Origin of the sequence: Mucilaginibacter rigui (assembly GCF_014773275.1) — a bacterium.
Lineage (GTDB): Bacteria > Bacteroidota > Bacteroidia > Sphingobacteriales > Sphingobacteriaceae > Mucilaginibacter > Mucilaginibacter rigui_A.
Genome location: NZ_JACWMW010000001.1, coordinates 1,324,636 through 1,382,123, shown reverse-complemented (window position 1 = coordinate 1,382,123; position 57,488 = coordinate 1,324,636). Strand labels below are relative to the sequence as shown.

55 protein-coding genes, 1 other RNA gene and 1 riboswitch (2 of these 57 only partly in view) are annotated in these 57,488 nt (G+C 42.6%); of the genes, 31 read left to right on the top strand and 25 right to left on the bottom strand.

The features are described from left to right. On the bottom strand, positions 1–588 hold the 5' portion of the coding sequence (locus IDJ75_RS06140; RefSeq protein ID WP_191174698.1) for a histidine phosphatase family protein. 39 nt of this gene lie to the left of the window's left edge; the window shows 588 of its 627 coding nt (coding positions 1–588); it begins with the start codon at positions 586–588; the stop codon falls past the left edge of the window. Positions 589–689: 101 nt separating this feature from the next. Then, positions 690–1,883, bottom strand: a complete 1,194-nt coding sequence (gene mqnE, locus IDJ75_RS06135; protein WP_191174697.1) for an aminofutalosine synthase MqnE — start codon at positions 1,881–1,883, stop codon at positions 690–692. Positions 1,884–2,069: 186 nt separating this feature from the next. Between mqnE and IDJ75_RS06130 the strand changes: the two genes are divergently transcribed. Next, positions 2,070–3,185: a trans-sulfuration enzyme family protein gene (locus IDJ75_RS06130; protein WP_191174696.1), complete on the top strand. Its 1,116-nt coding sequence runs from the start codon at positions 2,070–2,072 to the stop codon at positions 3,183–3,185. A 145-nt stretch (positions 3,186–3,330) separates the two neighbouring features. Next, positions 3,331–3,442: riboswitch (SAM riboswitch) on the top strand. A gap of 21 nt (positions 3,443–3,463) precedes the next feature. Here IDJ75_RS06130 and IDJ75_RS06125 read toward each other — a convergent pair. Next, positions 3,464–3,649 carry a hypothetical protein gene (locus tag IDJ75_RS06125; protein WP_191174695.1) on the bottom strand — a complete coding sequence of 62 codons (186 nt, stop codon included), beginning with the start codon at positions 3,647–3,649 and terminating at the stop codon, positions 3,464–3,466. 29 nt (positions 3,650–3,678) lie between these two features. Between IDJ75_RS06125 and IDJ75_RS06120 the strand changes: the two genes are divergently transcribed. The 4 genes from IDJ75_RS06120 to IDJ75_RS06105 all read left to right on the top strand — a co-directional run bounded on the left by IDJ75_RS06120 (position 3,679) and on the right by IDJ75_RS06105 (position 8,711). Then, entirely contained in the window at positions 3,679–4,989 is a 1,311-nt protein-coding gene (locus IDJ75_RS06120) for an O-acetylhomoserine aminocarboxypropyltransferase/cysteine synthase family protein (protein WP_191174694.1), read from the top strand. An 84-nt stretch (positions 4,990–5,073) separates the two neighbouring features. Beyond that, positions 5,074–6,129, top strand: coding sequence for a homoserine O-acetyltransferase family protein (locus tag IDJ75_RS06115; RefSeq protein WP_191174693.1), 1,056 nt, complete (start codon positions 5,074–5,076; stop codon positions 6,127–6,129). Further along, entirely contained in the window at positions 6,129–7,361 is a 1,233-nt protein-coding gene (locus IDJ75_RS06110) for a homoserine dehydrogenase (protein ID WP_191174692.1), read from the top strand. Before IDJ75_RS06115 ends, IDJ75_RS06110 begins: the two co-directional genes overlap by 1 nt. 132 nt (positions 7,362–7,493) lie before the next feature. Further along, a complete protein-coding gene (locus IDJ75_RS06105; RefSeq protein WP_191174691.1) occupies positions 7,494–8,711 on the top strand; it encodes a glycosyltransferase family 87 protein in 1,218 nt (405 codons plus the stop codon). 76 nt (positions 8,712–8,787) lie between these two features. Here the strand turns inward: IDJ75_RS06105 and IDJ75_RS06100 are convergent, their stop codons facing one another. From IDJ75_RS06100 to IDJ75_RS06090, 3 genes are read right to left on the bottom strand one after another with little or no spacing between them, the layout of a single operon-like run. After that, complete coding sequence (locus IDJ75_RS06100) at positions 8,788–10,287, bottom strand: dihydrolipoamide acetyltransferase family protein (protein WP_191174690.1); 1,500 nt, start codon at positions 10,285–10,287, stop codon at positions 8,788–8,790. Between the two features lie 50 nt (positions 10,288–10,337). After that, positions 10,338–11,579 (bottom strand): competence/damage-inducible protein A, encoded by a 1,242-nt coding sequence (locus IDJ75_RS06095; protein ID WP_191174689.1) that lies wholly within the window; start codon positions 11,577–11,579, stop codon positions 10,338–10,340. A 1-nt stretch (position 11,580) separates the two neighbouring features. Then, complete coding sequence (locus IDJ75_RS06090; protein WP_224746497.1) at positions 11,581–14,286, bottom strand: putative LPS assembly protein LptD; 2,706 nt, start codon at positions 14,284–14,286, stop codon at positions 11,581–11,583. 94 nt (positions 14,287–14,380) lie between these two features. Between IDJ75_RS06090 and IDJ75_RS06085 the strand changes: the two genes are divergently transcribed. Both IDJ75_RS06085 and IDJ75_RS06080 read left to right on the top strand, forming a co-directional pair. Next, positions 14,381–15,301, top strand: coding sequence for an N-acetylmuramoyl-L-alanine amidase family protein (locus tag IDJ75_RS06085; protein ID WP_191174687.1), 921 nt, complete (start codon positions 14,381–14,383; stop codon positions 15,299–15,301). Positions 15,302–15,333: 32 nt separating this feature from the next. Continuing rightward, entirely contained in the window at positions 15,334–16,278 is a 945-nt protein-coding gene (locus tag IDJ75_RS06080) for an MlaD family protein (protein ID WP_191174686.1), read from the top strand. A 65-nt stretch (positions 16,279–16,343) separates the two neighbouring features. Here the strand turns inward: IDJ75_RS06080 and IDJ75_RS06075 are convergent, their stop codons facing one another. From IDJ75_RS06075 to IDJ75_RS06060, 4 genes are all read right to left on the bottom strand, one after another. Further along, positions 16,344–17,261: a ribonuclease Z gene (locus tag IDJ75_RS06075; protein WP_191174685.1), complete on the bottom strand. Its 918-nt coding sequence runs from the start codon at positions 17,259–17,261 to the stop codon at positions 16,344–16,346. A gap of 18 nt (positions 17,262–17,279) precedes the next feature. After that, positions 17,280–17,657, bottom strand: a complete 378-nt coding sequence (locus tag IDJ75_RS06070; protein WP_067063300.1) for an STAS domain-containing protein — start codon at positions 17,655–17,657, stop codon at positions 17,280–17,282. Positions 17,658–17,709: 52 nt separating this feature from the next. Continuing rightward, positions 17,710–18,654, bottom strand: a complete 945-nt coding sequence (locus IDJ75_RS06065; RefSeq protein WP_191174684.1) for a phosphoribosylaminoimidazolesuccinocarboxamide synthase — start codon at positions 18,652–18,654, stop codon at positions 17,710–17,712. An 83-nt stretch (positions 18,655–18,737) separates the two neighbouring features. Continuing rightward, positions 18,738–19,697, bottom strand: coding sequence for a PhoH family protein (locus tag IDJ75_RS06060; RefSeq protein ID WP_191174683.1), 960 nt, complete (start codon positions 19,695–19,697; stop codon positions 18,738–18,740). A gap of 102 nt (positions 19,698–19,799) precedes the next feature. On the opposite strand from IDJ75_RS06060, the gene IDJ75_RS06055 reads away from it, so the two are divergent. Genes IDJ75_RS06055 through IDJ75_RS06045 form a run of 3 tightly spaced genes read left to right on the top strand, consistent with a single transcriptional unit; the run spans position 19,800 to position 22,995 of the window. Beyond that, positions 19,800–20,576 carry an SAM hydrolase/SAM-dependent halogenase family protein gene (locus tag IDJ75_RS06055; protein WP_191174682.1) on the top strand — a complete coding sequence of 259 codons (777 nt, stop codon included), beginning with the start codon at positions 19,800–19,802 and terminating at the stop codon, positions 20,574–20,576. A gap of 12 nt (positions 20,577–20,588) precedes the next feature. Further along, a complete protein-coding gene (locus IDJ75_RS06050) occupies positions 20,589–21,128 on the top strand; it encodes a hypothetical protein (RefSeq protein ID WP_191174681.1) in 540 nt (179 codons plus the stop codon). 31 nt (positions 21,129–21,159) lie between these two features. Continuing rightward, on the top strand, positions 21,160–22,995 hold the full coding sequence (locus IDJ75_RS06045) for an ABC transporter ATP-binding protein (protein ID WP_191174680.1): 1,836 nt from the start codon (positions 21,160–21,162) through the stop codon (positions 22,993–22,995). A gap of 20 nt (positions 22,996–23,015) precedes the next feature. Here the strand turns inward: IDJ75_RS06045 and IDJ75_RS06040 are convergent, their stop codons facing one another. After that, a complete protein-coding gene (locus IDJ75_RS06040) occupies positions 23,016–24,110 on the bottom strand; it encodes an MBL fold metallo-hydrolase (RefSeq protein WP_191174679.1) in 1,095 nt (364 codons plus the stop codon). A 567-nt stretch (positions 24,111–24,677) separates the two neighbouring features. On the opposite strand from IDJ75_RS06040, the gene IDJ75_RS06035 reads away from it, so the two are divergent. Beyond that, the gene (locus IDJ75_RS06035) at positions 24,678–26,075 is read left to right on the top strand and encodes an MBL fold metallo-hydrolase (protein ID WP_191174678.1); all 1,398 of its coding nucleotides are present in this window, start codon (positions 24,678–24,680) and stop codon (positions 26,073–26,075) included. 183 nt (positions 26,076–26,258) lie between these two features. Here IDJ75_RS06035 and IDJ75_RS06030 read toward each other — a convergent pair whose 3' ends face one another. The 4 genes from IDJ75_RS06030 to IDJ75_RS06015 all read right to left on the bottom strand — a co-directional run bounded on the left by IDJ75_RS06030 (position 26,259) and on the right by IDJ75_RS06015 (position 29,599). Then, positions 26,259–26,570 (bottom strand): hypothetical protein, encoded by a 312-nt coding sequence (locus tag IDJ75_RS06030; protein ID WP_191174677.1) that lies wholly within the window; start codon positions 26,568–26,570, stop codon positions 26,259–26,261. A 211-nt stretch (positions 26,571–26,781) separates the two neighbouring features. Further along, positions 26,782–27,510: a (Fe-S)-binding protein gene (locus IDJ75_RS06025; protein WP_067059528.1), complete on the bottom strand. Its 729-nt coding sequence runs from the start codon at positions 27,508–27,510 to the stop codon at positions 26,782–26,784. 14 nt (positions 27,511–27,524) lie between these two features. Beyond that, positions 27,525–28,847 carry an MFS transporter gene (locus tag IDJ75_RS06020; protein WP_191174676.1) on the bottom strand — a complete coding sequence of 441 codons (1,323 nt, stop codon included), beginning with the start codon at positions 28,845–28,847 and terminating at the stop codon, positions 27,525–27,527. Between the two features lie 50 nt (positions 28,848–28,897). Continuing rightward, on the bottom strand, positions 28,898–29,599 hold the full coding sequence (locus IDJ75_RS06015; RefSeq protein WP_191174675.1) for an aspartate/glutamate racemase family protein: 702 nt from the start codon (positions 29,597–29,599) through the stop codon (positions 28,898–28,900). 161 nt (positions 29,600–29,760) lie between these two features. On the opposite strand from IDJ75_RS06015, the gene rnr reads away from it, so the two are divergent. From rnr to IDJ75_RS05995, 4 genes are all read left to right on the top strand, one after another. Further along, positions 29,761–31,899, top strand: coding sequence for a ribonuclease R (gene rnr, locus IDJ75_RS06010; protein ID WP_191174674.1), 2,139 nt, complete (start codon positions 29,761–29,763; stop codon positions 31,897–31,899). Positions 31,900–31,985: 86 nt separating this feature from the next. Continuing rightward, positions 31,986–32,960: a polyprenyl synthetase family protein gene (locus tag IDJ75_RS06005; RefSeq protein WP_191174673.1), complete on the top strand. Its 975-nt coding sequence runs from the start codon at positions 31,986–31,988 to the stop codon at positions 32,958–32,960. Between the two features lie 6 nt (positions 32,961–32,966). Then, positions 32,967–33,368 (top strand): energy transducer TonB, encoded by a 402-nt coding sequence (locus IDJ75_RS06000; RefSeq protein WP_191174672.1) that lies wholly within the window; start codon positions 32,967–32,969, stop codon positions 33,366–33,368. A gap of 343 nt (positions 33,369–33,711) precedes the next feature. After that, positions 33,712–35,310 (top strand): M1 family metallopeptidase, encoded by a 1,599-nt coding sequence (locus tag IDJ75_RS05995; protein WP_191174671.1) that lies wholly within the window; start codon positions 33,712–33,714, stop codon positions 35,308–35,310. 121 nt (positions 35,311–35,431) lie between these two features. Here IDJ75_RS05995 and rpmA read toward each other — a convergent pair whose 3' ends face one another. From rpmA to IDJ75_RS05975, 4 genes are all read right to left on the bottom strand, one after another. Next, positions 35,432–35,869, bottom strand: coding sequence for a 50S ribosomal protein L27 (gene rpmA, locus IDJ75_RS05990; RefSeq protein ID WP_191174670.1), 438 nt, complete (start codon positions 35,867–35,869; stop codon positions 35,432–35,434). Between the two features lie 49 nt (positions 35,870–35,918). Next, positions 35,919–36,227: a 50S ribosomal protein L21 gene (gene rplU / locus IDJ75_RS05985; protein ID WP_067059538.1), complete on the bottom strand. Its 309-nt coding sequence runs from the start codon at positions 36,225–36,227 to the stop codon at positions 35,919–35,921. A gap of 68 nt (positions 36,228–36,295) precedes the next feature. Beyond that, positions 36,296–36,799 carry a hypothetical protein gene (locus IDJ75_RS05980; protein WP_191174669.1) on the bottom strand — a complete coding sequence of 168 codons (504 nt, stop codon included), beginning with the start codon at positions 36,797–36,799 and terminating at the stop codon, positions 36,296–36,298. A gap of 79 nt (positions 36,800–36,878) precedes the next feature. Further along, complete coding sequence (locus IDJ75_RS05975; RefSeq protein ID WP_191174668.1) at positions 36,879–38,273, bottom strand: dicarboxylate/amino acid:cation symporter; 1,395 nt, start codon at positions 38,271–38,273, stop codon at positions 36,879–36,881. A gap of 50 nt (positions 38,274–38,323) precedes the next feature. Here IDJ75_RS05975 and IDJ75_RS05970 point away from each other — a divergent pair, with 50 nt between their 5' ends. Genes IDJ75_RS05970 through IDJ75_RS05955 form a run of 4 tightly spaced genes read left to right on the top strand, consistent with a single transcriptional unit; the run spans position 38,324 to position 40,494 of the window. Next, a complete protein-coding gene (locus IDJ75_RS05970; protein WP_191174667.1) occupies positions 38,324–38,851 on the top strand; it encodes a hypothetical protein in 528 nt (175 codons plus the stop codon). Between the two features lie 43 nt (positions 38,852–38,894). Further along, complete coding sequence (locus IDJ75_RS05965) at positions 38,895–39,392, top strand: RNA polymerase sigma factor (protein WP_067059544.1); 498 nt, start codon at positions 38,895–38,897, stop codon at positions 39,390–39,392. Continuing rightward, entirely contained in the window at positions 39,379–39,969 is a 591-nt protein-coding gene (locus IDJ75_RS05960; protein WP_191174666.1) for a hypothetical protein, read from the top strand. The genes IDJ75_RS05965 and IDJ75_RS05960 overlap by 14 nt, the downstream gene beginning before the upstream one ends. Before the next feature lie 3 nt (positions 39,970–39,972). Then, positions 39,973–40,494: a GNAT family N-acetyltransferase gene (locus IDJ75_RS05955; protein ID WP_191174665.1), complete on the top strand. Its 522-nt coding sequence runs from the start codon at positions 39,973–39,975 to the stop codon at positions 40,492–40,494. A gap of 119 nt (positions 40,495–40,613) precedes the next feature. On the opposite strand, the gene dinB is transcribed toward IDJ75_RS05955, so the two are convergent. Continuing rightward, the gene (dinB, locus tag IDJ75_RS05950) at positions 40,614–41,798 is read right to left on the bottom strand and encodes a DNA polymerase IV (protein ID WP_191174664.1); all 1,185 of its coding nucleotides are present in this window, start codon (positions 41,796–41,798) and stop codon (positions 40,614–40,616) included. Between the two features lie 74 nt (positions 41,799–41,872). Between dinB and IDJ75_RS05945 the strand changes: the two genes are divergently transcribed. The 3 genes from IDJ75_RS05945 to IDJ75_RS05935 all read left to right on the top strand — a co-directional run bounded on the left by IDJ75_RS05945 (position 41,873) and on the right by IDJ75_RS05935 (position 43,860). Further along, positions 41,873–42,478: a 2'-5' RNA ligase family protein gene (locus IDJ75_RS05945; RefSeq protein ID WP_191174663.1), complete on the top strand. Its 606-nt coding sequence runs from the start codon at positions 41,873–41,875 to the stop codon at positions 42,476–42,478. A 207-nt stretch (positions 42,479–42,685) separates the two neighbouring features. Beyond that, positions 42,686–42,784: signal recognition particle sRNA small type (gene ffs, locus IDJ75_RS05940), an RNA gene on the top strand. Between the two features lie 116 nt (positions 42,785–42,900). Next, the gene (locus IDJ75_RS05935) at positions 42,901–43,860 is read left to right on the top strand and encodes a YpdA family putative bacillithiol disulfide reductase (RefSeq protein WP_191174662.1); all 960 of its coding nucleotides are present in this window, start codon (positions 42,901–42,903) and stop codon (positions 43,858–43,860) included. A 5-nt stretch (positions 43,861–43,865) separates the two neighbouring features. On the opposite strand, the gene IDJ75_RS05930 is transcribed toward IDJ75_RS05935, so the two are convergent. Together IDJ75_RS05930 and IDJ75_RS05925 are read right to left on the bottom strand one after the other, a co-directional pair. Beyond that, positions 43,866–45,032 (bottom strand): beta-N-acetylhexosaminidase, encoded by a 1,167-nt coding sequence (locus tag IDJ75_RS05930; RefSeq protein WP_191174661.1) that lies wholly within the window; start codon positions 45,030–45,032, stop codon positions 43,866–43,868. Next, a complete protein-coding gene (locus tag IDJ75_RS05925; RefSeq protein WP_191174660.1) occupies positions 44,990–45,478 on the bottom strand; it encodes a glycoside hydrolase family 20 zincin-like fold domain-containing protein in 489 nt (162 codons plus the stop codon). The genes IDJ75_RS05930 and IDJ75_RS05925 overlap by 43 nt, the downstream gene beginning before the upstream one ends. Positions 45,479–45,948: 470 nt before the next feature. Between IDJ75_RS05925 and IDJ75_RS05920 the strand changes: the two genes are divergently transcribed. From IDJ75_RS05920 to IDJ75_RS05890, 7 genes are all read left to right on the top strand, one after another. Next, complete coding sequence (locus IDJ75_RS05920) at positions 45,949–46,602, top strand: GNAT family N-acetyltransferase (protein WP_191174659.1); 654 nt, start codon at positions 45,949–45,951, stop codon at positions 46,600–46,602. A gap of 88 nt (positions 46,603–46,690) precedes the next feature. After that, a complete protein-coding gene (argG, locus tag IDJ75_RS05915; protein WP_191174658.1) occupies positions 46,691–47,887 on the top strand; it encodes an argininosuccinate synthase in 1,197 nt (398 codons plus the stop codon). A gap of 5 nt (positions 47,888–47,892) precedes the next feature. Then, positions 47,893–48,243 carry a cupin domain-containing protein gene (locus tag IDJ75_RS05910; RefSeq protein ID WP_191174657.1) on the top strand — a complete coding sequence of 117 codons (351 nt, stop codon included), beginning with the start codon at positions 47,893–47,895 and terminating at the stop codon, positions 48,241–48,243. Further along, a complete protein-coding gene (argC, locus tag IDJ75_RS05905) occupies positions 48,224–49,219 on the top strand; it encodes an N-acetyl-gamma-glutamyl-phosphate reductase (protein WP_191174656.1) in 996 nt (331 codons plus the stop codon). The genes IDJ75_RS05910 and argC overlap by 20 nt, the downstream gene beginning before the upstream one ends. A gap of 57 nt (positions 49,220–49,276) precedes the next feature. After that, positions 49,277–50,407: an aspartate aminotransferase family protein gene (locus IDJ75_RS05900; RefSeq protein WP_191174655.1), complete on the top strand. Its 1,131-nt coding sequence runs from the start codon at positions 49,277–49,279 to the stop codon at positions 50,405–50,407. Between the two features lie 55 nt (positions 50,408–50,462). After that, entirely contained in the window at positions 50,463–51,413 is a 951-nt protein-coding gene (locus IDJ75_RS05895; protein WP_191174654.1) for a Rossmann-fold NAD(P)-binding domain-containing protein, read from the top strand. A gap of 59 nt (positions 51,414–51,472) precedes the next feature. Then, positions 51,473–52,114 (top strand): FMN-binding negative transcriptional regulator, encoded by a 642-nt coding sequence (locus IDJ75_RS05890; RefSeq protein ID WP_191174653.1) that lies wholly within the window; start codon positions 51,473–51,475, stop codon positions 52,112–52,114. Here the strand turns inward: IDJ75_RS05890 and IDJ75_RS05885 are convergent. The 3 genes from IDJ75_RS05885 to IDJ75_RS05875 all read right to left on the bottom strand — a co-directional run bounded on the left by IDJ75_RS05885 (position 52,086) and on the right by IDJ75_RS05875 (position 56,163). Further along, positions 52,086–53,330 (bottom strand): cation:proton antiporter, encoded by a 1,245-nt coding sequence (locus IDJ75_RS05885; protein ID WP_191174652.1) that lies wholly within the window; start codon positions 53,328–53,330, stop codon positions 52,086–52,088. The genes IDJ75_RS05890 and IDJ75_RS05885 overlap by 29 nt on opposite strands. Positions 53,331–53,533: 203 nt before the next feature. Continuing rightward, a complete protein-coding gene (locus IDJ75_RS05880) occupies positions 53,534–55,798 on the bottom strand; it encodes a M56 family metallopeptidase (protein WP_191174651.1) in 2,265 nt (754 codons plus the stop codon). Next, positions 55,795–56,163, bottom strand: coding sequence for a BlaI/MecI/CopY family transcriptional regulator (locus IDJ75_RS05875; RefSeq protein WP_191174650.1), 369 nt, complete (start codon positions 56,161–56,163; stop codon positions 55,795–55,797). Before IDJ75_RS05875 ends, IDJ75_RS05880 begins: the two co-directional genes overlap by 4 nt. A gap of 268 nt (positions 56,164–56,431) precedes the next feature. Between IDJ75_RS05875 and argB the strand changes: the two genes are divergently transcribed. Both argB and proC read left to right on the top strand, forming a co-directional pair. Continuing rightward, a complete protein-coding gene (argB, locus tag IDJ75_RS05870; protein ID WP_191174649.1) occupies positions 56,432–57,223 on the top strand; it encodes an acetylglutamate kinase in 792 nt (263 codons plus the stop codon). Positions 57,224–57,226: 3 nt separating this feature from the next. Next, positions 57,227–57,488: the 5' portion of a pyrroline-5-carboxylate reductase gene (proC, locus tag IDJ75_RS05865; protein WP_191174648.1), read on the top strand. The gene runs 554 nt beyond the window's last position; 262 of the gene's 816 nt are visible here — the first part of the coding sequence; the start codon lies at positions 57,227–57,229; its stop codon lies beyond the right edge, outside the window.

Sequence of the window (57,488 nt, the reverse complement as noted above, 5' to 3'; positions counted from 1 at the left end):
AATCGTAAACTTTTTGCCATCATAAGTTACCTTATAAAGCACAAGGTTTTGATGCGGAAAGGTATCCATCTGCGTAAGCGGCAGGCTCGTTAGTACACACATTAGCAGGCGCATGGCGCGGCCATGCATACATACCAGTATATTCTTTTCCTCAGGGTGAGCCATAATAGTTTCAAGAGCCTGTAATTGCCTTTCCTTTACCTCGTTAGGGCTTTCGCCGCCTTCAAATTTAGTATCAAGGTTGCCATCAAGCCAGTTACGCATCAAATCTAAAAAAGCGGCTTTATTTTCGGGTGTAGCGGGCTGCCCCTCGTAAACTCCCCATGCAAGCTCGTCTAACCCTGGCAATTTTTGGTATGGGATGCCCATATCAATAAACTGCTGGATGCTTTGTTGGGTGCGCTTTAATTCGGATATATAGATCTTATCAAAAGGTATCGTTTTATAGGCCTCGTAAAATTGGTTAGCCTGGCGGCGGCCTTCATCGTTCAGGTCGGTATCTTTACCGCGGCCCTGCACAATGCCTTGTTTGTTAAGGTCGGTTTGGCCATGGCGTACTATATATAATGTCTTTTCTACTTTGTTCATTCGTTCAATAGTTCATTTGTTCCTTGGTCTGTATGTTCATTATAAACTCTTTTAAAAATTGGCTAAACACCAATAAACTAATGAACAAATTAACCAGTGAACTAATTAATAACCGGCAGCTTATAAAAGCGCGGTTTTTCTTCGTCGGCAAACTGGTAATCATTATAATCGGTCACTACATTATAAAGCGTATCGCGCTCTATTGGATAGCGGCCTGCATTTTTTATCAGATTTACCAGTTCTTTGGTGCTCATGGCCGGTGTTTGTTCTTCGGCACCAGCCATCGAGTAGATCTTGGTGGTATCGTCAAGCGTACCGTCAATATCATCAACCCCAAAGTTTAGGGATAGCTGCGCTGTGGTACGGCTTATCATGGCCCAGTAGGCTTTTATATGGTCAAAGTTGTCCAGGTAAATGCGCGCTATAGCGTAATTACGCAGATCCTCAACCACGGTTGATTCCGGCACATGGCTCATCTGGTTGTCCTGGTTACGGAACTTTAGCGGGATAAAGGTTTGAAAGCCCCCTGTCCTATCCTGTAACTGGCGCAGTTGTTCCATATGATCAACCCGGTGATGGAATTTTTCGATATGTCCGTAAAGCATCGTAGAGTTTGACCGCATGCCCAGCTTATGCCATTCCTCATGGATGGCCAGCCACTGGTCGCCCGTACATTTATCTTTGGCTATCAGCTCGCGCACTTCGGGATGGAAGATCTCTGCCCCGCCGCCCGGTATTGATTCCAGACCCGAGTCTTTCATCAATTTCATACCGGTAGTGTAATCTATCTTTGCTTTTTTAAAGATGTAGTGGTATTCAACTGGTGTTAATGCCTTTACATGAAGATCGGGCCTGTGCGCTTTTATCTTGCTGAAAAGTTCGCTGTAAAAAGCAACGTCGTACTGCGGTAAAACACCGCCTACAATATGCACCTCGGTAACAGGCTGGTCGTCATATTTTTTTACGATATCCAGCATTTCTTCCATGGTGTACTCCCACCCATCGGCACGTTGTTTTAACAACCGCGAGTACGAGCAAAACTTACAATCGTATACACAAAGGTTTGTTGGCTCGATATGAAAATTACGGTTAAAGTAGGTCTTGTTGCCGTGTTTTTTCTCGCGTATATAGTTGGCAAGTACTCCCAGGTAGCCTAATTCTGCTTTTTCGTAAAGCAAAACGCCTTCATCAAAAGTGATGCGCTGGTTATGGAGTACCTTCTCAGCAATGTCTTTTAGTTCCGGTAAAAGCTGAGGGTTGTTCAGCAATACCAGCAAATTATCTGATACTTCCATTTAGAAAAATATTTGAGCAAATGTAGCAATTTGCATTAGTTTTAAAACGGAAGTAGCAACTTAAAGCGTGTTTGAACATGCAAGTATGACAATGATGTTACAGTGAGGCTATGTAATGCCGGGCAGTGGCATAAAAAAATATTTTTCTGCAAAACATGTAAAATAATTGCGGTTATTTGGGCCATTATGAAAATAGAAACCATTGCCATCCACGCCGGTAACCATACGGATGCCACTTCAAAAGCAGTTGTACAACCCATTGTTATGGCCACTACGTTTGAACGCGATGCGGATGGAGGTTTCGCATCAGGATATCAGTACAGCCGGTCGGCCAACCCTAACCGTACATCGTTAGAGAATGTGCTTACCCGCTTAGAAAATGGTGTTGAAGCCGCGGCCTTTTCATCAGGTAATGCAGCGGGCATGTCGGTTTTTCAATCGTTGGAGCCCGGCACCCATATTATAGCGCCGGATGATATGTACCATGGCCTGCGCAACCAGTTAAAACAACTTTTTGCAGGTATACTTGAGTTTGACTTTATTGATGTGAACGATAGTGCGGTTTTAAAAAATCACATCAAACCCAACACTCGTGTTATATGGATTGAGACCCCATCAAACCCGCTTTTAAAAATTACCGATATAAAAAAGGTGGTAACCATTGCCCGCCAACACAATATTAAAGTGGTGTGCGATAATACGTTTGCCACCCCGGTTTGCCAGCAGCCACTAGCCCTTGGTGCCGATCTGGTGATGCATTCATCAACCAAATACTTTGGCGGCCACAGCGACCTGATGGGCGGCGCATTAATTACCGCCGAGAAAAGCGATTGGTGGGAGAAGATCCGCAATGTGCAAACCATGGGCGGCGCGGTGCCCTCTCCTATGGATTGCTACTATCTTGTACGTAGTATAAAAACCCTGCCTTACCGTGTAAAAGGCCACGTGCATAATGCATTGTTGCTGGCTGATTTTTTAGAAAAACACCCGGCGGTTGAAAGCGTGATGTACCCTGGCCTGCCATCGCACCCGCAGTATGATATTGTAAAAGCGCAGATGAGCCATCCCGGTGCCATGATGTCGTTCACCCTGAAAGGTGGCGAAGATGAGGCAAAAAGGGTAATAAACGCGCTTAAAGTATTTACACAAGCCACCAGCCTGGGTGGTGTAGAAAGCCTGATAGAACACCGCGCCAGTGTTGAAGGGCCTGATACCAAAACGCCATTTAACCTGCTAAGGGTATCGGTTGGGTTAGAGCATATTGATGACCTGATAGCGGATTTAGAACAGGCGATGGCGTAGTAACTACAGTTAAGCAAAAGCAGTTTTACAGCGAAATGATAATTAATTAAAAATTTAATTTGGATTATAAATATCGTTTACCCTATATTTGAAACATTATTTGGTAGCAATACCACAACGATCAATTTTCCCTCACACGGATTTTGATTTATAAAGAAGCGGCGAGAGATCAGGCTCGAAGAACCGCTGGCAACCCTCCAAGGTGGAGAAGGTGCCAATTCCTGTCCCGGAGAATAGTTAACCGGGGAATATAAATTAATAGTCATGAAAAGTCTGATTTATTTAGCCCAACCAAACACATCGCAAACCCAAACGGGTTCATCTTCTGTATACAACCTTTCTGCAGGCTGTATTTGTATGTGTTGCTGCTGCTGTTGATTGCAGTACACGTTCCCTTTTTCTGTTTCCTGAAAAATACGTGATGCCCCGCTTAGGATAACTTTATCCTGTCGTAATTGTAACATTTTATAAATACCCCTTAAATCTACAGAACATGTCTAATTTAAAATTTGAAACACTGCAACTGCATGCCGGTCAGGAAGTTGACGCCACAGGCGCACGCGCAGTGCCGTTATATCAAACCACATCATACGTATTTAATAGTGCCGAACATGGTGCAAACCTGTTTGCTTTAAAAGAATTCGGCAATATATATACCCGTTTAATGAACCCCACCACCGATGTTTTTGAAAAGCGCATTGCTGCCCTTGAAGGTGGCATAGCGGCTTTGGCAACAGCATCGGGCCAGGCAGCGCAATTTATAGCACTGAACAATATTTTACAGGCCGGCGATAACTTTGTTACCTCCCCTTTCCTGTACGGTGGTACTTACAACCAGTTTAAAGTTGCGTTTAAACGCCTGGGTATTGAAGTGAGGTTCGCCGAAGACGATACTGCCGAAAATATCGAAAAACACATCGACCATAAAACCAAAGCCATTTATACCGAAACCATTGGTAACCCCGGCTTTACCATACCCGATTTTGAAAAGCTGGCTACATTAGCTAACAAGCACGACCTGCCACTGATAGTAGATAATACATTTGCCGCAGGCGGATATCTGTTTCGCCCGTTACAGCATGGCGCACACGTGGTGGTAGAATCGACCACCAAATGGATAAACGGCCACGGTACAAGTATTGGCGGCGCTATTATAGATGGTGGTACTTATAACTGGGGGAACGGCAAATTCCCGCAATTTACCGAGCCAAGCGAAGGTTATCATGGGTTAATATTTAATGATGTATTCGGCGTTAACGGACCTTTTGGAAACATTAACTTCATCATCCGTGCCCGGGTTGAAGGGCTTAGGGATTTTGGCCCGTCGCAATCGCCATTCAATTCATGGTTAAATATACAGGGCTTGGAAACCTTATCCCTGCGTGTACAGCGCCATGTGGACAATGCGCTTGAACTGGCCAAATGGCTGGAGCAGCATCCGCAGGTAGAATCTGTTAACTATCCGGGGTTGGAATCGTCGCATTACCACACCCTGGCCAAAAAGTATCTAAAAAATGGTTTTGGCGCGGTACTATCCTTTGTGCTTAAAGGTGGTAAGGAAAATGCCAACAAAGTTATTGATAACTTAAAGTTGGTTAGCCATTTAGCAAATGTTGGTGATGCCAAAACATTGATCATACAACCATCGGCAACAACACACCAGCAATTAAGCGATCTGGAACAGATATCGGCAGGGGTTTTACCCGGCCAGTTGCGTGTAGCTGTTGGTATTGAACATATTGATGATATAAAAGCTGATTTTGAGCAGGCATTTGCCAAAATACACGCGTTGGAATTAGCATAAGGATTTAGTTTTTTTTTAGTTTTTTAAGTGATGTTATCAGGGGGCAGCCTAAGTAACTGCCCCCGAAATAACGAAGAGTAACAAATGAGCACACAAAGTTTTACCCATACCGGAACGTTTGAACTGGAATCCGGCCAAAAGATACAAGGACTTGAGATCGGCTTTAATACCTATGGAAACCTCAATAAAAACCGGGATAATGTAGTGTGGGTATGCCATGCCCTCACTGCAAATTCCGATGTTTTTGACTGGTGGAAAGGCCTTTTCGGGCCCGAAGACCATTTTAACCCTGATGAGCATTTTATTGTATGCGCCAATGTTTTAGGGTCGCCGTATGGTTCGCTTAGTCCGCTAAGTACCAACCCGGCAACCGGGCAGCCATATTACCTGGCTTTCCCAGAGTTTACCATCAGGGATATTGTAAAAGCGCACACACTGCTGGCCGATCACTTAGGCATCGATCAGATAGAGATATTATTAGGTGGATCATTAGGCGGCCAGCAAGCTATTGAGTGGAGCATTATTGAGCCCGAGCGTATCAAAAATCTTATCCTGATAGCTACCAACGCTAATCATTCGCCATGGGGCATCGCCTTTAACGAATCACAGCGCCTGGCCATCACTGCCGACCGTACCTTTTACGCCGGCTCTCCGGATGGTGGCAGCAAGGGTTTAAAGGTGGCCCGCAGTATTGCGCTTCTATCCTACCGCACCTATAAAACCTACAGCATTACACAACAGGAGGATCAGGATAATGTTATCGATAACTTTAAGGCGGCAACCTACCAAAACTACCAGGGGCAAAAACTGGTGAACAGGTTTAACGCTTATAGCTACTGGTACCTTTCAAAAGCGATGGATTCGCACAATGTAGGCCGTGGCAGACATGGGGTTGATAAAGCCTTAAGCCTTATCAAAGCGCGTACGCTGGTTATTGGTATCAAATCAGACGTGTTGTTCCCCATCGAGGAGCAGCAATACCTGTTTAGGCATATCCCTAAATCAGCTTTTGCCGAGCTGGATTCGTTTTATGGGCACGATGGCTTTTTAATTGAAACAGAAGACTTAACAAATATCATCACATCGTTTTTTAAAACCGATGTAAAAGGAAAAATTATAGAATTGCAAAAAATAGCTTAATGAGTAAGAAACTGAACATTGGCCTCTTTGGATTTGGAGTTGTAGGCCAGGGATTGTACGATATTATCAAAACAAAAGACCTGAACATCGAGATTGTAAAGATCGCCATCAAAAATCCTGAAAAGGAAAGATCTTTACCAAAAGAACTTTTCACAACTGATAGGAACGAGATACTGAACAACCCGGAAATAAACACCGTGGTTGAACTGATAAATGATACTGAAGCTGCTTTCGAGATCGTATCGCGTGCGCTAAGTACCGGTAAAAATGTTGTATCGGCCAGTAAGAAAATGATTGCCACCTACCTGGAGGAATTGATAGAACTGCAACATAAATATGGCACCTCATTGTTATATGAAGGTGCAGTGTGCGGCAGTATCCCCATCATCCGCAACCTGGAGGAGTATTATGATAACGAATTGCTGCACTCTATCAGCGGTATCTTCAATGGCTCATCAAACTACATCCTGTCTAAAGGATATTTAGAAAACCTTGATTACGATAGCGCCCTTAAACAAGCGCAGGATCTTGGTTTCGCCGAAACTGACCCAACTATGGATGTGGGTGGGTATGATGCTAAATTTAAGCTTATTATAGCGGCGGCCCATGCCTATGGTGTGGTTATCGATCCAAATGAAGTGTTGAATATCGGTATCCAAAATTTATCGCCACACGACTTGCAATATGCACGCGAGAAAAAATTAAAGATAAAACTGGTACCCGTAGCCAAAGAGCTTGATGACAGGCATGTTACCCTGTTTGTATTGCCCAAATTTGTGAACGAAACTGAGTTTTTATACAACGTGGAGTACGAATATAACGGCGTTACGGTACAGGCCGCCTTTGCCGACCAGCAATTCTTTTTTGGTAAAGGAGCCGGTGGCCACCCTACCGGGTCGGCGGTGTTATCAGATATCGCAGCTTTGCGATACGATTACCAGTACGAATATAAAAAGGCAAAAGGCGCTAACAATCTGCAATTTACCAATAATGTAGAGGTAAACATTTATCTGCGTTATGATGATGAAGCACTGGTAGAGGCGCTTGAGTTTGAACACATCCAGGAGCGTTTTTATTCGGGCAGTTACAAATTTGTTATAGGTAAAATAAACCTGCAAAAACTGATAGATAACCAGCAATCTATAGCAGATAGTAAAGCTTTTGTTGCATTTGCCGACCAGCTAACAGGCGTTAGTTTAGCTGCTGCCAAACATGAAGCAGCCACAGTATAATAACGATAGGTAAGATTAAATTATTGAAAGAGCCTGCCTGTATAATGGCGGGCTCTTTTCGGTTTATTCCCCCTGTGTGTTGTTTATTATTAAGTATGTTCTGTACTTTTATGGCCAACTTATATTTTAACTATGCAAAAACTTAAACGCATCCTTTTTAACAGGCCATTTATTCTTACACTTTGGTTTGGCCTTAGTTTATTTGCGGTAGCTAAAGATATCATTACTCATTTTGCTAATAAGGAAACTTCGCACAATAATTATATTATATATAAGCACAATTTTTTAAACCTTATACATCAGCAAAGCCTGTTTGGCCCCGAACCGCAGTATTATTTTGACCTGAACCACTACGGCCCGGTATTCGGGTTAATAATTGCGCCATTTGCCCTGCTTCCAAATCAAATTGGCGTAATACTGTGGGTGATGTTTTTGGCCTATATTTTATTCTACGCCATTATTAAACTGCCGCTAAACGATTTTCAAAAAACCATTATTTTATTGCTTAATGTAAATAGCATGATGGGATCATCTGGCAATGTGCAGGTAAACCCATTAATCGTTGCGCTGGTAATATTCAGTTTCATTTTCATCAAAAACAAACAAGATTTTTGGGCAGCGCTGATGATCATGATAGGTACGGCAATTAAGCTGTATGGTATTGTGGGGCTTGCTTTCTTTTTCTTTTCTGATAATAAGATAAAGCTTGTTTTAAGCCTTATATTTTGGTCGGCAGTGTTGTTTGTATTGCCTATGCTTGTTTCCTCACCGGCGTACATACTTAAAACTTATCATGACTGGTATCCAGACCTGTTAGCCAAAAACGCCACTAACCTGGTCTCAACCAGGGGGAATGTCAGCGTAATGGGCATGATCAGTAAAATATTTTTGATTAAAAACCTATCTAATATGCTGGTTTTAGCACCCGGATTGTTATTGTTTGGCGTATCTGTATTTCGCATTAAATATTGGAGGAATACGCAATACCAATTGTTATTACTGGCCTCAACCTTACTTTTTACAATATTGTTCAGTACCGGTTCAGAACCACCAACTTATATCATCGCGTTTATTGGTGTTAGTATATGGTACGTGAATTTAAAACGGCCAATTACAGTGTATGAACGCTTCCTGCTTATATTCGCTTTGGTATTAACCAACTTCTCACCTTCAGATCTTTTCCCAAGATACTTAAGAGATAAATATGTTATACCGTATGCTTTAATAGCACTTCCCTGCCTGTTAATATGGCTCAAAATAATTTATGAAATGCTTACACGCGATTTTGGAGCAGAAACAGCCGATGACCGGTTACAAGCCGATGTTGCAATAGCTGTAAAAGAGATATAAAAACAAAAGGCTTCCGTTTAGGGAAACCTTTGTTTTTGTAGAACTCACAAATTAAATTAACTATATATTCCTGTAACTATAAACTCCTTTTAGTGTCCCAGTTTTCCAGGTAATGGGCTACCCTGCTCACAAATTGCCCGCCTAATGCACCGTCAACTACACGATGGTCATATGATAACGAAAGGAACATCATATGTCTTATGGCTATGGCGTCGCCTTTTGGTGTTTCTATAACAGCAGGTTTCTTTTTAATTGCGCCAACGGCTAAAATGGCTACCTGTGGCTGGTTAATAATTGGCGTGCCCATTACATTGCCAAACGAGCCAACGTTGGTGATGGTGAATGTACCATCTCTTACATCATCAGGCTGAAGTTTATTATTGCGGGCACGGTTAGCCAGGTCATTAACCGCTTTGGTAATACCTAACAGGCTTAACTGATCGGCTTTCTTAATTACCGGTACAATAAGGTTACCACTTGGTAAAGCGGTTGCCATACTAATATTGATATCCTTTTTCTTGATGATCTGAGTTCCGTTTACCGAAATATTTATCATCGGGAAATCTTTTATTGCTTTTACAACTGCCTCTATGAATATTGGGGTGAAGGTTATTTTTTCGCCTTCACGTTTCTCAAATGAGTTTTTAATACGCTCGCGCCAATTCACCAGTTCGGTAACATCTGCTTCAACAAACGAAGTTACGTGTGGCGATGTGTGCTTACTGTAAACCATATGCTCGGCTATCAGTTTACGCATACGGTCCATCTCAATGATCTCGTTACCGCCAGATACTGATGTAGTAGCTGGCTGTGGGGAATCTTGCGATTGCTTAGGTGCAGTAAATGTTTCTGACGGCGCCGGTTGGGTTTGTTGTGGCTGTTGTGCAACGGGTTGTGGTGCCACATAAGCCGGCTCGGCTACCGGTGCTGCAACAGGCTGTGTTGTTTGCCCCTGCTGCGGTGCGGCGTAACTTTGTGATGCATTACCAGCCTTAGGGCCACGTTTTTGGATATACTCCAACAGATCGTCTTTTGTTAAACGTCCTTCGGCACCCGTTCCTGGTATTTTGTCAAGTTCGCTGTTGCCGATACCTTCCTGGTTAGCTATATTTTTTACTAACGGGGAGTAAAAACGATTTTCGTAAGTAACACCATCAATAGGTGCACCTTGCCTTTGCTCTATTTGATCTATGCCTGGGATATCTGCAATAACAGGTTGCTGAGAGGTAGGCTGTGCTACAAAGTTCGGTGCTTGCTCTGCAACAGTTTGAGATGCAGGCTCGGGAGCTGTTTCAGGTACTGAGGCAGCTTGTGGCGTATTATCGCTTCCTGCTTCATCAGTTTCGATAACCGCAATTACAGAACCTACCTGCACAACTTCATCTTCTTTACAAAGCTGTTCAACTAATCTTCCTGACACCGGCGATGGAACTTCTGAATCGACCTTATCGGTCGCAATTTCCATAACTGCCTCATCTGCTTCTATATAATCTCCCGGTTTTTTATTCCATTTAATTATTGTTGCTTCTGCAACACTCTCACCCATTTTTGGCAGTAATAATTGGTATTTGGCCATACGCAAAACTATAGTTCGTTGGTCAAAATTATACAATTATAATGTCACAATTAACTTTCTTTTAGTAAAGTAATCAACATAAAAAAGGCCGCTACTGCACTCCTTTCAATGTTTTGTATCCGTTTATTACCAAATGTGAATTTCTTTACCACCGTTTTATTTGCATTTGCCACCGCAATCCATACAGTACCTACGGGTTTATCTTCGGTACCGCCTCCCGGGCCGGCAATTCCGGTTATTGCTACTGCGTAATCAGATTTAAACTGACGTAGTGCACCCTCAACCATTTCTGTCGCAGTCTCGCGGCTAACGGCACCAAACTGGTAAAGAGTTTCGTTCTTTACACCTAAAACATTCTCTTTTAAATCGTATGAATAAGTAACAGCACCGCCAAAAAACACCTGCGATGAACCCTCATGCTGAGTAATAAGATGCGATACATAACCACCGGTACAACTCTCGGCAACAGATAAAGTAAGGCCTTTACCAGCCATGAAATTTAATATTACTTTTTCCAGCGGGATATCTTCCTGTGCAACCACATTATGGCCAACACGCTCAACAATCCTTGCGGTAAATTGCTCTAACTTCTCCCGTAACCCGGTTTCACTGTCGCCATAGGCGCTTAACCTTAAACGCACCTGCCCCATTTTTGGCAGGTAGGCAAGTTTTATATTTTCGGGAAGGTCGTTTTCTATATCTGCTATTTTCTCGGCCAGGAAAGATTCACCTTCTCCCACTGTTAATATTGTTTTGTGGAGAATAACCGGCAGCTTTAGGATTGTTTTTAATTTGGGTATAACCGTATCTTCCATCATATACATCATCTCGAACGGTACGCCGGGCATAGATACATAGATCTTTCCATCTACATTAAACCACATGCCGGGGGCAGTACCATTATTATTCTGGATGATCTCGCAATTTTCTGGTACTTCGGCTTGTTTGTGGTTCACTTCAAGCAGGGGCCGATTATACTTTTTAAATATGTTCTCAACGTTTTTTAATGCATCGTTATTTAAAACAAGGCCAACATTAAAGTATTCGGCAAGGGTTAATTTGGTAATGTCGTCTTTTGTAGGGCCAAGGCCGCCGGTTATTAAAATAATATCAGCACGGCCTGCGGCTTCTGCAAGCGCTTTAAGGATATGCTCCTTATTGTCTGACACAGACGAGACCTGCTTTACCCTGATACCTTCTGCATTCAGTTTCCGGGCCATCCATGCAGAATTTGTATCAACAATTTGCCCAATCAATATTTCGTCGCCAATTGTTATGATCTCTGCAAGCATATTAGTAAAAGTTTTGGTTATTGGTATAATCGCTTCGTTTGCTTAGTTTAAGGTCCTGCAAAATAGACGCCTTAACCTTCAGTGTAACGTTGTATGATTTATAGAACCCGAAAGGCAGCCATTGTACCGAAAGGTCCCAGCAATGTAGATCACGGTATATGGCAAATGATGTAGCACTACTTAGTTGCCTCGCCTTTATATCGTAAGTTGTGTTATACTGTATTTTCCATTTCTGGGTAAGGCTTACATCGCCGCTAAGCATTACGGTGTTACTTGATGAAGTATTAATAATATTGTTACTATAGTTAAAGCTGTAGTTGATGGATACGTTCCAGGGGATATTAAAATCTATATAAGCTCCCGGGTCGCTATTTATCATAGCAAGCCTTTGCGCCTGGTTAGGATCCATTGTTTGCAGGGTGGTACCTACAGGCACAACGGCTTTAGGCCTAAAGGTTGCCGGGTTTAAAGCACCGCTCATAGAGAAGTTAAAGTTAGACAGCATCGGGAATTTACCATCCTGCCAGCTAAAGCGATTGATACGCCTTATATAGTTGGTTAATTGCCCATTACTGATAGAATCGCGCACGGTGGTAACATACGGATCAAACGAGCCACTAAAGTTAATATTCACCTTTTGGTTAAGTATAGCCGTGTGACCTGAAAAATTAATATTCGAGAGTTTTAATGAATCGGCAGCGAAATTGTAAAACCCCGAAAAGGTTAAGCCCTGTAAAATAGGGATTTTCCTGTCCATTCCTGATGTGTCTGTACTTTTGGCTTTAACCTTAGCCTCAATCGTGTTATCAAGCGAAAAACCTATACCCGCTTGCTTACCTGCGGATGGGCCGCCATACACTGATTGCTCATAAATTGAATAGCGTTGCGCATAATATGGATATGGTACGGTTGCATTACTAACGGCGGTACGGTAATACCCATAGCTTGGGTCGCCAAAATCGGGGCGATAGTTAAAGCTGATTGAAGGTGTAGATATATGCCTGATAGCTTTTATATTACCCTTTTTAAATGGTATTGTACCATATAGTTTAGTTGAGAAACCTGCGTTAAAGCTATACTCGGCCGCACGAGAAAAACCACCTACGGTATCGGTTACTGGCAATACCTGGCCTGCTACACTCCCCCTGTCGAACCTACGCCGAATGGTTTGAAAATACCAGCGTTCGGTATAGCTTACCCCTGTGTTGAATTGAAAGTATTTTAATATGGTAGCATTAAATGCCACGGGTATTTGATGCTGGAAACCATTTTGCAGGCGCTTGGTGAGTGTGTTTGCTTTAAACAATTCAGACTCCGGCACAGCATTCAACTTGTTTGTACCAACTAAACTATAACCTACTGTAATACGCTGATACCACTTTTGTTCGCCTACACGGTCTTTAGAGTCAAACGGACTTAATGTGGCCATGTTAAAACTGAATGTTGGGAGTTCCAACGTAACTGTTTTTTGGGTAAGGTCCTGGCTGTGGCCTAAACTCACGTTTAGGTTAAAGGGCGAATTTGCCCACGTTTTACCGTAGTTGATACTTGACCTTAAGTTGTTCTGGGTAAGCGATTGCAGGTTGTAATTATTTTGCCCGGGGCTGTTCCGGTAAAAGCTTGAAGTCCCTGCATTTACTGATGCGCTAAAAGTAGTACCAGGGTTAGCATTCGGGTCTTGCGAGTGTGTCCACGCAATGTTAAAATCTTTTTGTGCCGGGTCGCCTGCCAGGCCGTAGTTATGCGATCCATAGCTTAACGTTAAACTACCACCATACTTATACCGTTTTAAATAACGCGCGTTTGTATTTATCTCAAAAGAGCCTTTTGAATACAGTGTGGCCATTGTTGTAAGGTCAATATTATCATTAAGGCCAATGTAATAACCAAAGTTGCGCAGGTAAAAACCCAGCCTGGCATCTTCCCCAAAAGTAGGGAGAATAACGCCTGATGAGCGCGAATCGGGTTTTGGGAAAAACCCGAAGGGAATAGCTAACGGCAATGGCACACCGGCAATCTCTAAATACGCCGGGCCCGATATGATACGGTTTTTTTGGCCGATACCCTTTGTAATTACAATACCAAAATGCGTTTCGGGGAAAGGCAGATCACAGGTGCTAAAAATTACGTTGCGATAAGCAACCTCGGTTTCGTTAAGCCGTTTTGCCTGGCCGCCCGATATAAAGTTACCCTCTTGCTCTGACGCAGGGTTCCAGATCTTACCCTTTTTGGTTTTATAATCAAACAGCAACGAATCTGATGCTACCGGTTTCTCCTTTCCCGATTTTGATAATGGCCGCCCTATATACCGCCGCGTTTTAGGGTCGATAGCGCCACGGGCAAATATTAGGTGTCTTTTTTCATCCACACGGATATATTCAGCATCTAGCTCAAAATCCTCATAAGTAACACGCGCTTTACCATACAGGTACTTCATTTTGTTCTCGTTATCAACAAATGATGAATCCTCGGCAGTGGCTTTAACTATTGATTTTAAACCACCTGCACTTGGCGTAGTATCTTTTTTGGCGGTAATAGAATTTTGGGGAGCTGTAAAATTACGGCCGCCCCCCTTCCCTTTTGCAGGCGTAGCCGGCTTGGGGTTACGAAGCAGTTTCCTATCTCTGACAGAATCAAGTTTTATAATAGTATCTTTAACAGTTATATAATGGTGACCGCTATTTGCATAGGTTACCATCTTAACCATTAATATAAGTGCAAGTAGAAAAAAAGGCCTAACTAATTTCAAAATTGATTATGAATAGTATTTTTGCAGGTACAGTTAACAGCGTTCAAAGCTAATGAAAAATAAAATATTGAACAGGTTGAATAGAACGATTTGTGGCTTTGCCGCGATATTAATTTGCTTCTCATTGTTTTCGTTCACTTCAAAAGATATAGTAAAAAAAGATACTGTTGTAAATAATAGTTACAAACTTAAAACTATAATTATTGACGCCGGCCACGGTGCTAAACCAGATAACGCGCCTCCCGGCCATTATTCCCGGGGTGCCGACGGCTCTTTTTCTTCCGAAAGGAATGTAACGCTTGCCCTCGCATTAAAATTGCAGAAGGCTGTTGAAAAAGATATTGTAGGCGTAAAAGCAGTATTAACACGCTCAACCCCCGATGATGTATCGTTTGAAAGGCGTGCGCAAATTGCCAATGAAAACAAGGGGGACCTATTTATATCACTACATTGCAATTCGCTATCAGACAGGGTTATACGCGAGCGTGTTGGCACAAAGCGTGGCAAGGCAGTGTACAGATCAATGCGTGTACCAGACCGCTCGGGCAAAGGCGCCCTGATGCTTGTTTATGGTTTGCACCGGTCTCGCGAAGAACAGAACGCTATTAAAAACAACCAGGTTGATGAATCGGGCCTTGATGGTGATGCTTTAGACCCCGATGATCCGGTGGTTGCCATACTTACCGCCGCCTATGTGCGTAAGTTTCGTAAACAAAGTATAAAAATTGCAAACTTAATTAACGATGAGATTGTTGGGACAGACGGAAGGCGTAGCGAAGGGCTAAGGGAACAGGGTATTTATGTGCTTTGCCACAGCGCAATGCCATCAGTACTTGTTGAAACAGGCTATATTAATAACCCCGATGATGAGCAATATTTAAACTCCGAAGAGGGACAAACAGAGATAGTTAATTCTATAGTACGCGCCATTAATCAATATAAAAACCAGATGGAACAAGTCACGGCAAACTAAATTTTTAAATATAAACACTATCTATACCATATATGAAAATATCTAACGAAACAAAAATTGGGGCACTTACAGCGGTGGCCATAACGGTACTTATATTAGGATACAGCTTTTTACGAGGGAACGACGTTTTTTCGTCATCAAACAAATTTTACGCTATTTACCGCAGTGTTGAGGGTTTAACCATATCAAAACCTGTTTTGGTAAATGGTTTTCAAATTGGCAGGGTATCAAAAATGCAATTACATGCTGATGGCCGTACCACAGTTGAATTTAAGGTTGATAAACAATACAATATACCTGATAACACGCTGGCCAAATTACAAAGCACCGATCTTTTAGGTAGTAAAGCCATTGTATTTGAACTGGGCAACAGCATGAAGTATGCCGGCGATCAAGACACGCTGCGTGCAGATATACAAGGCAGCCTGGCCGAAAGCCTGCAGCCTATCCAGAAAAAAGCCGAAGTTTTGATAACCAAGGTAGATTCTGCCCTTGGTGCTATTAACAAGATCATGAACCCGCGGTTCCAGGCTAATGTTGATAAAAGCTTTACCAGTATTGCCAACTCCTTGCAAACATTAGAAGGTACCACCAAAAAAATTGATGCTATTGTTGGTTCGCAAAGCGCGCATATTAATGGTATCATGGCCAATGCGGATGAGGCATCTGCAAATCTTAAAAACAGTAGTGCGCATTTAACCGGCATCTCAAGCAATTTTGAAAGGTTTAGCACCGATCTGGCTAACTCAAATGTTAAAGGTACTTTAGATAACGCTAACAAAGCTATGGCCGATCTGCAATCTACTATCAACAAGATCAATAGCGGGCAGGGCTCGCTTGGTTTGCTGATGAATGATGATAAGATGTACAACAATCTTAACCAGGCATCAAGCAACCTTAACAATTTATTTATTGATATAAAAGCCCACCCAAGCCGTTACGTACACTTCTCAGTATTCGGTAAAAAGGGAGATTGATTTTAGAATTTAGAAACAAGATATTGGAGATCAGTTTTTCAACTGATCTCTTTTTTTAACCTTAGTTATTCAGAAATTACAAACGTTTTTCCCTCTACAGCAAGTTCTGTATTCGGGAAAACGCTTTGTGCTTCTTCCAAAAGCTCGTTAAGGGTTTTGTACCGGGCCGAGAAATGGCCGATAAGCAGCTTTTCTGCATTCACCCTTACTGCTACCTCTCCTGCTTGTAAAGCGGTAGTATGGTGGGTTTGGTTAGCGCGGTCAAGCATGTCATTTAAAAATGTGGCCTCGTGGTAAAGCAGCGTAACCGAGTTTATTTGCGCCAGGTATTTTTCAGTGTAAAGGGTATCAGACACGTAAGCGTATGATTTTGGCTCGGCGGGTTCAATGGTAAGTGTGCTGTTTTGGTAAACATTACCATCGGGCGCTGTATAATCATTCCCCTTTTTTATGGCAGAATAGTAGGCAACAGGTATTTCCAGTTGTTCTATTTTTTCCTTGATGAGCTTGCGTAACCGCCTTTTTTGCCTGAACAAAAAGCCCGTACAAGGTATGCGGTGGTCAAGCGGGATGGTTTCTACAAAAATATCCTGATTTTCAAATATAATACCTTTAGCTGTAGCATCCGTAAATACCCATTCTAAAGGGTAATGCAGGGTAGTTTCAGAATATTTGAGTTGAAGGTCAACAATCTCTTTTAAGGGTGGCGGGCCAAATATCTTAAGTTCCTTTTTACGACCGTTAAGGTGCATGGATGATAATAGCCCAACCAAACCAAGGTAATGATCGCCGTGCAGGTGGCTAATAAAAATATAATCTATACGGCTGGCTTTAACATCAAACCGCAGCATTTGCTGCTGGGTACCCTCAGCGCAGTCAACCAAATAAAGCTTTTCGTTTATGTTGAGTACCTGCGCTGTGGGGTTCCTGTTAAAAATGGGGGTTGCAGAACTGCTGCCCAGTATAGTTACTTCGAATTTCATACCGGGATAAACAGCTTATTATCTTACTTCTTTCTTCAGTTCTTTTTCTATTTCTTCCATGAAAATAAGGTCGATGCCTTCTTCGCAGGTAGGTACAATAGAAAGTACATTATCTAATTGTGATATGGTTACCAAACGCGATACCGCATCATTTAAACCACACAGTATAAATGAGCCGGATGAGTTTTTACATAAGCGGTGCCCAACCAATAAACTGCTTAAGCCAGATGAATCTGCAAACTTCACTTGCGAAAGATCAAGGATGATGTTTCGCTGGCCTTCGGTGTTGATCAGGATCAGTTCTGATTTTAACTGAGGTGTAACCAGTGAATTTAGCTTTGATTCGTTAAGCTTAATAAGAATATATTTCTCGTGCTTGTCAACCGTAAATTTCATTTTGTTCTAATTAAAAAGCTAAGATAGAATTAATTTATCTTTAAATAAAAAATTACAAAGCGGCCAACGCCTTATTTATAGCGTTTTCAACTCTGTTTAGCACATCGGTAATTTCGGGCTTAATGAACTTTTCGCCTGTAATTTGCTCATACAGTTCAATATATCTGTCAGATATTGATTGTACTATCTCCTTTGTCATTTCGGGAACCTGCTGCCCGTCCTTACCCTGGAAACCGTTCTCTATAAGCCACTTTCTAACAAACTCTTTTGATAGTTGTTTTTGCGCTTCGCCGCTTTTCTGGCGTTCGGCGTATCCTTCGCTATAAAAGTACCTTGATGAATCGGGCGTATGGATTTCATCTATCAAATAAATAGTATCGCCAACCTTACCAAATTCGTACTTGGTATCAACCAGTATAAGGCCTTGTTTGGCGGCAATTTCGGTACCGCGTTTAAATAACTGGCGGGTATAATTTTCCAGCTGCACATAGTCGGCTTCGCTAACAATGCCTTGTTTCAATATTTCCTCGCGTGATATATCCTCATCATGCCCTACCGATGCTTTAGTGGTTGGGGTAATGATGGGCTCGGGCAGTATATCGTTCTCTTTTAAACCTTCGGCAAGGGTAACACCACAAACCTGGCGTTTGCCTGATGCGTATTCGCGTGCGGCATGGCCGGCAAGGTAACCGCGTATTACCATCTCTACCTTAAACGGCTCGCAAATGCGGCCTATAGTAACAGATGGATCGGGCACAGTAACAACCCAGTTGGGTACAATATCAGCAGTGGCCTTTAAAAATTTAGCCGCTATTTGGTTTAGCACCTGCCCCTTGTACGGGATAGGCTCGGGCAGTACCACATCAAATGCCGAGATGCGGTCGGTAACTACCATAGCCAGGTATTTATTATCTATTGTATAAACATCCCTAACTTTACCCTTGTAATAGTTGGTTTGCCCCTTAAAATTAAAATGTGTTTCTTTTATTGCGTCCATGTTGTGAGAGAGTCAAGAGACAAGAATCAAGACACAAGATAATTTCCCGGTCTTGATTCCTGACTCTAAAAGTCTTGATTCTATTATTGTATGTCCCCGTAAGCTTCCAATATGCGTTTCACCAGTTTGTGACGCACAACATCTTCACCGCTCAGGTAAACAATATCAATTCCTTTTATATCAGTTAATATACGCAGCGCGGTGTATAAACCCGACTGCTGTTTTTTAGGTAGATCTATCTGTGTAACATCGCCTGTAACAATAAATTTGGCCGATGGCCCCATACGTGTAAGGAACATCTTTAGCTGCATATCTGTAGCGTTTTGCGCCTCATCCAAAATTACAAAGCAGTTATCAAGCGTACGGCCGCGCATAAAAGCCAGCGGAGCTATCTCAATGGTACGGTTCTCCAGGTAAAGCTTTAGTTTTTCGGCCGGTATCATATCGTCAAGCGCGTCATACAAAGGGCGCAGGTACGGGTCTATCTTTTCCTTCAGGTCGCCCGGTAAAAACCCCAGGTTCTCCCCTGCTTCAACCGCCGGGCGGGTAAGGATAATACGTTTTATCTCTTTGTTCTTCAACGCCTTTACAGCCAATGCAACCGCGGTATACGTTTTACCGGTACCTGCGGGGCCAATAGCAAACAGGATATCGTTTTTGCTCAGGCTATCAACCATGCGGTGCTGGTTTGGCGTACGCGCCCTAACCATAATACCGTTGGGCCCAAAAACCAAAACTTCGCTGCTGGCAAACTTATCGGGCGCTGTTTCGCCTTCTTTTGGGGCAGTAACCCTTGCGCCAAGTATGCGTTCAACATCGTTTACATTAAGGTTTTCAAATTTTTCTACATGTTGCACCAGGTGATCAAATTTCTCCCGGAAGATGGCCAGTTCATTCTCATCCCCCAAAACCTTAACCTCGCTGCCGCGTGCAACTAATTTAAGCTTAGGATATTGCTTTTTAATGATCTCGAAGTGATCGTTATTCGGTCCCCATAAAACGGCGGGGTCTATTTGCTCAATTGATAACTTTAGCTCGTTCAATAGGATTGATTTTTGTCAGTTTGCGAATTTTTATGAATTAAAAATTGAATATTTGCACCTTTAAATGCTTTACAAGATTAGCAATAAATATTTACAAAATTAATGGCAATTATAACTTTAACTACTGATCTGGGCGATAAAGATATTTATCAGGCTGCCCTTAAAGGTAGTATTTATAAATTGCTCCCAACAGTAAATATTGTTGATATTACTAACAATGTTGCAGCCTTTAATGTGCAGCAGGCAGCCTTTATTTTAAAGAATAGTTTTTACTATTTCCCGGACGGTACCGTACACCTTATAGGTATTGATACTGTGTACAATACGCAAACCCGTTACCTTGCAATAAGGTATAAAAACCACTACTTTGTTGGGGCAGATAATGGTATATTCTCATTGATGTTTAACGATGAGCCGGATGAGATTGTGGAAATAAATATTATGCAGGACCTGAAGTTTTTGCACTTCCCGCTGGCAGATATTTTTGTAAAGGCCGCATGCCATTTGGCCAGCGGTGGTACCCTTGCTGAAATAGGGTTACCGATAACCAGCATTGAGAACAAAATGACCCTGCAGCCCGTTCTTGAAAAGAACCTGATAAAGGGTGCAGTGATCTATATCGACTCGTTCCAGAACGTGATAACCAACGTTACTAAAGAATTTTTTAACCGTGTGCAGCAAGGCCGCAGGTTTGTATTGTACTTTAAACGTAACGAAACCATTAACCAGCTTAGCTGGCATTATAATGAAGTACCCGAAGGCGAAAAACTTTGCCTTTTTGGTATAAGCGACCACCTGGAGATTGCCATAAACAAAGGCAATGCCAGCGGCCTGCTGGGCCTAAACCTTGGCGATAGTGTAATTATTGATTTTCAATAACCCCTGAAGGCTATGAAACGTTTATTTAGCTTAACAGCATTGCTGCTTTTTGCTGCCTGTGTTTTTGCGCAGGTAAAAACAGATTCGGCTGCGTACAGTACACAACGGGCAAAGATCAACGCCATGCTTGCTGCCCGAAAGGTGAAATTTAGCCAGTACGATACCAGCCTTACCAAACGCAGCGGCATATTCCACATGCAAACCAAAGGCGATATACGTAAATCAAACGACATACTGATGGATATTGTGGGTACCGACGACGAGATCTTCATCGAACTGAAAAAACTTTTTGATTATCGTACCAGCCAGCTCAATTACACTAATTACCAAAAAAAACAGGTAGAGAGTAACGCTAAGGAGGTTGAGAAAACCCGCATTGCTTTTATGACCACCATTAACCGGTTACGTGAACAAAACGACGATTTAAAAGCAACCTTAGCCAAACAAAAAGCAGGTTACGAAAGCAGGCAAAAGCTTTATATAATAGTGATTGTTCTCACGTTTTCGTCAATTTTAGCATTAGCCTTCACAAAAAGAAAAAGAAAGGCGTAATTTTACGGCTTTGTACATATAAAAAATATTAATGGCACGAGGAAGATTGAATAGTGGCAGCAAGTCGGAAGCAGAGTTACCAAAGGCAAAATTAAACCTGGAGAGTTTAGGCCGCATATCAAAGCTTATCTCTTATTTAAAACCCTACAAAGGCAAATTTTTTGCAGGGATCATCTTCCTTTTTTTATCCAGTTTAACCGGCCTTGCATTCCCATCGTTACTTGGGGCTTTGATAGATGCCGCACAGGGCAAACAGAAATACACTTTTTTACCGCCAACTATTAATGCTATTGGCTTTTTAGCCTTCGGGATATTATTTGTACAAGCATTTGTGTCTTTTTTTAGAGTGGTTTGGTTTGTACAGGTGGCTGAGAAGGCACTGGCCGATATCCGCCGCGATACCTATTTTAAACTGGTTACCCTCCCCATGAACTTTTTTGCTAACCGCAGGGTTGGCGAACTAAATAGCCGCATCTCTGCTGATCTTTCGCAGATTCAGGATACCATGACCACCACCTTTGCCGAAATGATAAGGCAGCTGGTTTTATTGGTTGGCGGTATTACATTCTTAACCATCGTATCGTTTAAACTTACCCTGGCTTTATTGCTGATGTTGCCGGTACTGATCGTTGTAGCCGTATTTTTCGGGAGGTTCATCCGCACCCTGTCAAGACAGGCGCAGGATAAACTGGCCGAATCAAACACCATTATTGAAGAAACCCTGCAAGGCATAGCTAACGTTAAAGCCTTTGTAAACGAAGCTTTTGAAGCAGGCCGTTACAACAAAAACCTGCGCGAGGTGGTAAAAATTGCGGTTAAGGGTGCAGTGTACCGTGGCTTGTTCGCATCGTTTATTGTTTTTTGCCTATTTGGGGCCATTGTAGGCGTTATTTGGTATGGGTCGGTATTGGTACATCACCACGAACTTTCTGTTGGTAGCTTAACCACCTTTATCCTCTACTCTATTTTTGTAGGTGCGGCTATGGGCAGTTTCCCTGAGTTATATGCTAATCTGCAAAAAGCAGTTGGTGCGAGCGAACGTGTTTTGGAAATACTTGACGAGAAAGGTGAAGATGTATCCATCAATGCTGAAGATAACCTTGTTAAACAAAAAATAAGCGGTAACCTGGCATTCAATAACGTGGTATTTGCGTATCCATCGCGCTCGGAGCTTACCGTATTAAAAGATATTTCATTTACCGCCAATGCCGGCCAAAAGGTAGCTATTGTAGGGCCAAGTGGTTCGGGTAAATCAACCATGGCGGCGCTTATACTGCAATTTTACCACCCGCAAAGCGGCAGCATATATTTTGACGGACTAGATTCGGCAGAATATGCCTTAACCGATATCCGTAACCAGGTGGCCATTGTTCCGCAGGATGTATTGCTGTTTGGCGGTACCATATCCGAAAACATCACTTATGGTAAACTGGGTTCCACCCAGGAAGAAATTATCGCGGCAGCCAAAAAAGCCAATGCTGATCAGTTTATAAGTTCCTTTCCCGAAGGGTATGATACCATTGTTGGCGAACGTGGCGTAAAACTATCAGGCGGGCAGCGTCAGCGTATAGCCATTGCACGCGCCTTGCTGAAGAATCCCGCTATCCTGATACTGGACGAAGCCACCTCTTCGCTCGACTCGGAATCTGAACGTTTGGTGCAGGAAGCTTTAGAAGTGCTGATGAAAGGCCGTACGTCTATTATCATCGCCCACCGTTTATCAACCATCCGCGAGGCAGATAAGATCATCGTACTTGAAAAAGGCAATATCGTTGAAACCGGTAACCACCAGGAACTTATAGCAAACGAACATGGCCTATACAGATATTTAAGCCAGCTACAATTCGAGACCGCGCAGGCTAACTAAATGGTTCAGGCCAAATATTTTTATTTAAAGTCCCACCAAACTACTTCCTTCGGCGGATCACCCAGGGTGTAAGGCTCGCCTATACGCGGTACGTTTACCTGTACACCCAGCTTTTCGGCAGCGGGCATCAGTTTTTCTATAGATTCGTTCCAGGCATGGTCGGCTGCCTCAAACTTTGCCCAGTGGATAGGCTGTAGCAAACGGGCCTTCAGGTCAACAGTTGCCTGGGCAGCTTGCCCAAACCACATATGCGCCCATGGCCAGTTGGTGCTGTATTGTCCGCATTCCAGCAGCGCCAGGTCAAACGGGCCATATTGTTGCCCAATTTTTTTGAAGTACGCACCATAACCACTATCGCCACCATAAAACAGCCGGTATTGGTCTGTTTGTATCACATAAGATGCCCAAAGCGTTTTATTTGTTTTAGCATATGTACGGTTACTGCGGTGCTGTGCCGGTGTAGCCGTAACCCTGAGGCCACCGGGCAACGTAACAGATTGGTTCCAGTTCAGTTCTATGATCTTTTTAGGATCAAATCCCCAATACACCAGATCCGAGCCCACCCCCATCGGCACTACCGCCAATTTAATATGATCTTTTAATTTTCTCAGGGTTCTATAATCCAGGTGATCGTAGTGGTCATGAGAAATGATCAGCACATCTATTGGCGGCATATCTTTAGCGTGGTAATTCGTAGTTCCCTGAAATGCCGTAACAATTCCGGGTAAGGGCCCGGCATGATTGCTAAAAATAGGGTCGATAAGTACATTACCCTGCCTGGTTTTAATAAGCAAAGACGAATGCCCAAACCAAACCACGGTTGGTGCAGGGGCAGTAAGTGTATTCAAATCGGTTTTAACCCATGGCAACCCAAGAGAAGGCCTGGTGATCTTTGAGCGGTTATGTAATAACAAAAGAAATTTATTGCGTTTTACTGTCGAATCGGTACGTTCAGCCAGGTTTTCAAAACCACCATCTTTGTAATTAGGTAAAGTATCTAACCGGGCAAGTTCTTCACCCTCAGGGTTTTTACCTACCGACTTTACCAAGTCACATCCGGCGAGGGCTATCAGCAACAGCGCAGCCATTCCAATTCCTAAAAAATTCCTATTCATACCCTTGTGTAAATAACGCTTAACGTTAAGGGATTATTTTCCCGGGGAATGATTTAGATAATAGATTATTGATACCAGCCAACTGGTTAAGTAGCAACCTACAGTCAATCTTACTCCTGTTATTCTAAAATAAAAGGCCATGGCATAAATACCTGTTCCGTTTATCCCATTTTGTAACAAACGGAACAAGCCTTAAATAAATAAGTACTGCCATGGCGTTCATCACACTAAAAAGGCCGAACTGAGGTCGAAAAAAGGCTAAAAAAGTACCTTTTCCATGGCTTAATTTTTATTCTATTTGCCAAAAAAATTAGATAAAATATTTTTTTTATAAAGCACTGTATATTAACATTTTATATACAAAAAGCTTTAGTTTTTATTTAAATAATGCCGATGTTTACATATTGCAAAATGTTTATTATCAAAATATTACGTTTGTTCCACTTATTCCATTTTTGAATGAGGCAGAAAACGAACAGTGCGGCCAACATCAAAATAATTTAAGGATTAATCGTTATTATTGCATAAGGCCGCTTACCCATGTATGCCGCCTTGCGAACTATATACATGAAACTAACTATACACGGCGCTGCCCGCCAGGTTACGGGCAGCATGCACCTGCTCCAGGTAGGGCAATATAAGATACTGGTAGATTGCGGGCTCGATTACGAAAAAGACCATAACATACAGGTAAATGAAGATTTCGGTTTCAGGCCGGAGGAGATCGATGTAGTGATTCTCACCCACGCGCATATCGACCACTCGGGCAACCTGCCTACATTAGTGCGCATGGGCTTTAACGGCCAGATCCTTTGCACGCCCCCCACCGCTGATCTGGCTGAATTGTTATTGTTAGATTCGGTAAACATCTTTTTATCAAAGGCGCAAAAAGGCCGAAATCGAGGTCGTAAACATAAACACAGCAGTGGCGGTCCGCAGCCGTTATACCTGCAAAAGCACGTAATGGATACCGTAGAACGCTTTGTTACGATTGCTTACAATAAACCATTCCGTATCACCGGAGATATAGAACTTACTTTTATCCAGGCCGGACACTTACTTGGCGCTGCGGCTGCGGTTTTAAAGATCAATGATAACGGTGAGGAAAAATCCATCGCCTTTACAGGTGACATAGGCCGCAAAAATTACCCCGTGCTAAATGATCCCGAACCATTGCCACCAGTGGATTATATTGTATCAGAATCTACCTACGGCGGCAGGATGCATACCAAAGGTAAATCTGTACAGGAAACACTAATAGAAACCATCGAAAAGGTTTGTATTGTTGAGCAGGGCCGTTTAATTATCCCCGCTTTCAGTATCGGGCGTACGCAATCGCTGGTTTTTGCTTTGAATAAGATATTTAATAGCGGCTTATTGCCCAAAGTGCCTGTTTTTGTGGATAGCCCAATGGCAGCCAGGGCCACCAGCATATACCGCAAACACCACAGTTTGGTAAATGCCGAAGCACAGGAGTTTTACAACAAGCAGGGCGATGAGTTTGATTTTGAGAACTTAACCTATGTAGAAACTTTAAAAGACAGCCGACAGGTATCAAACTACTACGAGCCTTGTATCATTATTTCGTCAGCAGGGATGCTGGAGGGTGGCCGTATCCAGGATCACCTGTTTTATAACATCCAGAATTACTACTGCACTATTCTTTTTATAGGTTACTGTGCTAAAGGCACATTGGGCTACCGCCTGCTTCGCGGCGACCCAATTGTACACATCAAAGACCGCGATTTGGCCGTATATGCCACCATCAAGCAAACAGATGTATTAAGCGCCCACGGCGATCATGAAGACCTTATGAACAACATTAAGGTGCAGGACGCAAACAAGCTTAAAGGGGTTTATTTAGTGCATGGCGAGGCCACCAGCATGCAGGCCATGGCCGATGCTTTAGAGCAGGATGGCTACCAGGTAACTATCCCGGAGAAAAGCGTAGCGTACGAATTATAACGCTTTAAAAACGTCCAAAACCGCCCTTGAAACGACCTGAAACACCCTGTAGTGTTCACGTTCACTGCCGTGAACGGAAGTGAACGCTTGTATTTGCCTTATAATCAGCGATTTCTATTTTTTTGTGTTTTGAAAGCAACCCAAACTATTGATTGATAGGATTTTACGACGTCTTCGCATATATTATTTATAAAATTCGCCTGTAGCTGCAATTAAAGTAACATGCTCTAATACCGGTTCAGATTCTAACCCGCTGGCCCAAAGCTCTTCATCAAATTTTTTGAAGGATGCCAGCGATGTTAAAATACTATGCGCTTCTTCGTTCTCAAACTGGTCGAAGTGCATGAAGGTTTTTCCATCAGGCAGCAGCCATGTGCTGTAGTTAATACCCGGATGTTTCAGCTCTTTTAACTCTTTTACGATGCCCGCTATATTGGCCTGGTTTATCGGCGCAAATGCTGCTGTTGTGGTGTAATGTACGCGTAATGCTTTCATAACTGTTTTGATAATGATCAAATTTATGTTAGGAAAGAATAAGTTGTTAGTCGAATTAAGACGGTTTACAGGGGGATTTGCGACAAGTTGCCCGCTATAACTATGAGGATTCTCAATATAAAGGTTGGTTACAAGCATGTAGAAGATTGCCGCGCTACGCTCGCAATGACGCATGTGAATCTCAAAATTTGAACAATCTGCTTAATCCCGGTTACACATTCCCCCACCCGTGTGCCAATACATCGGCTATGTGGATGGTTTTAATAGGCAGGTTGTTCTTATCGATATACCCCTGCAGGTGCAGCAGGCATGAGGCATCGGTAGAGATGATATAATCGGCTTTGGCGGCTAAGGCGTTATCTACCTTTTGCTGGGCCATAGCGGTTGATATAGCATCAAACTTAACGGCGAAGGTACCGCCGAAACCGCAGCAGGTTTCGTTATCCTTCAGATCAACCATTTCAAGGCCCAATACTTTGGAGAGTAATTGTCGGGGCTCGTCCTTAATTTTGCATTCGCGCAGGCCGGCGCAGCTATCATGGTAAACAGCACGGCCTTCCAATTCGGCGCCAAAATAATCAACCTGGAGTATGTTCACCAAAAAGTCGCTCAGCTCGTAAATATTACTTTGAATATTGCGGCACTTGTTATGCGCTGTAGTATTGGTAAACAGGTCGTTGTAATAGTTACGCACCATACCCGTACATGATGCAGATGGCGATACAATTACACTGTCTTCCTTAAAATCATTCAGAAACTTAGTGCCTACGGCTTTGGCATCGTCCCAAAAACCGGCGTTAAATGCAGGTTGACCGCAGCAGGTTTGCTCGGGGTTATAATTTACCGTACAACCGGCCTTTTCAAGCACCTTAACGGTATTAAAGGCGGTATCCGGATACAACTGATCTATAAAACACGGAATAAACAACTCAATTGTCATCGGCACAAGTAATATTAAAGAGCGCTAAATTCAGCATTTTTCTGAACTTTTCGCTCAGTTCTTAATAAAGAAAACAATAACAATAAGCCAATAACAAAGAATATACCTAAAACCAGGGTTGAATTACGCATGCTGCCGGTTAGTTCTTCAATAAAGCCAAAACTAAATAACCCGCCTACAATGGCCAGCTTTTCGGTAACATCATAAAAGCTAAAGAATGAAGCCGTATCCGGGATATCCTGCGGTAAAAACTTGGAATAGGTGGAGCGCGAAAGTGATTGGATCCCTCCCATCACCAGGCCTACAATAACGGCGATAATATAAAACTCGGTAGAGGTTGTTGTGAAATACGCGGCTATACAGATCCCTATCCATATAAAAACTACGAAGATCAGTATCCGCACGTTACCATATTTATCAGATAAGCGCGACATCAACGTGGCCCCGCCTATGGCAACTATTTGTATAATGAGGATAATGGTGATTAGTTCGGGCGTTTTCATGCCCAGCTCTTTTGCCGCAAAGCCGGTAGCAACCAGCATAATGGTTTGCACGCCCATTGAGTAGAAGAAGAAGGATGGTAAAAACTTTTTTACCAACGGCATCTGTTTTATTTTAACCCAAACATTGCCCAATTCAATAAAGCCCCCCTTTATAATATTATGCTGGTGTGTTTGCGCATTAGGGCTGCCTTTTGGTAATATAGAGAACGGTATCATAGCGAAACCTATCCACCAGATACCAACCAGCAGGAACGAGATCTGCGCAGGTAACGACTTATCGGTAATGCCAAAAACTTCTGGCTTCAGCACAAAGGCAAAACATATTATTTGCAGCAATACACTGCCTATATAGCCATAGGTAAAGCCTTTTGCGCTTACTTTATCCTGCATATCCAGGGTGGCAATTTCGGGCAGGTATGAGTTATAAAAAACAAAGCCGCCGCTGTAGCCAATAGCCGCAAGCGCAAAACAAATAACGCCAAATTCCAGCCGGTCGGTATTGAAAAAGAACAGGCCGCAACACGCTGCCGAACCCAGCAACGTAAAAAATTGCATAAAGATCTTTTTATTACCGCGATAATCGGCAATGGAACTTAGTATGGGCAGTAGCAGCACCATAACCATATAAGCGGCCGCCAGTGCATAGTCTGTAAGGGCGGTGTTTATAAAGCTATAACCGAAAAAGTTTACACGGTTGCCGTTAGCAGCATTGGTAGTAATGGCCACGTAATAAGCCGGGAAAACGGTTGTTGTGATCACCAGGTTGTAGGCCGAATTGGCCCAATCGAACATGGCCCAGGCCCGAATGGTTTTAGGGTTATTTTTTTCTTGCATTGCACATTAAAAGTATGCAATTTTTGGAGTTTAAGAAATATTTGAAAAAATCAATAGTTTACCTCTCCTAAAGCAAACGCTACCGCTGCTGCCGAATGGATCTGCGTGGTATCAAACTGGATCACATCGGTATCTTCGGGCTTTATCAGCAAGGGTATTTCGGTGCATCCAAGTATAATACCCTGTGCACCCTGCTGTACTAAATCATCAATTATTTGCAGGTAACGGCCTTTTGTTTCGGGCAGCAGGATGCCTTTGCCCAGCTCGTCCATCAGGGTTTGATGGATAAAAGCCCTGTCGGTATCATTTGGGGTGATGCTTTCTATGTCTGATTGGGTTAACTTATCGGTAAAGAAGGTATTTTCCATAGTAAACTTTGTGCCCAACAGTCCCACCTTAGTAAGTTGGTGTTTTTTGATAACCCCGGCTGTAGCTGTGGCAATGTGTATCACAGGCAAACCAATTTTTGCTTCGGCCTCTTCGGCTACTAAATGCAGGGTATTCGCACAAAGCACTATAGCCTCTGCCCCGCTGTTCTTTAAACCTATACCGGCATCAATAACCATCTGCGTGGTTTTGGCCCAATCGTTAGCAGCGTGGTTTTTGGCTATATCGGCATAATTAAATGAGTGCAGCAGCAGTTGTGCCGCGTTTACACCACCAAGCTTATCATTAATGCCCTGGTTTATAAAACGGTAATAATCTATAGTTGATACCCAACTGGTACCACCAATAAGCCCTAAGGTTTTCATGCGGTAAAACTATCATTATTTGTAACTGCTGAAGGCAAATCTTCAGTTTTAGCCAACAAACGTGGTATATTTTACATTATAGTTACGGTTGCAAATTGTTTAGCTGTGGTTACAGCATAAAAGCAAGTACCATTTCGTACCTTAGCATCAAACATTTATACATGTCTAAAAAACACAAACATAATTCTTCAATAAACCAGGTGCTCACGCAAATGGTGCTCGATATTTTTGAACAAAACGGCAATACGCCATTAAATCATAAACAAGTTTCTGCTAAATTAAACGTACGCGACCCAGATGCCCGCGGCGTTATCCTCGATATTTTAAAGGATGAGGCTTTTAAAGGTGTACTGAAAGAAATTACGCCGGGCAAATTCCAACTGCTTGAGTTAAAAACCTTTATTGAAGGCAAGGTTGACCTGACCAACGATGGCTCGGCATTTATTGTTACCGACGACCCATCCGAAACCGATATTTTTGTTGCCCCGCGTAAGCTACGCAATGCACTTAACGGCGACCGCGTAAAGGTTTACGTATACGCCAAAAGCCGCGGCAAACGCCAGGAAGGCGAAGTGATAGAGATATTGCAGCGTAATAAAATGGAGTTTACCGGTGTGGTAAAACTATCTGAACGTTTTGCATTTTTTATACCCGACGACCGCAAAATGATGCATGATATTTTTATCCCCATCAGCGATTTGAACGGCGCCAAAAATGGCATAAAAGCCGTTGCCGAAATTACCGATTGGCCTGCGGGTGCCAAAAACCCAATTGGCCGTATAAAACATGTACTTGGCGAACAGGGCGAAAACGATACCGAAATGAACGCCATATTGGCCGAATACGGTTTCCCGCTCTCCTTCCCTGCTGAGGTGGAACGCGAGGCGGAAGAGATCCCGAATGATATTACCGCCGAAGAGATTGCCAAACGCCGCGATTTCAGAGATGTGCTTACCTTCACCATCGATCCGTTTGATGCCAAGGATTTTGATGATGCCCTATCCTTTAAAAAACTGGATAACGGCAATTACGAGGTTGGTGTGCACATTGCCGATGTATCGCATTACATCATCCCCGATTCGGCTTTGGATAAGGAAGCTTATGAGCGCGGCACATCCGTTTATTTGGTAGACAGGGTTATCCCGATGCTTCCCGAAAGATTGTCGAACGGCTTATGCTCACTTCGCCCTAAAGAAGATAAGCTTTGCTTTGCCGCCGTTTTTGAGTTGGATGAAGAAGCCAATATTGTTAACCAATGGTTTGGCAAAACCGCTATCCACTCTGACAGGCGCTTTGCTTATGAGGAAGTACAGGATGTAATTGAAACCCAAACCGGCGATTATGTTGAAGAAATATTAAAACTGAACGCCCTTGCCTATAAACTGCGCGAACGTAAGTTTAAAGCAGGCGCCATTAGCTTTGAAACTACCGAGGTTAAATTTAAGCTTGATGAAACCGGCAAACCTATAGGTGTTTACGTAAAGGAGCGTAAGGATGCCCACAAACTTATTGAAGACTTTATGCTTTTAGCCAACCGTAAGGTGGCCGAGCATGTAAGTAAAATGGGTAAGGGCAAGCACAAATATACTTTTGTTTACCGTGTGCATGATACGCCAAAGCCCGATGCATTGGCTAATTTTGCGCAGTTTGCGGCAAGGTTTGGTTATAAGATCAATACAAAATCTGATAAAGAAACTGCCAAATCGCTCAATTTTTTAATGGAGGATGTGGAAGGTAAAAAAGAGCAGAACGTACTTACCCAACTGGCAATCCGCTCTATGGCTAAGGCAATATACACCACCAAGAGCAGCAGCCACTACGGCCTGGCTTTTGATCATTACACCCACTTTACCTCGCCTATTCGCCGTTACCCTGATGTTATGGTGCACAGGTTGCTGCAGCATTACCTTAACGGCGGGCAAAGCGTTAACGCCGACCATTACGAAGAACTTTGTAAGCACAGCTCGTTAATGGAGAAGAAAGCTGCGGATGCTGAACGTTCGTCGGTTAAATACAAACAGGCCGAATACCTGAAAGACCAGGTAGGCAATGTGTTTACCGGCATTATTTCGGGCGTTACCGAATGGGGTATGTATGTTGAGATAGTAGAGAACAAGTGTGAGGGGATGATTCGCTTGCGCGATATAAGCGACGATTTTTATACTTTAGACGAGAAAAATTACGCTATAATCGGCCAGCGCAAAAAGAAAATCTACCAGCTTGGCGATGAGGTACAAATAAGGGTGAAAAATGTTGATCTGACTAAAAAACAAATAGACTTTTCATTAGTAAATAATTAACTTTTTAGTTGATTGAGTTGGATTAGTTGAATGGAGAATGGTTTTAACCACTCACACAATAAACCACTCACCAATCAACCCATAACATGAGAAAACTTGAAGATCTGCAATCGTTAATTGCAAGTTCCGTTGCTGAACTGAAATACCCGGATTATCCCGCGGAATTATACGAACCTATAAAGTATATACTGGCTTTGGGCGGCAAACGCATGCGCCCCGCCCTGCTGCTAATGGCCTGCGACCTGTTTGGCGGCGATGTGGAGGCAGCATTGCCTCCTGCACTGGCCATAGAGGTTTTCCATAATTTCACGCTGATGCATGATGATATTATGGATAACGCCCCCAAAAGGCGTGGCAAAACCACCGTACACGAAAAGTGGAACAGCAATGTGGCTATCCTATCCGGCGATGTAATGCTGATAGAGGGTTATAAGCTGATGATGCAGGTACGCGAGAACATCCTGCGTACGGTGCTCGATATTTTTAACGCTACCGCTGTTGGTGTTTGCGAAGGCCAGCAACTGGATATGACCTTCGAGACCAGCAACAACATCAGTATTGCCGAATATATTAACATGATCCGCCTTAAAACGGCTGTGGTACTTGGCGGTGCTTTAAAAATAGGCGCGCTGATTGGCAATGCTACCATAAAGGACGCCGACCTGCTTTGCAGTTTTGGCGAGTACCTGGGTATTGCGTTCCAGTTGCAGGATGATATACTGGACGTATATGGCAATCCCGAAAAGTTTGGCAAACAGGTTGGCGGCGATATCATCTCTAACAAAAAAACCTACCTGCTTATAAAAGCGCTTGAACTGGTAAAAGGCACCGATGCCGAAGAACTGGCCCGCTGGATAACCTTCGCTAAGTTTGACCCGGCCGAGAAAGTAGCTGCTGTTACCGAAATTTACAACAACGTAAACATCCGCCAGTTTGCCGAAGCCGAAATGCAGGCTTACGCCGAAAAAGCATTTGAAGCGCTCGACCAGATAAACCTGCCCGAAGAAAGCAAACAATACCTACGCGATTTTGCCGATGGGTTGCTGGTGAGGGAATATTAACAAACGATGAAAAGATTTTTAACTACTATTTCCTGCCTTTGTTTATTTGCGATAGCAAAAGCACAAACCCCTGCTACACCACCAGAGGTTATTGAGATTGAAGAAACAAAACCAAAAGTTGACACATCTGAACGCCCACCTACATTTGTAGGAGGCGAAAAGCAATTGGCGAAATATTTTTCAAGAAATCTGCGAGAACTTTTTAATCCTAACACACACGGCAGCGTTATCATATCGTTTGTTATTGAGAAAGATGGCAGCGTTACCGAAGCGAAAGTTGTGCGAGGGGTTTCTGATGACGCTGATGCTGAAGCCTTAAGGGTAATTAAAAAGATGCCTAAATGGAACCCGGGTATCCAAAACAATCAACCAGTGAGAGTACAATATAGTATGCCTATTACTTTTTAAACTATAATTGATGGTGCGCAAACCCCTTTTCGTTTTATTCATTTTATTAGGCTCTTTATCGCAAACGAAAGCACAAACAGACATTACTGATACAACTATCTACTCAAAAGCTGACAAGGCGCCGAAATTTGCCGGAGGGAATAAAGAGTTTATGCGAAAGCCTGTGAGGATACTACATCAAATTTCTATTCCTTTTTCATTAACAGCCGGATAACCCTCCTTTTCTGGTGTCATCACCTGCAAGTTGCACTACGTCAAACATTATCCATATAAAATTTACATTCTTAACCATCAGCAAATAGATACACATGCTTATCTTTAGCATTCAATCATTCCTTGTCTGATGAAAAAAACTACAAGAACTATTTCTGCCGCGTTATGCCTGCTTGCTTTAGGTTTTGGCGTAAAAGCCCAAACCTCGGGCGGTAAACTTAAGCCCGAACAAGCCATAATGGATGTGCGCCATTACACTGTGTCGCTTAATATGGACTTTGCAAAAAAAACTATTGACGGATCAACCGTTATAGATGTGATCATGGCGCAACCTACCAAAGTGCTGATCCTCGACCTGATGGATTCGCTGCACGTAAGCGCGGTATCGGTAAACGGTAAAAAAGAAGCATTCAATCATAAAAACGGCCTCATTACCATTAATACGGCAAAACAACTGCCGGTGGGTAAAGCCAGTATTAAAGTGGTGTACGGCGGCAGGCCACGCATAGCTAAAAACCCACCATGGGATGATGGCTTCACCTGGGCGCAGGATTCAACCGGTCACCCCTGGCTGGCCGTTACTGCCGAAGGTACCGGCGGCAAGATCTTCTTCCCCTGTAAAGACCACCCCAGCGACGAGCCAAATGAAGGCGCCGATATGCTGATAACCGTACCTAAAGACCTGGTTGTTGCAGGCCCCGGCGTGTTAAAAGGCGTTAGCAAAAAAGGCACCACGGCCACCTATCACTGGCAAACCAAATACAGCATTAATAATTACAGCATTGTATTTAACGCAGGCGATTACAAAGTAGTAACCGGCAGCTATAAATCGGTAGCCGGTAATATCGTTCCTGTGCAGTTTTATGTATTAAAATACCATGCCGATAAAGCACCTCATTTTATCGAACTGGTGATACAGGCCGCACGGGAAAAAGAAAAATACTTTGGCGAATACCCATGGGCCAAAGAAAAGCTGGGCATAGCAGAAACTCCGCATTTAGGTATGGAACACCAAAGCATGAATGCTTACGGCAACAAGTTCAGGTACTCCAAAATTGGCGGGCAGGATTTCGACTGGCTAATGTACCATGAGTTTGGCCACGAATGGTGGGGCAACAAAGTTACCGCCCGCGATTGGGCCGACTACTGGATCCACGAAGGGATTGATACCTATGCAGATGCCCTTCCAATACTTGATCTGGAAGGTAAAGCAGCTTATATCAAACACTTTAAACAATCGGCTTTTGGTATTGCAAACAAGCAACCTATTGTATTGGGTAAGGATATTGACGAGGAATCGGCCTATAATAATGATATATACACAAAAGGAGCTTACTTTATGCATACCCTGCACTATTTAATGGGCGATACTTTATTCTTCGCCACGTTAAAAGGCTTAGCCACCGACCCCAAATTCACCTACGACCACCAAAACGTTACCGACGATGTGGAACAATATTTCAGCAAAGCTTACGGAAAATCGTTAAAACCATTGTTTGATCTTTACCTGCGTACCACCAACAAGCTCGAAGTAAGCGTAAAAGCCAGGCCTCGTGACAAGTATTTGATCACACTGCTCAACATCGGTACAGAACTGCCTGTTGATGTTACTACCGATGCCGGCACAAAACGCATTACGCTAACCCCAAAAGGAATTACGGTTGAAAGTAAAACCACACCTATAATTGATGCCGATGGCTGGTATTTGAAGAAAGTGATATTGGAGTAAATAAATTTCTCGCAAATACATCCGTTTACCGGGACGCCATTGCGCGGATAAAATTATCCCACAAAAAAAGCCCTTATCAATTTGATAAGGGCTTTTTATATTGTGTTAGAGCTTTGCCTAATTACTCAGCTGCGGCTTCTTCAGCATCAGGTGCTGCTTCTTTTTTTGCTTTTGGCGCTGCTGCTTTCTTAGCTTTAGGAGCTTCTTCAGCTACTTCTGCTGCAACAGGTGCTTCAACTTTCTTTGCTTTTGCTTCAGCTTTAACAGCTGGTGCAGGTGCTGCATCTTCAGCAACAGGTGCAACTTCAAAAGGAATTACAGATACGTATGAACGGTTGTCTGCTTTCTTTTTAAATACTACGTGACCTGCAGTTAATGCAAATAAAGTATGGTCTTTACCGATACCTACGTTAAGGCCCGGATTGTGTTTGGTACCACGTTGACGAACGATGATGTTACCTGCAATAGCTGGCTGACCACCGAAAATTTTGATACCTAAACGTTTGCTATGTGATTCGCGGCCGTTTCTTGAACTACCGGCCCCTTTTTTGTGTGCCATTTCTTAATTTCTTTTGTGACCCTGATGAATCGAGTCGGTTAAAATTTAATTATAATGTTATACCGGTGATCTCGATCTTGGTAAATTGCTGACGGTGACCATTTTTTTTCTGGTAACCTTTTCTTCTTTTCTTTTTGAAGATAATTACTTTATCACCTTTTAAATGAGACACGATCTTAGCTGAAACTTTAGCGCTTTTCAAATCAGAACCTAATTTGAATTTACCTTCGTTCTCTGCTAACAACACATTGTCAAATTCAATACTAGCGCCTTCATCTCCCTGTAAACGGTGTACAAAGATCTGCTGGTCTTTTGCAACTTTAAATTGCTGTCCGGCTATACTTACTATTGCGTACATTGTTGAATAATTATTGTTTTAAATTTTGAGGTGCAAATATATGGATTAATAAATTATAATCCAACGCACTATTTAACATTTCTTTGGCGTGCTTCCGCGTCGTTCAATATGGTTTGTATTTCTTTGATCAACCGCTCGTTGGCATCTTTCAGTTTAGGGTCGCCATCAAACGAAGCATCAAACATAACCTTTTTGCTTTTACGCAGATAGTTAAATTGTATAGAAAACCGTGGTACCTTGCCCTTTACATCAGGGTTAAGCTCGTTTGCAGGGAAATCCCAGAAGCCCAGATCAGCGGCCTTACGGTGCAGGTATAAAAGGTCGTCCTTGTTTAAGTACATTTTAATTTTAACCAACGAGTCGCGCCTGTTCACAAACTGGTATTCGCCGGTTTTAGAATCGTAGATATTGTTCAGCGTATCGCCAAAACCATATTCAAAATGTATCGACTGGAACTCGGAGAACTTATACGGGGCGTTTTTGATCATCATACCATAATAATAAAGGCAGTATGCCATAAACGGCACTACAATACTCATTACCAGGAAGACCTTTTTTGAACGGGTGGTCATTTATTTTAATTAGTGATTTAGTGAATTTGCAAATTAAAGGCTTAAAAAATTGAAATGGATCATACGATAGTCAGGAAAGTTATTCAATTTCTTCCAGTCGGGCGTCTCCCAATTCTCCCTCCCACTTGCTTACAACCGCGGTAGCCATGGCATTACCTAAAACGTTTGTAGCAGAGCGGCCCATATCCAATAATGGATCGATACCGATCAGCAGGGCCAAACCAGCCTCAGGGATATTGAACATAGAGATAGTACCGGCTATTACCACCAGCGATGCCCGCGGAACGCCAGCTATACCTTTACTGGTAAGCATCAGGATAAGCAGCATGGATAGCTGCTGCTCAAATGATAGGTGAATATTATATGACTGCGCCAAAAATAGCGACGCGAAGGTCATGTACATCATAGAACCATCCAGGTTAAAAGAGTAACCAAGCGGTAATACAAAGCTTACAATTTTGTTATTACAGCCAAAACGTTCAAGCTCTAAAAGCACTTTTGGGTACGCCGCCTCACTTGTTGAGGTACCAAATGCAATAAGCATGGCATCCTTAATACGCGCTACCAATTTAAACGCGCGGCCTTTTAACACTACTGAACCTGCCAGTATAATTACTACCCATAATACAATAAGCGAGAAATAAAACTCGCCTATAAATATGGCGTAGGTTGACAGGATACCTAAGCCCTGTTTAGCTATAATGGCTGTTATGGCACCAAACACGGCCAAAGGTGCCAGTTGCATTACATAGCCGGTTATTTTTAAAATAACGTGTGCAATGGCATCCATTGCTTTAATTACAATGAGGCCCTTTTCGCCAATGGCGGCTGTTGCTACACCAAAGAATAAAGAGAAGATAACGATCTGCAGGATCTCGTTATTAGCCATAGCCTCCGTAAAGCTTTTCGGGAAAACGTGGCCTATAAAATCACGCAGCGAAAGTGCTGTTTTTTGTATACCGGTAGATAAATGGCTATCAGGTAATGGCAGGTGCATTGCCTCGCCCGGTTTAAAAAAGTTAACCAGCAGCATCCCCAGTAATAACGATACCAATGTAGCGCTTAAAAACCAAAGCAGGGTTTTACCGCCAATACGGCCAACTGCGCTTATATCGCCCACTTTTGCAACCCCAACTACCAGTGTGGTAAACACCAGCGGGGCCACAATCATTTTTATTAATCGTAAAAATATATCACTTAGTACGGTAAAGCCAACCAGCTTATCCTCGCGGGCGGTGTCGCTGGTCTTGCGGATAACCGCCTGCGCTGCGCGTTCTTTCTTTAAAGCCTTAAAGGTTGCGGTGGTTGTATCGGCAGAGGTGGTTATTTGCTCGTCTAATGTTTTTATATTTACCTCGGCGGCGTTTATTTTGGTATTAATATTGTTTATTACTGTAGCATTGTAAATATACCCGGCTATTACGCCTAATATTAATGCTATAAAAATGTACAGGGTTAGTTTACTCTTCTGCATGTGTTTATATGGTGCCGCAAAACTACAAAAATTAAGCTTTATATATACCGATGAGTATCACTACCTACGGATTACAACAAATTAAGAAAGAACTTCAGCATTTACCGCAGGAGCAACTGGCCGAACTATGCCTGCGATTGATACGTTATAAAAAAGAAAATAAGGAGTTACTGGCCTACCTGCTGTTTGAGGCCCACAACGAGCAGGATTTTGTAGAAAACATTAAGGCCGAAGCGGGTTTTATGTTTAGCCAGCTGCCATCGCAAAGCTACTTTACGGCAAAAGGGCTTCGTAAAATATTAAAGATGCTGGCCAAATACACCAAATTTATAGGCTCGAAACCTGCAGAGATAGAGTTACTTTTAAACTTTTGCCAAAACTACCTGCAATACGTTATCAAACAAACATCGCACAAACCTATCCGCCTGATACTCATCCGTCAAATAGAGAAAGTGCGCACTGCCATTGGTATGCTGCATGAGGACCTGCAATTTGATTACAGCCAGGATTACAACAAGCTTTTGGATGATGCCGAAAGTAAATTACCCTGGTTTAATAAAAAAAGTTACCTGTTGTAACATTTATGGCGTTAATTTGTCAAACAAAAAATTAACTAATCAGGTGGCAGACAGAGAAGACGCTTTCCGGAAAATATACGAAGCTAATTCAAAGAAAATTTACCATTTGTGCTATGGTTATACCGGCGATGATGATGCCGCGAACGATCTGTTGCAGGAAACTTTCCTGAAAGTTTGGCAAAACCTGCATAAGTTTCGTAATCAGGCGCTGATATCTACCTGGATATACCGCATAGCTGTTAATACCTGCTTAACCTATTTACGATCAGAGAAACGACAAGCCAAAGACGAGCTTACTCCGGCTATTGCTGAAAACAAACGCGAAGAGTTTTCGGAAAAGAACGAGCAGGTTGCTTTGCTTTATAAGTGTATTTCAAAACTGGAAGAATCGGAAAGAATTATTATAACATTGGTGCTTGATGAAGTGCCGTATCCCGAAATTGCAGAAGTATCAGGGATATCAGAGGGGAATTTGAGAGTGAAGATCTATCGCATTAAACAAAAATTGACAGAGTTATACAATCAGCATGAAAGACTTTGATCATTTAATGTCGGTTTGGCAGGCGCAGCCAAAAAAAGAACACCTTTCGGTAGATGAAGTACTGAAACAGGTAAAGAAAGGGATACGCGGTATAACCTCCAGGTTGTATTGGGCTATTATTGCCATGATTGCAACGTTGGTTTGGGCATTTATACTAATGTTTTTTATGGCGTTTAAATCGCCTGCCACTACATTGGGTATACTCATCATCATGATAGGTATGGTAATGTACCTGGTGATCATTGTAAGGCATTACCATCTTTTAAATAAGCACGATATTACTCAAAACCCTACCGATTACCTGGATACGCTAAAAGAATTTCAAAAAACACGCTCAAAGATCACCGGCTGGTTCTATTACACGTATATATTACTTTTAAGCGCAGGGCTTGGCCTTTATTTTATAGAAGTACTGGAGAATGCACCACTTTATTTTAAAATACTTACCTACGGTTCAACCATGGTATGGTTTTTATTTACTACATTTTATATAAAGCCCCGTATGTTTAAAAGCGAGGAAGAAAAATTGAATTTATTGATAGACAGGTTGGAACGCCTGCAACAACAGTTTGATTAATTAATGCCGCTATCTGTAGAAATAAAAAAGGTAACAATAGCCGATATTGATACCCTGTTAAACTTAAGCCGCAAAACTTTTTTTGATGCCTTTGCCCATTTAAACAATGCAGCCGATATGGAAAGTTACGCGGCAAATGCATTTATAAAACAAAGGTTTGAAGAAGAATTACGCAACCCTGGTTCTGAATTTTATTTTGCATTATTTGAAGGAAATATTGCCGGCTACATTAAACTCAATTATAACACAGCCCAAACCGAATTGCAAGACCCTGCTGCACTTGAAATTGAACGTATTTATATTTTAAATGAATACCAGGGCAAGCAAATTGGTAAACAACTCATTGATTTTGCTATAGATACCGCCATAAGCCAAAAACTCAGCTACGTTTGGCTTGGTGTTTGGGAGCATAACACCAAAGCAATCAGTTTTTATAAAAACAAAGGTTTTGAGCAATTCGGCAGCCATCCGTTTATGTTAGGCAGCGATGAGCAGACGGACATTATGATGAAATTAGCGTTATAAAACAACTTGTCATTTCGAACGATAGAGAGAAATCTTGTTCATTATGCAAAGTTCACCGCCTGTCATTTGAACAAGATTTCTCCTCGCTTCACTCGTTCGAAATGACATAGAAGATCCGCCTACCCCTTCAAAAACGGATTAAACGTCCTTGCGCCTATCTCCATCCCGGCCGCCCTGCAAACCGTTTTATCGCCAAACCGAAAATTGATATTATCCATAGCCTGGTAAAGCCGTATCCGTTCTTCGTTATCTTCAAACAAATTGATCTGGTAACTACCGGCACACAGGTTACTTAGGCGCACACCTATCAAACGAATAGGCCTATGCTGGTTCCAGGCACTTTTAAGCAGGTTTTTTACACCGGGAATCAGGATATGCTCGGCAGCAGTAAGAGCTATTTTTTGCTGCTGTGTGTGTGTTTCAAAATTTGCGTACCTAATTTTAATAGCCAGGCAGGATGACACCTTATTCTCGCGGCGAAGTTTACCGGCCAGTTCTTCGGTCATGCTTACCAAAATATTTTCCAGCGTGCGCAGATCTTTTACGTCGCTTTCAAAGGTGTGTTCGGTAGAGATGGATTTCCGGTCGCTGTGCGGAATGATCTCGCTGTCATCAATTCCATTGGCTTTTTTGTAGATATAAGTACCCATTTTACCGAACACCGCTTCAAGGAATTTAAGATTCACCCGTTGCAGGTCGCCTATCTTCTCTATACCATACTGATAAAGTTTCTGACAGGTGCTTTCACCCAGGCCGGGGATCTTGCCGATGTTAAGCGGCGCTAAAAAGGCTTTCTCCTGTCCGTGTTTTATCCAAAGCTGCCCGTTTGGCTTGGCCTGGTTGGTAGCCATCTTGGCTATGGTTTTGCCCGATGCCATCCCAAAGGAGATTGGCAATCCTGTTTCACGGATCACTTTTTGGCGGAGATCGCAGGCTAATTGATAAGGGTCATGGAAACGCTCCATACCGCTTAGGTCGATATAAAACTCATCTACCGACGACTTTTGGTACAGCGGCACCATATTATGGATGATCTGCGTAACCTCGCGTGAGGCCTCTGAATAGCGCCCGTGTGTGCCATGTATCACAATAGCATGCGGGCAAAGTTTCAGCGCCTGCCGGGTTGGCATAGCCGAATGCACCCCGAATTTACGTGCCTCGTAACTGCATGAAGCAACCACGCCCCTATCTGCCGAGCCGCCTATAATTACAGCCTTGCCGATAAGCGATGGGTTAAATTTCCGCTCTACCGAAACGAAGAAGGAATCAAGGTCGATATGTACAATATGCCGCTTAGCATCCATGCACAAATATGAAAATATATTTTGAATTATGCTAATTTTATTAGCAATTTTGAGGCAATAAACGATGTGATGTTATGACTGGTTATGCTGATTATTTGTTCCTTCTCTCCCCTCCCGAGCCTGTTAAAGAGCTCATCAGCAAGTATAAAAAAGCATCGGTTAAACATATTGGCAATTTTAAAAGTATGGATGCGCCGGCACACATTTCCATACTGCATGCTGAGCGGCAAAAACCTTATTTCGCCGACCATACCATAACCCGTATACAAAAAACGCTGAATATTATGCCGCCTGTTTTGTTGCACATCGATGGTTTTAAATATTTCAGCCATCTGCACAGCCAGTACACCATTTATGCACACATCCGCATTAGCCCTGCTGTGGATGCCTGGTTTACTTTATTAAAGAAAAACCTGGGTATCAAAAAAACGCTTGTGCCGCATATTACCGTTGTTAGGAATGTGCCCGAAGCTAATTTCAATACCCTATGGCCGCACTTTCGGCACAAAAAATTGGTTGAGCCATTTTGGATAGAGGAGCTGAAGATTGTAAAGCGTGAAACCTTCGGCAATATGGCCAAATGGGACCCTTTTAAAACTTTTCAGTTTAAAGGGACAATAGGGTTTGAATATGTGGATACGCCGGTAGAAGAGGTGAAAAATCAGATAAATCTGTTCTGATTAACCACGCGTTATTGCGAGAAGCGTAGCGACGTGGAAATCATCGATAGAAAATTAACGACCAGCATGTCGAAGATTGCCACGCTATCGCTCGCAATGACGTGAGGCTTATAAATTACCCTCCTGATAATCAACCATTCAACCCTTCAATTTCATTTTTTAATAATTTCTTAACCTAAAATGCATCCTTTTTCTATCTTTGCGGCGGGATAAGTCTTTTACGGCCAGCTCCTCTTGAACTCCCCCAGGGTGGGAACGCAGCAAGGGTAGAGAGTTGAGCGGCGCGATAAAAGTAGCTTATCCCATTTTTTTTTGCCTTTATTTTCCTTTCCCATATTCTGAATGGTCTGCTACTTCAAAATTTGACATTAGGCATTCATTATTCGATATTATCTTCCCCGTAAACTGACTATCTTCGCCTTATGCTCGATATACTTATTATTGGCGGTGGCCCAATTGGTTTGGCCTGCGGATTAGCGGCTCAAAAAGCAAACCTGAGTTTTGTTATTGTTGAAAAAGGCTGCCTGGTAAATTCGCTGTACAACTACCCTTCTACCATGACGTTCTTCTCCACTTCAGAGAAGCTGGAGATTGGCGGTGTACCTTTTGTAACGGTACACAATAAACCAACCCGTAATGATGCTTTAGAGTATTACCGCCGGGTAGCGTTATCTAACAAGCTTCCTCTTAACCTATTTGAAGAAGTTACCAATGTAAAGCCAATTGAAGGCGGTTATGAAATAAGCACCTCAAAAGCTACCTACCAGGCAAAAAAAGTAATATTATGTACCGGCTTTTATGATATTGCCGTAAACCTTGATATCCCTGGTGAAGACCTGCCTAAAGTAAAACATTACTACCAGGACCCGCATTACTATACCTCGCAAAAGGTTGTGGTTGTGGGCAGTAGTAACTCGGCCATTGATGTGGCCTTAGAAACCTACCGTAAAGGTGCCGAGGTAACACTGGTAATCCGCGGCAGCGAGATAAGCAGCCGTGTTAAATATTGGGTACGGCCGGATATAATTAACCGCATCAAGGAAGGGAGCATCAAAGCGTATTTTAATTCGAACCTTGCAGAAGTGAGACAAACCGAGGTGGATATTGATACCCCCGAAGGTAAAGTTACCATCCCTAACGATTTTGTAATGGCCATGACGGGCTATAAACCCAACTTCGATTTCCTGGCAAAGATTGGGATCAAACTAACCGAAGATAAATTCATCCCAACCTATAACCCCGAAACGATGGAAACTAACCAGCCTGGCCTGTACCTTGCCGGCGTAGTTGTTGGCGGGCTGGATACTCACCTATGGTTTATAGAGAACTCGCGCATACATGCGGATATGATTATTAATGATATTGTGAGTAAAAGCAAATAAGCAGGTTAATGCTTTATCTGTTTTTTAGGTTTAAAATCAATTACTTCCGGATGTTCTGCCGGTTTGGATGGATTATAGTAATAAATCCCTGCCCTTTTATACCATTCAATTTCTGCCTTTAACTTATTGTTGAATGTGATATCATTTTTATTAGCCGCTGTACTCCATGCGGCTTCGGCCAATGCGGCCATCCGTGGAAATATCAGGTAATCCAACCGTTTTTCCGTATCTACGGTTTCTGTCCACAGATTAGCTTGTATACCAATGATGTTTTTTGACTTTAACTCCCGCCCTTCTAAAAACTTATCGGGAAAATTGTAAACATCCTGCACGGTATTATACTTGTTTTGCAACTGGTAACCGACAACAGTAGTACTATCCCATTTACGGCCTGATACGTGGGTACTGTCCTGCACAAAATCAAAATACATGGGCAAGCGCGGGCAAAGCACCACGCTGTAATTTTTATCGAGCGCCAGCTTAAGGCTTTGAGGTTTGTTTTGCCTCCACCAAAATACAACGGTTTTATTGGCGGGCAGGTCGGTTTCTACGGCTTCGTCCCAGCAAAGGACCTTGCTGCCCAGTTTTATTACCGTATCGCCCATCCGCCTAAAAAAGTAATGCTCCAAATCGGTTGGGGTTTTATAACCTTTGTGGGCCATTAAATTTACAATATCCGGATTTTTCAACCAGGCCTGTATCCCTAAGAAAACCTCATCACCACCTAAATGGATCATCTTAGCCGGGAAAAGGCTATTCGTTTCTTTAATAATGGTCGACAAATATTTGTAGGTTTCTTCTTTTGACGGGTCGAACGTAAAGTTTGGATAACCGACAACGCTGCCCCCGCTAAATCGCGGATACGCTTTATTAGCAGCTGTGGCATGGCCGGGCATGTCAATTTCGGGTATTACATCAATAAAGCGCTTTTTGGCGTAGGCAACAATCTCACGAATATTGGCCTGGGTATAATATTGGGCCGAGGCAGTACTGTCTGTGAAATTACCAATGCCGCCAACAGTAGTCAGCTTTGGATATTTTTTGATCTGCAATCGCCAGCCGTGGCTATCGGTTAAATGCCAATGAAACTTGTTCAGTTTATAATGAGCCATCAAGTCAAGCAACTGTTTTACCTTCGTTTTTCCAAAAAAATGCCGCGACTCATCCAGCATAAAACCGCGCCATTGATAACGCGGGGCATCGTAACCTCTACATCAAGTATTGTTTTAGTATCGGTATTGATGAGTTGTAATAATGACTGGATCCCATAAAATATCCCTTCTGCGTTTTCGGACTCAATAAAAACCCCGCCACCATTCGCGCTCAGCTTATATGATCCCTTTGGTTCACCATTGTGAGAATACTTTTTTAACCTAAGATAGAAACTTGGATGCACGCCATTTATATGCTTAATCTTAACCTTACTGATCAGGTAAATTTGGTTCTCTAAATATTTGGCCATCCAAACTAACGACTTATCGTTATAACCAATTTGAGCTGCCTCTTTTAAATCAAATGCAACATCGCTATTTATTATAGAAACCGGTTGGGGTATAATGGTTTGCGCGACACAAAAAATCGGCAGCAGCAACAGTATAATAATATATCTTATTTTCATAGATCAACTAATGTACACGTTTATGCTAATAATTAATCCACAAGGCGAAGAATAGGTTTAAATGATTTAAACCCATTTTTTGCATAATCAGGGGCTTATCTGTTATCTCAATATTTCTCAATTGTAATGTTTTATGCGTGCAGGCAAATTATAATAGTTTTTTCTTGCATAAGTAAAATTTAATGCAATAATTTGCACAAAATTTAAAAGTACCACATACTTACTAAAATGATTAAACAAAACATAAACAGAATGGATATCAGGACGATCTTCGCCCCGGTTTCCGCTGCTTTAGTTTCTTTTGTTTTATTATTCTCTCCCAGCCGACGAAGGGTGTTCATCCCACGGGTTTGAATTAGGTTTTAATCTCCACCCAAATAAAGAAGGTGTTTTTTAAACTTCTTTAAACAATGTCCCTCTAATTATTATGGCTTAAACGCCAATAATTTAACGGTAATTTTTCTATACTAATGACCATACAAGATTTTGACATAACCGTAGCAACTGCACAACATGCAGACTTTGCGACTATTATATGTGATGAAATGGCAGAGTCGGCCAAAGCACGGGGCACAGGTATTGCCCAGCGTTCGCCGGAGTATGTTGCCAACAAAATGCTGGAAGGTAAAGCCGTGATAGCTTTGCATAAAGACGGTACCTGGGCGGGCTTTTGCTATATAGAAACCTGGAGCCACGGCGATTTTGTGGCCAACTCAGGCCTTATTGTAAACCCTATCTATCGCAAAGCAGGACTGGCAAAAGCAATTAAGCATAAAATATTTGAGTTATCGCGCAGCAAATACCCAAAAGCCAAGCTATTTGGTTTAACTACGGGCTTGGCAGTAATGAAGATAAATTCAGAGATAGGGTACGAACCGGTAACCTATTCTGAACTCACCCAGGATGAAGATTTTTGGAAAGGCTGCCGCAGCTGTGTTAACTATGATATATTGATGAGTAAAGACCGCAAGAACTGCATGTGCACCGCCATGCTTTTTGACCCGGAAGTTATTCAGAAGCAATACGAAGAGAAAATGAAGAAAATTACGCACAAAGCTACCCTGCTTGAGCGTATTGAAAAAGCCATCAAAAAGCGAATGGAAAAATTCGTTGCGTTCAGTTAAAATAATGAATTGTAGAGGCGCGATGCTTCGCGACTTGAATAAATAATAAACAGACGCGAGGTATCGCGTCTCTACGGTAAACACAAAAATGGATAAAAAGAAAGTAGTACTGGCATACAGCGGCGGATTAGACACCTCATTTTGCTGTATTTATTTAACACGCGATCTGGGTTACGAGGTTCACTCGGTAATTGTAAATACAGGTGGTTTTAATGACCAAGAGCTTAAAGGTGTTGAAGAACGCGCTTACCAGATGGGCGTAACATCACACCACGTTGTTGACGAGACCAAGAACTTTTATAACACCTGCGTACGCTTTTTGATATATGGTAACGTGTTAAAGAACAACACCTACCCATTATCGGTAAGTGCCGAACGTGTTAGCCAGGCTACAGCTATTGCCAATTACGCCAAAGAGATTGGTGCTGAATTTGTAGCCCATGGCAGCACCGGTGCCGGTAACGATCAGGTAAGGTTTGATATGATCTTCAATATCCTGGTACCCGAGGTACAGATCATCACTCCTATCCGCGATTTGAAACTAAGCCGCGAAGCGGAGATTGAATACCTGAAAAAACACGGCGTTGAAATGAACTTTGAAAAAGCAAAGTACTCTATCAACAAAGGTATCTGGGGTACATCAGTAGGTGGTAAAGAAACTCTTACATCAAACCTTGGTTTACCTGAAGAAGCATGGCCTACACAGGTAACCGAATCTGAACCAAAAACATTAGAGCTGGTATTTGAGCAAGGCGAGCTGGTTGGCATTAATAACGAGAAATACGATCACCCAACCAAAGCTATACAGGCATTGCAAGCTATTGCGCAACCTTACGGCATTGGCCGCGATATTCACGTGGGTGATACCATCATCGGTATAAAGGGCCGTGTAGGTTTTGAAGCTGCCGCACCAATGGTGATCATCAAAGCACACCATACCCTTGAGAAACACGTTTTAACTAAGTGGCAGCTATCATGGAAAGACCAGTTATCGGCCTTCTACGGCAACTGGCTGCACGAAGGGCAATTCCACGACCCTATTATGCGTAATATGGAGGCTTTCCTTACTGATACGCAGAAAAACGTAAGCGGTAAAGTATTTGTTGAGCTGCACCCGTACCGTTTCCAGGTGGTGGGTATCGAGTCGGAGCACGACCTGATGAGCAACAAATTTGGCAGCTACGGCGAAATGAACAATTCATGGAGCGGCGAAGATGTTAAAGGTTTCTCAAAAATATTTGGTAACCAGGTAATGATATACCACAAAGTAAACGGACAGGATTAATTATTATGGAGAACCCCATCTTTTCGAGAAGCGAATGCTTAAGCACCTATAAGTGGGGCGATGATTGTTACGGCTGGAACTATGTTGACACCGACGCATTATCAATAAAACAGGAATTAATGCCGCCGGATACCGCCGAGCAATTACATTATCACGAAAAATCTTCGCAGTTCTTCTTTATACTAAAAGGCAGGGCAACATTTACCATCGACGGAGAGATAAGCGTGTTAAAACCTGAGCAAGGGATAGAAATTAAACCGGGCCAAAAGCACTTTATCAGCAACAAAGAGAGCAGCGACCTGGAATTTATCCTGTACTCATCACCATCTACAAAAAATGACAGAATCAACCTCTAAAATAAAAGCAGGCATTGTTGGCGGCGCGGGTTATACCGGGGGCGAAATGCTCAGAATACTGATCAACCACCCTAATGTGGAGATCATATTCGTTCACAGCAAAAGCAATGCGGGTAACCATGTTTATGACGTACACACCGACCTGTTTGGCGATACCGACCTAACCTTTGCGGCGGAATTAGCTTTCAATATTGATGTATTGTTCCTTTGCGTTGGCCATGGCGATGCACGTAAATTTTTAGAGGCTAATGACATTCCTGATCATATCCTTATTATCGATTTAAGCCAGGATTTCAGGTTAAGTCAAAATGCAACCATCGGAAATAAAAGCTTTGTTTACGGTTTACCCGAATTAAACCGCGAAGCGATAAAATCGGCAGATAATATAGCTAACCCGGGCTGTTTTGCCACTTGTTTGCAACTGGGTTTGTTACCGCTCGCAAGTAAAGGTTTGTTAAACAACGAGGTGCATGTTACCGCAACAACAGGTTCTACCGGCGCAGGGCAAAGCCTTTCTCCAACTTCGCACTTTACGTGGAGAAACGACAACCTATCTGTTTACAAAGTGTTTAACCACCAGCATTTAAACGAGATAGGCCAATCCTTAAGGCAATTGCAGGGCGGTTTTGATAAGGACATTAACTTTGTGCCCTATCGTGGGGGCTTTACCCGCGGCATCATTGCTTCTATTTATACCGAGAGTAATTTGAGCGAAGCCGAGGCTTTAAAACTTTATCAGGAGTATTATGCCGGTCACCCGTTTACGCATGTAACCAGTAAAGACATCGACCTGAAACAAATTGTGAATACCAACAAATGCTTTTTACAGGTCAAGAAACATGGTAATAAGATCTTCATTGTCAGTATAATGGATAACTTACTTAAAGGTGCGAGCGGTCAGGCCGTACAAAACATGAACATCATGTTTGGTTTGGACGAACGCGCAGGATTACGACTTAAGGCGACCGGCTTTTAAGCCGTGCTCGCCACCCATGCGTTTATCCATTAAGTATTAAATTATCACTTTATTAAAATGAAATTATTCGACGTATACCCTATCAATCCAATCAATATAGTTCAAGGCATGGGCAGCCTTGTTTATGACGACAAAGGCACTGAATATCTCGACCTTTACGGCGGGCACGCGGTTATCTCTATCGGCCATACTAACCCGCATTACGTAAAGCGTTTGGAAGACCAACTGCACCAGATAGGCTTTTACTCTAACTCTATCGAGATCCCTTTACAAACACAACTGGCCGAAAAGCTGGGCCATATTTCGGGTAAGGAAGATTACCAGCTATTCCTTTGCAACTCGGGTGCCGAGGCTAATGAGAACGCTCTGAAACTTGCATCGTTCTATAATGGTAAAAAGAAGATCATCGCGTTTAAAAAAGCGTTCCATGGACGAACCTCATTAGCAGTTGCCGCTACCGATAACCCAAAAATTGTTGCACCGGTTAATGAAACTGAAAACGTGGTGTTTTTACCATGGAACGATGAAGCGGCATTAGAGCAGGCTTTTAAAGACCATGAGGTATCATCTGTAATTATTGAAGGCATCCAGGGAGTTGGTGGCATACAGGTTGCACCGGTTAGTTTCCTGCAAAAGATCCGTTCGCTTTGCGATGTGCATAACGCCGTTTTTATAGCCGATTCGGTACAGTGCGGTTATGGCCGTACCGGTAAGTTCTTCTCGCATGATTTTGCGGGCATCAACGCCGATATCTACTCCATGGCTAAAGGCATGGGTAACGGTTTCCCTGTTGGTGGTATCATCATATCGCCTAAAATAGCGCCAGTATACGGCATGCTGGGCACAACATTTGGTGGTAACCATTTGGCTTGTGCCGCAGGTTTAGCGGTGCTGGAAGTTATTGAACGTGATAACCTGATGCAAAACGCTGCCGAAGTTGGTGGCTACCTGCTTGAGGAGCTTAAGAAATTTGATAAAGTGAAAGAAGTACGTGGACGTGGCCTTATGATAGGCATCGACCTGCCCGAAGAACTGGCCAACGTGAAGAAAGACCTGCTGTTTAAGCACCATATATTTACAGGCGAAGCAAAACCAAACGTGGTAAGGCTATTACCTGCGCTAAACCTGACTAAAGGTTATGCTGACAGGTTCCTGGAAGCATTCAGCACAACTTTAAATAACTCTTAAATAATAGGTTACAGTATTTAATTATATTTTTACAGCATAAGTACTAACAAGGCTCATGAAATTATTCTCTTCGGTAAATGATGTTAAGGATGTGCCGGCACTGGTTGCCGAAGCATTGCAATTGAAACAAAACCCATATGCGCACCAGCATTTGGGTAAGAATAAAACCCTGAGCCTTGTTTTCCTGAATCCAAGTCTGCGTACCCGCATGAGTACCCAAAAAGCAGGCGCGAATTTGGGCATGAACGTAATTGTGCTCAACATTGATAAAGAAGGCTGGGCGCTTGAACTGCGCGATAACGTGATCATGAACGGTACTACTGTGGAGCATATCCGCGAGGCAGCCGGTGTAATGGGCGAATACTCAGACATTATAGGGGTACGCTCTTTCCCGGGGTTAAAAGACCGCGAGGAAGACTATAGCGAAACCATATTTAACAAGTTTGTGGAGTTTTGCAAAGTGCCCGTGGTTAGCCTGGAATCGGCTACGCGCCACCCGCTGCAAAGCCTTGCCGACCTGATAACTATTGAAGAACTGAAAACTAAAGCCCGCCCCAAAGTAGTATTAACCTGGGCGCCGCATATAAAGGCCCTTCCGCAGGCTGTGCCAAACTCTTTTGCCGAATGGATGTGCAAGGCTGATGTAGACTTCACCATCGCCCACCCGGCAGGATACGAGCTTTCTACCGATTTCACCAATGGCGCAACAATCACGCATAACCAGGATGAAGCCATAAAGGATGCGGATTTTATCTACGTAAAAAACTGGTCGGCTTATGAGCCTTACGGCGCGGTAACCGGCGGTAACGAAGATTGGATGCTGACCAACGCCAAGCTGGATGCAGTAGCCCCTGATGCCAAAGTAATGCATTGTTTACCCGTACGCCGCGATCTGGAACTATCATCCGAGATATTGGACGGGCCAAAGTCGATAGTGATACACGAGGCAGGTAACCGCGTTTGGGCGGCACAGGCAGTGTTAAAGCAAATGCTGGAAACTTTGTAGTAACAAGGCATCCCGATTTGGTCTTGTCTCTTGATTCTAAAAGTCTTGATTCTATTCACATGTACACTCCTAAACATTTTCAATTGTCTGACCATCAAGAAGCTATCAGCTTTATGCAGAAGTATAGCTTTGCTACGATAGTGACGATATTGAATGGCGTACCCGAAGCTACACACCTGCCGTTTTTGGTAGAGCAACGCGGCGAAGAGTTGGTACTGGTATCTCATTTTGCTAAAGCAAACCCGCAGGCCGGGGTTATATTCAATGAAACATCGCTGGTGATATTTACCGAGCCACATGCTTATATCTCGCCATTAAATTACGAGAAAGAGCAAAACGTGCCTACCTGGAATTATCTATCGGTACATGCCTACGGCAAAGCCACTTTAATTGCCGATAAAACACAGGTTGCACACTTGCTTGAAAAAATGATCGATTTCTACGAAGCAGCTTACCGGCAGCAATGGGATAACTTAACTGACGATTACAAACATAAAATGATGAACGGCATTACCGCGTTTGAAATTGTAGTTACCGATCTGCAGGCCAAAAAGAAACTCAGCCAAAACCGGACTGAAGTTGAGCGCGAGAATATTATCTCATCATTAAGCTCATCAGCCGATAAAAATGAGCAGGAAATAGCCGCGTATATGGCGGCAGTGAAAAAGACAGCTAAGATTTTATCTTATACGATGCATTAATCACCCTATTCAATGTCAATCCCTGCACTATAATCGAAAATATCACGATAAAGTAAGTGCCCGCCAATATAAAATGCCTGTATGGCGAATCTGGCAATGCCAGCGCCAGGGCTATCGAAATACCGCCCCTTAACCCTGCCCAGGTTAAAATATTGATACTTCCGTAATTCACGTTTAATGATCGCCTCAAGAAAGTTAACGGCAGCATAATGCTTGCCCATCTTGCAGCCAGCAGAATAACAATCCCTATTAAACCGGTTATCCAGTAATTACTGATAAAGGGCACGTTAACCATCTGTAGCCCTATCATCACAAAAAGCATGGTGTTCAGCATCTCGTCAATCAGCGTCCAGAAGCTTTCGAGCGCCTGGTGCGAGCGGTCTTTGTTATCTATATTTATCGACCTGCCACCTGTAAATAAACCGGCGGTTACCACCGCTAACGGGATAGACAAATGCAAAGCCGATGCAGCAAGTGAATTGATCATTACCAATGCTAACGACACCAGTACAATGGTTTGAAAATCGTTAATAGATTTCATGAGCCGGAATGCCAGGAAACCTGTAATGCCCCCCAATATAATGCCGCCAAAAACTTCCTGCGCAAAAAGTATGGCTGTTTTAGCAAAATCGACATTATCATTGCCCGACTGGGTTATCTCTAACAGCGTAATAAACAATACAAGCCCTATACCGTCATTAAATAATGATTCGCCGGAGATAATGGTTTCCAAACTTGCGGGTAGCCTGGAGCCTTTTATAATAGCCCCCACCGCCACCGGATCAGTGGGTGATACCAGCGCGCCAAACAGCAAACAGTAGATATAAGGTATTTTAATATCTATTAACTGTGCTACATAATAAAGCAAGCTACCAAATATGGCCGTTGATACAATTACCCCCAAAGTACTGAGGATAAGCACCGGCCGCATTTCTTTTTTTAGTTTACGGGTATCCAGGTTAAAAGCACTTGCAAACAGCAGGAAGCCCAACATAATATTGAGCACCGTGGTAGAAAAGTTGATGTTTTTAGCTAAAACAGTCAGATATTTAGCCACGCTTGGGTTAAGGCGGTCGATAATAAGAGTTACCACCGAGCCGGCGATAGCCAGCGTCATAATACCTATGGTACCGGGCAATTTTATCCAGCGTGCGTTGATGTATGAATAGATTGCGCTAACAATTACCAGGAGCGCGATAATTAAAAACAAGTGCATATAATTTTGTTAACCTACAGCAGGATTAAACTGCATTGTAGTACCTAACAGGATAAAGCAATTATGTGTTTTACACTTACAATGTTTTTTTGACGGATAAGATATCTAAAACACAAGAAGAATGAAACACAAATAGCACAGAGGTTTGGTATCTCTGTGCTATTTGTAAAAAAGTTTGTATTATATGTGGTTAACCAGTAAAACTATATCTTTTCATAGAATTTGAAAAAGTAATCAGGATTTTTGATCCCATAATCTTTTACATCTGTACTAATTGCTATCCAATCGTTAACGGTATATTCTTTAGCACCGGTTTTAACTTCATGCACAAAGCGGAAGGTAACATTATCGCCCCATTCAATACCTTTAAAATCGGGTGCATCTGGTTTGATATTGAATTTAATTTTAAAACCATTCACTACCTCGACCACGGCACTTTTCCATTTACCATTAGGGTATTTTTTAATATTGGTTACCTGGCCATCAGTAAAACGCACGCGGTTTGCCTCAAATGAAAAGGCTGTTTTAGGTATTGGTGCTGCTTCTGCAGCACGGTATATTTCTTTGCCATCACGTGAAATCACTGCCGGCTCAATTAAAACAGGTATACCCTTGCCCCACATACCTGCGCCAAGCACTTTTATTTCAACTTCATCGCCTATTTTAAGCACATCTTTTAGTTGCTTGGTTTGCCCGTAAGCAGTTCCTATAAAAAATTCACTGTTATTATTTAAAACTACAAAGCCTTCTTTAACATACCATTGGGGGCCGGCTGTTTTATATCCGGTTACTTTGTAGGTAAGGGTTTGACCCATTATCCTATTGGTTTCTGCCATTTTTTGTTTAAACTCATCCGTTTTTTTATACGCTTCGTACTCGGCTTTTACTTTTTCTTCGGCAATACGTTGTTCTGGTGTTTGTTTTACTTTTTGGCGATATTTTATAGTATCTCCTTTTACTTCATATTTCAAAACACCTGTTGAATTTGTTTTCTCCAACTTCGCATTTCTATCCAGCAAGAAATTAAAATAGATCTTGTATTGGCTAATATCCTCGTCTCCCCAATGCTGATTATGATTAACAGAGCCAACAGAGGTTGTACCTACTTTATTTGAACGGATGATCTCTTCTACCTTATCCAGTTCGGTTTCAGGGTAGGCTTTACCTTCTATAATAAATATCACCTTATCTGTAGGTTTCAGCTCATTCGAAATCATTCTGCTGCCATTAGGGAGCTGCACAATACATTTTTCGTAGATGCTGCCATCGTTATGTTTTTGTTTAACCCGGGCAAAGAATTGCTTTTTGGGCACTTTGCTTTCTTCTATAAGGTTATCCCGCTCTGTAGCCGTCAGGTATACTATTTCGCCCTTTACGGATATATTTACCACCCCATCTTTAGCCTTGTTACCATACTTTTTAAACCAACTGCCATCAACCGGCGGTACCCATGTACCTGTGGTGCTAATATTTTTACTGCCTATTTTATAAAGTATATCATCATTATACTCCTTACCATTTATGAGCACCAACGGATGCGGACCCATTTTATCAAGGTCGTGAAAAATACTCACTTTTTGGTTTTGAGCGCTTTTTAAATTGGCAAAGGCCAGGCAGCTTATCAGCACCACTGGTGCTATAAGCAGGTAGATAATTTTTTTCATATTTGAGGTTGGTTTATTAAACAACATGGCTATGCGGCTTTTAAGCGGCACTTTACTAAAACTGTGCATGAGGTAGCTTTGGCTGCTTAATGATAGTTTAAAAAGCAATGTAGCATACATGCTTTTATCAGTATCACCGGCAATGATACGGTCAACCTCAAATTCGTGGTTCTCTTCAATAGAGCGGATATAGCAATAGGCAAACGGGTTAAACCAAAGCATTATTTGTACCAGGCGGGCAATAATTCTATCGGCCGAGTGCAGCATTTTTACGTGCAGCATTTCGTGCGCTATAATCTGTTTTACTTCGGCAGGCTCCAGTTCATCATCGTTCACAAAAATCACATTTAAGAACGAGCTATTGCCCTGCTTACTATTCCCCTTTAATACTTTTACATTACCTATCTGCATTAATCGTTCGGCCCTACTCCTGCGTAAAAACACCAGCAATGTAAATGCTAAATGCAATACCGAAATGGTTGCCATGGTTATATATATCATTTTAACCTGCGTTGCCCAATCAAAAGATTCAACTACTTGCTGCGGGGCTTGTGTAATTGCTTTTACAGGTTCATCTATTACCTGTATACGGTTTACATACATAACAGGCTCCATAATAGCAGGTGGCTTAGCGGTATCTAAAGGTAAATTTATAGTAGGTATCACAAAACTTAACAACAACGTAGCAAGCAGGTACCAGCGGTTTATTGTGAAGAAGGTTAACCTGCGCAGCAGCAGGAAATAAAACCCGTAAAAGATACCCGTACATGCCGCTACCTGCAGCAGATAGATAATTGTCTTCATTTTTTTGAGTTTTTATCGATCATTTCCTGAATCTTTCTGATATCTTCCTCACCCAGTTTTTGCTCTTTTACCATAAAAGATAAAAGGCTCTCCACCGAGTTATCAAAGTACCCCGTAAACATTTTTTTAAAGGATGCCTTGCGATACTCCGCTTTGGTAATGGCGGGGAAGTACTCGTAGGTTTTGCCATATGCTGTATAATCAACATATCCTTTTTTTTCCAGCAGGCGCACTACTGATGATATGGTGTTGTATGGTGGTTTGGGTTCATCGGGCATTGCCTCTATAATATCTTTCACAAAGGCTTTTTTCAGGTTCCATAAAACCTGCATTACCCGCTCTTCTGTTTTTGTTAACTCGTCCATAAATCAAACATATAACTTATTTTTCAGTTGTACAACTATAATTTAAGTTATATAACTTATTTATCAGTTTTTAATTGTAATTAATTGAATATTAATTAATTATTTTATAACAGAGGTTACAGATAGAAAAAACAGATGATCACATAGATTCTTTTATGCAATTATCTGTGGCCCTCTGTGAAAAAAACTCAATGCCCTCTGTGGTTAAAATCTACCATCATCTCTAAAAAATAGCTATAATTGCCATCGAACTTATATATAATACAATATGCAAGCCCTGCACATCATAAAAATTGGCGGTAACGTAATTGATAACTCCGAAAACCTGCACCGTTTTCTGAAAGATTTCACCGCTTTGGAGGGTTACAAGATACTGGTACACGGCGGCGGAAAAGTAGCAACACAAGTATCCGAAACAATGGGCATCGAGGCTAAACTGGTTGACGGCCGCCGAATAACTGATATCGACACCCTGCGGATAGTGACCATGGTTTACGCCGGCCTTATCAATAAAAACATTGTGGCGCAGCTACAGCGCTACGGCAATAATGCTATTGGCCTTACCGGTGCCGACGGCGATTTTATCCGTGCTAAAAAACGCCCGGTAAAAACTATTGATTATGGTTTTGCCGGCGACCTGTTTGATGGCTCTATCAATCCCCAAAATATCAGCAAGTTATTGGATGGCGGCTTCACTCCTGTTTTTTGTGCCTTAACGCACGATGGCGAAGGCCAGATGCTGAACACAAATGCCGATACCATAGCCTCGGCACTGGCGGTGGCTTTATCAAAACTGTATGAAACAACGCTGGTATATTGCTTTGAGAAGAAAGGTGTTTTGCAGGATATTAATGACGATGATTCGCTGATAAGAGAGATAAACCCCGAAAGATACGAGCAGCTAAAGCTAGAGCAGATCATCCATAGCGGGATGCTGCCGAAATTGGATAATGCCTTTACCGCTATATCATGCGGGGTTAAAGCGGTAATTATCGGGCATTCTGATGATTTGGGGCAATTGAAAAACAAACAGGGTTTTGGTACACGTTTAAGTAAATAACAAATGGAAACACAACAACATATTGCCATTTTAGGCAGCGGAAATATTGGCCTTGCACTGGCTAAAGGATTAGTAAAAGCCGGGATCTTCGCCCCAGAGCAGATTACACTTACCCGCCGCAACGTAGCTGCATTATCTGCCCTTGCAGATGAAGGTTATAACGTAACTGCCGACAATGCCGGCGCTGTTACCAGGGCGGATATTGTTGTGCTGGCTATCCTTCCACAGCAATTAAATAAACTACTTGACGAGATAAAACCCGCAG

What these genes read in the sequence shown, in the direction of transcription:
- mqnE (WP_191174697.1), bottom strand. Translation starts at nt 1,883, where the DNA reads ATGGAAGTATCAGATAATTTGCTGGTATTGCTGAACAACCCTCAGCTT.
- IDJ75_RS06130 (WP_191174696.1), top strand. Translation starts at nt 2,070, where the DNA reads ATGAAAATAGAAACCATTGCCATCCACGCCGGTAACCATACGGATGCC.
- IDJ75_RS06125 (WP_191174695.1), bottom strand. Translation starts at nt 3,649, where the DNA reads ATGTTACAATTACGACAGGATAAAGTTATCCTAAGCGGGGCATCACGT.
- IDJ75_RS06120 (WP_191174694.1), top strand. Translation starts at nt 3,679, where the DNA reads ATGTCTAATTTAAAATTTGAAACACTGCAACTGCATGCCGGTCAGGAA.
- IDJ75_RS06115 (WP_191174693.1), top strand. Translation starts at nt 5,074, where the DNA reads ATGAGCACACAAAGTTTTACCCATACCGGAACGTTTGAACTGGAATCC.
- IDJ75_RS06110 (WP_191174692.1), top strand. Translation starts at nt 6,129, where the DNA reads ATGAGTAAGAAACTGAACATTGGCCTCTTTGGATTTGGAGTTGTAGGC.
- IDJ75_RS06105 (WP_191174691.1), top strand. Translation starts at nt 7,494, where the DNA reads ATGCAAAAACTTAAACGCATCCTTTTTAACAGGCCATTTATTCTTACA.
- IDJ75_RS06100 (WP_191174690.1), bottom strand. Translation starts at nt 10,287, where the DNA reads ATGGCCAAATACCAATTATTACTGCCAAAAATGGGTGAGAGTGTTGCA.
- IDJ75_RS06095 (WP_191174689.1), bottom strand. Translation starts at nt 11,579, where the DNA reads ATGCTTGCAGAGATCATAACAATTGGCGACGAAATATTGATTGGGCAA.
- IDJ75_RS06090 (WP_224746497.1), bottom strand. Translation starts at nt 14,286, where the DNA reads ATGGTTAAGATGGTAACCTATGCAAATAGCGGTCACCATTATATAACT.
- IDJ75_RS06085 (WP_191174687.1), top strand. Translation starts at nt 14,381, where the DNA reads ATGAAAAATAAAATATTGAACAGGTTGAATAGAACGATTTGTGGCTTT.
- IDJ75_RS06080 (WP_191174686.1), top strand. Translation starts at nt 15,334, where the DNA reads ATGAAAATATCTAACGAAACAAAAATTGGGGCACTTACAGCGGTGGCC.
- IDJ75_RS06075 (WP_191174685.1), bottom strand. Translation starts at nt 17,261, where the DNA reads ATGAAATTCGAAGTAACTATACTGGGCAGCAGTTCTGCAACCCCCATT.
- IDJ75_RS06070 (WP_067063300.1), bottom strand. Translation starts at nt 17,657, where the DNA reads ATGAAATTTACGGTTGACAAGCACGAGAAATATATTCTTATTAAGCTT.
- IDJ75_RS06065 (WP_191174684.1), bottom strand. Translation starts at nt 18,654, where the DNA reads ATGGACGCAATAAAAGAAACACATTTTAATTTTAAGGGGCAAACCAAC.
- IDJ75_RS06055 (WP_191174682.1), top strand. Translation starts at nt 19,800, where the DNA reads ATGGCAATTATAACTTTAACTACTGATCTGGGCGATAAAGATATTTAT.
- IDJ75_RS06050 (WP_191174681.1), top strand. Translation starts at nt 20,589, where the DNA reads ATGAAACGTTTATTTAGCTTAACAGCATTGCTGCTTTTTGCTGCCTGT.
- IDJ75_RS06045 (WP_191174680.1), top strand. Translation starts at nt 21,160, where the DNA reads ATGGCACGAGGAAGATTGAATAGTGGCAGCAAGTCGGAAGCAGAGTTA.
- IDJ75_RS06040 (WP_191174679.1), bottom strand. Translation starts at nt 24,110, where the DNA reads ATGAATAGGAATTTTTTAGGAATTGGAATGGCTGCGCTGTTGCTGATA.
- IDJ75_RS06035 (WP_191174678.1), top strand. Translation starts at nt 24,678, where the DNA reads ATGAAACTAACTATACACGGCGCTGCCCGCCAGGTTACGGGCAGCATG.
- IDJ75_RS06030 (WP_191174677.1), bottom strand. Translation starts at nt 26,570, where the DNA reads ATGAAAGCATTACGCGTACATTACACCACAACAGCAGCATTTGCGCCG.
- IDJ75_RS06025 (WP_067059528.1), bottom strand. Translation starts at nt 27,510, where the DNA reads ATGACAATTGAGTTGTTTATTCCGTGTTTTATAGATCAGTTGTATCCG.
- IDJ75_RS06020 (WP_191174676.1), bottom strand. Translation starts at nt 28,847, where the DNA reads ATGCAAGAAAAAAATAACCCTAAAACCATTCGGGCCTGGGCCATGTTC.
- IDJ75_RS06015 (WP_191174675.1), bottom strand. Translation starts at nt 29,599, where the DNA reads ATGAAAACCTTAGGGCTTATTGGTGGTACCAGTTGGGTATCAACTATA.
- rnr (WP_191174674.1), top strand. Translation starts at nt 29,761, where the DNA reads ATGTCTAAAAAACACAAACATAATTCTTCAATAAACCAGGTGCTCACG.
- IDJ75_RS06005 (WP_191174673.1), top strand. Translation starts at nt 31,986, where the DNA reads ATGAGAAAACTTGAAGATCTGCAATCGTTAATTGCAAGTTCCGTTGCT.
- IDJ75_RS06000 (WP_191174672.1), top strand. Translation starts at nt 32,967, where the DNA reads ATGAAAAGATTTTTAACTACTATTTCCTGCCTTTGTTTATTTGCGATA.
- IDJ75_RS05995 (WP_191174671.1), top strand. Translation starts at nt 33,712, where the DNA reads ATGAAAAAAACTACAAGAACTATTTCTGCCGCGTTATGCCTGCTTGCT.
- rpmA (WP_191174670.1), bottom strand. Translation starts at nt 35,869, where the DNA reads ATGGCACACAAAAAAGGGGCCGGTAGTTCAAGAAACGGCCGCGAATCA.
- rplU (WP_067059538.1), bottom strand. Translation starts at nt 36,227, where the DNA reads ATGTACGCAATAGTAAGTATAGCCGGACAGCAATTTAAAGTTGCAAAA.
- IDJ75_RS05980 (WP_191174669.1), bottom strand. Translation starts at nt 36,799, where the DNA reads ATGACCACCCGTTCAAAAAAGGTCTTCCTGGTAATGAGTATTGTAGTG.
- IDJ75_RS05975 (WP_191174668.1), bottom strand. Translation starts at nt 38,273, where the DNA reads ATGCAGAAGAGTAAACTAACCCTGTACATTTTTATAGCATTAATATTA.
- IDJ75_RS05970 (WP_191174667.1), top strand. Translation starts at nt 38,324, where the DNA reads ATGAGTATCACTACCTACGGATTACAACAAATTAAGAAAGAACTTCAG.
- IDJ75_RS05960 (WP_191174666.1), top strand. Translation starts at nt 39,379, where the DNA reads ATGAAAGACTTTGATCATTTAATGTCGGTTTGGCAGGCGCAGCCAAAA.
- IDJ75_RS05955 (WP_191174665.1), top strand. Translation starts at nt 39,973, where the DNA reads ATGCCGCTATCTGTAGAAATAAAAAAGGTAACAATAGCCGATATTGAT.
- dinB (WP_191174664.1), bottom strand. Translation starts at nt 41,798, where the DNA reads ATGGATGCTAAGCGGCATATTGTACATATCGACCTTGATTCCTTCTTC.
- IDJ75_RS05945 (WP_191174663.1), top strand. Translation starts at nt 41,873, where the DNA reads ATGACTGGTTATGCTGATTATTTGTTCCTTCTCTCCCCTCCCGAGCCT.
- IDJ75_RS05935 (WP_191174662.1), top strand. Translation starts at nt 42,901, where the DNA reads ATGCTCGATATACTTATTATTGGCGGTGGCCCAATTGGTTTGGCCTGC.
- IDJ75_RS05930 (WP_191174661.1), bottom strand. Translation starts at nt 45,032, where the DNA reads ATGCTGGATGAGTCGCGGCATTTTTTTGGAAAAACGAAGGTAAAACAG.
- IDJ75_RS05925 (WP_191174660.1), bottom strand. Translation starts at nt 45,478, where the DNA reads ATGAAAATAAGATATATTATTATACTGTTGCTGCTGCCGATTTTTTGT.
- IDJ75_RS05920 (WP_191174659.1), top strand. Translation starts at nt 45,949, where the DNA reads ATGACCATACAAGATTTTGACATAACCGTAGCAACTGCACAACATGCA.
- argG (WP_191174658.1), top strand. Translation starts at nt 46,691, where the DNA reads ATGGATAAAAAGAAAGTAGTACTGGCATACAGCGGCGGATTAGACACC.
- IDJ75_RS05910 (WP_191174657.1), top strand. Translation starts at nt 47,893, where the DNA reads ATGGAGAACCCCATCTTTTCGAGAAGCGAATGCTTAAGCACCTATAAG.
- argC (WP_191174656.1), top strand. Translation starts at nt 48,224, where the DNA reads ATGACAGAATCAACCTCTAAAATAAAAGCAGGCATTGTTGGCGGCGCG.
- IDJ75_RS05900 (WP_191174655.1), top strand. Translation starts at nt 49,277, where the DNA reads ATGAAATTATTCGACGTATACCCTATCAATCCAATCAATATAGTTCAA.
- IDJ75_RS05895 (WP_191174654.1), top strand. Translation starts at nt 50,463, where the DNA reads ATGAAATTATTCTCTTCGGTAAATGATGTTAAGGATGTGCCGGCACTG.
- IDJ75_RS05890 (WP_191174653.1), top strand. Translation starts at nt 51,473, where the DNA reads ATGTACACTCCTAAACATTTTCAATTGTCTGACCATCAAGAAGCTATC.
- IDJ75_RS05885 (WP_191174652.1), bottom strand. Translation starts at nt 53,330, where the DNA reads ATGCACTTGTTTTTAATTATCGCGCTCCTGGTAATTGTTAGCGCAATC.
- IDJ75_RS05880 (WP_191174651.1), bottom strand. Translation starts at nt 55,798, where the DNA reads ATGAAGACAATTATCTATCTGCTGCAGGTAGCGGCATGTACGGGTATC.
- IDJ75_RS05875 (WP_191174650.1), bottom strand. Translation starts at nt 56,163, where the DNA reads ATGGACGAGTTAACAAAAACAGAAGAGCGGGTAATGCAGGTTTTATGG.
- argB (WP_191174649.1), top strand. Translation starts at nt 56,432, where the DNA reads ATGCAAGCCCTGCACATCATAAAAATTGGCGGTAACGTAATTGATAAC.